This is a genomic window from Pseudoteredinibacter isoporae (assembly GCF_040372805.1).
Taxonomy (GTDB): domain Bacteria; phylum Pseudomonadota; class Gammaproteobacteria; order Pseudomonadales; family Cellvibrionaceae; genus Pseudoteredinibacter; species Pseudoteredinibacter isoporae_A.
Genome location: NZ_BAABWJ010000007.1, coordinates 1 through 57,671 on the forward strand (window position 1 = coordinate 1; position 57,671 = coordinate 57,671).

52 protein-coding genes and 1 tRNA gene (1 of these 53 running past the window's edge) are annotated in these 57,671 nt (G+C 50.4%); 24 read left to right on the plus strand and 29 right to left on the minus strand.

Going from position 1 to position 57,671, the window contains the following annotated elements:
* Positions 1-25: 25 nt before the first annotated feature.
* Complete coding sequence (locus ABWW03_RS13810) at positions 26-328, minus strand: hypothetical protein (protein ID WP_353409056.1); 303 nt, start codon at positions 326-328, stop codon at positions 26-28.
* A gap of 133 nt (positions 329-461) precedes the next feature.
* Between ABWW03_RS13810 and ABWW03_RS13815 the strand changes: the two genes are divergently transcribed.
* From ABWW03_RS13815 to ABWW03_RS13840, 6 genes are all read left to right on the plus strand, one after another.
* Entirely contained in the window at positions 462-1,706 is a 1,245-nt protein-coding gene (locus tag ABWW03_RS13815; protein ID WP_353409058.1) for a phage integrase, read from the plus strand.
* Positions 1,707-1,723: 17 nt separating this feature from the next.
* Positions 1,724-2,602: a hypothetical protein gene (locus ABWW03_RS13820; protein ID WP_353409060.1), complete on the plus strand. Its 879-nt coding sequence runs from the start codon at positions 1,724-1,726 to the stop codon at positions 2,600-2,602.
* A 52-nt stretch (positions 2,603-2,654) separates the two neighbouring features.
* A complete protein-coding gene (locus ABWW03_RS13825; protein ID WP_353409062.1) occupies positions 2,655-3,620 on the plus strand; it encodes a hypothetical protein in 966 nt (321 codons plus the stop codon).
* Between the two features lie 293 nt (positions 3,621-3,913).
* The gene (locus ABWW03_RS13830; RefSeq protein ID WP_353409064.1) at positions 3,914-4,606 is read left to right on the plus strand and encodes a hypothetical protein; all 693 of its coding nucleotides are present in this window, start codon (positions 3,914-3,916) and stop codon (positions 4,604-4,606) included.
* 199 nt (positions 4,607-4,805) lie between these two features.
* Positions 4,806-5,042 (plus strand): helix-turn-helix domain-containing protein, encoded by a 237-nt coding sequence (locus tag ABWW03_RS13835; protein ID WP_353409066.1) that lies wholly within the window; start codon positions 4,806-4,808, stop codon positions 5,040-5,042.
* A gap of 294 nt (positions 5,043-5,336) precedes the next feature.
* On the plus strand, positions 5,337-6,860 hold the full coding sequence (locus ABWW03_RS13840) for a replication endonuclease (protein ID WP_353409068.1): 1,524 nt from the start codon (positions 5,337-5,339) through the stop codon (positions 6,858-6,860).
* A 21-nt stretch (positions 6,861-6,881) separates the two neighbouring features.
* Here the strand turns inward: ABWW03_RS13840 and ABWW03_RS13845 are convergent, their stop codons facing one another.
* The 6 genes from ABWW03_RS13845 to gltX all read right to left on the minus strand — a co-directional run bounded on the left by ABWW03_RS13845 (position 6,882) and on the right by gltX (position 14,199).
* Positions 6,882-7,883, minus strand: coding sequence for a hypothetical protein (locus ABWW03_RS13845; protein ID WP_353409070.1), 1,002 nt, complete (start codon positions 7,881-7,883; stop codon positions 6,882-6,884).
* Positions 7,847-8,158, minus strand: a complete 312-nt coding sequence (locus ABWW03_RS13850; RefSeq protein WP_353409072.1) for a hypothetical protein — start codon at positions 8,156-8,158, stop codon at positions 7,847-7,849. Before ABWW03_RS13850 ends, ABWW03_RS13845 begins: the two co-directional genes overlap by 37 nt.
* A complete protein-coding gene (locus ABWW03_RS13855) occupies positions 8,151-9,476 on the minus strand; it encodes a hypothetical protein (RefSeq protein WP_353409074.1) in 1,326 nt (441 codons plus the stop codon). The genes ABWW03_RS13850 and ABWW03_RS13855 overlap by 8 nt, the downstream gene beginning before the upstream one ends.
* Before the next feature lie 236 nt (positions 9,477-9,712).
* Positions 9,713-9,788 (minus strand) — tRNA-Ala (locus ABWW03_RS13860).
* A gap of 249 nt (positions 9,789-10,037) precedes the next feature.
* The gene (locus tag ABWW03_RS13865; protein ID WP_353409076.1) at positions 10,038-12,413 is read right to left on the minus strand and encodes a LysM peptidoglycan-binding domain-containing protein; all 2,376 of its coding nucleotides are present in this window, start codon (positions 12,411-12,413) and stop codon (positions 10,038-10,040) included.
* A gap of 298 nt (positions 12,414-12,711) precedes the next feature.
* Positions 12,712-14,199, minus strand: coding sequence for a glutamate--tRNA ligase (gltX, locus tag ABWW03_RS13870; protein WP_353409078.1), 1,488 nt, complete (start codon positions 14,197-14,199; stop codon positions 12,712-12,714).
* 187 nt (positions 14,200-14,386) lie between these two features.
* Here gltX and ABWW03_RS13875 point away from each other — a divergent pair, with 187 nt between their 5' ends.
* The 3 genes from ABWW03_RS13875 to ABWW03_RS13885 all read left to right on the plus strand — a co-directional run bounded on the left by ABWW03_RS13875 (position 14,387) and on the right by ABWW03_RS13885 (position 16,808).
* Entirely contained in the window at positions 14,387-15,400 is a 1,014-nt protein-coding gene (locus ABWW03_RS13875) for a diacylglycerol/lipid kinase family protein (protein WP_353409080.1), read from the plus strand.
* Positions 15,401-15,779: 379 nt separating this feature from the next.
* A complete protein-coding gene (locus ABWW03_RS13880) occupies positions 15,780-16,193 on the plus strand; it encodes a hypothetical protein (protein ID WP_353409082.1) in 414 nt (137 codons plus the stop codon).
* Between the two features lie 150 nt (positions 16,194-16,343).
* Complete coding sequence (locus ABWW03_RS13885) at positions 16,344-16,808, plus strand: RDD family protein (RefSeq protein WP_353409084.1); 465 nt, start codon at positions 16,344-16,346, stop codon at positions 16,806-16,808.
* Positions 16,809-16,891: 83 nt separating this feature from the next.
* Here ABWW03_RS13885 and lptG read toward each other — a convergent pair whose 3' ends face one another.
* Positions 16,892-17,956: an LPS export ABC transporter permease LptG gene (lptG, locus tag ABWW03_RS13890; protein ID WP_353409086.1), complete on the minus strand. Its 1,065-nt coding sequence runs from the start codon at positions 17,954-17,956 to the stop codon at positions 16,892-16,894.
* A complete protein-coding gene (gene lptF, locus ABWW03_RS13895; protein ID WP_353409088.1) occupies positions 17,943-19,061 on the minus strand; it encodes an LPS export ABC transporter permease LptF in 1,119 nt (372 codons plus the stop codon). The genes lptG and lptF overlap by 14 nt, the downstream gene beginning before the upstream one ends.
* Before the next feature lie 388 nt (positions 19,062-19,449).
* Between lptF and ABWW03_RS13900 the strand changes: the two genes are divergently transcribed.
* The 5 genes from ABWW03_RS13900 (at position 19,450) to ABWW03_RS13920 (ending at position 26,817) form a co-directional block, all read left to right on the plus strand.
* The gene (locus ABWW03_RS13900) at positions 19,450-20,928 is read left to right on the plus strand and encodes a leucyl aminopeptidase (protein WP_353409090.1); all 1,479 of its coding nucleotides are present in this window, start codon (positions 19,450-19,452) and stop codon (positions 20,926-20,928) included.
* Between the two features lie 57 nt (positions 20,929-20,985).
* The gene (locus ABWW03_RS13905) at positions 20,986-21,429 is read left to right on the plus strand and encodes a DNA polymerase III subunit chi (RefSeq protein ID WP_353409092.1); all 444 of its coding nucleotides are present in this window, start codon (positions 20,986-20,988) and stop codon (positions 21,427-21,429) included.
* An 86-nt stretch (positions 21,430-21,515) separates the two neighbouring features.
* Positions 21,516-23,141, plus strand: coding sequence for a hypothetical protein (locus tag ABWW03_RS13910; RefSeq protein ID WP_353409095.1), 1,626 nt, complete (start codon positions 21,516-21,518; stop codon positions 23,139-23,141).
* A gap of 238 nt (positions 23,142-23,379) precedes the next feature.
* On the plus strand, positions 23,380-26,148 hold the full coding sequence (locus ABWW03_RS13915) for a valine--tRNA ligase (protein ID WP_353409486.1): 2,769 nt from the start codon (positions 23,380-23,382) through the stop codon (positions 26,146-26,148).
* Positions 26,149-26,307: 159 nt separating this feature from the next.
* Positions 26,308-26,817: a MerR family transcriptional regulator gene (locus ABWW03_RS13920; RefSeq protein WP_353409097.1), complete on the plus strand. Its 510-nt coding sequence runs from the start codon at positions 26,308-26,310 to the stop codon at positions 26,815-26,817.
* Between the two features lie 49 nt (positions 26,818-26,866).
* Here ABWW03_RS13920 and ABWW03_RS13925 read toward each other — a convergent pair whose 3' ends face one another.
* The 3 genes from ABWW03_RS13925 to ABWW03_RS13935 all read right to left on the minus strand — a co-directional run bounded on the left by ABWW03_RS13925 (position 26,867) and on the right by ABWW03_RS13935 (position 28,562).
* The gene (locus ABWW03_RS13925) at positions 26,867-27,322 is read right to left on the minus strand and encodes a hypothetical protein (protein WP_353409099.1); all 456 of its coding nucleotides are present in this window, start codon (positions 27,320-27,322) and stop codon (positions 26,867-26,869) included.
* Positions 27,319-27,756, minus strand: a complete 438-nt coding sequence (locus ABWW03_RS13930) for a hypothetical protein (RefSeq protein WP_353409101.1) — start codon at positions 27,754-27,756, stop codon at positions 27,319-27,321. The genes ABWW03_RS13925 and ABWW03_RS13930 overlap by 4 nt, the downstream gene beginning before the upstream one ends.
* Positions 27,757-27,818: 62 nt before the next feature.
* Positions 27,819-28,562: a sulfite exporter TauE/SafE family protein gene (locus ABWW03_RS13935; protein ID WP_353409103.1), complete on the minus strand. Its 744-nt coding sequence runs from the start codon at positions 28,560-28,562 to the stop codon at positions 27,819-27,821.
* Positions 28,563-28,725: 163 nt separating this feature from the next.
* Here ABWW03_RS13935 and tauD point away from each other — a divergent pair, with 163 nt between their 5' ends.
* Positions 28,726-29,586: a taurine dioxygenase gene (tauD, locus tag ABWW03_RS13940; protein ID WP_353409105.1), complete on the plus strand. Its 861-nt coding sequence runs from the start codon at positions 28,726-28,728 to the stop codon at positions 29,584-29,586.
* Positions 29,587-29,664: 78 nt separating this feature from the next.
* On the opposite strand, the gene ABWW03_RS13945 is transcribed toward tauD, so the two are convergent.
* Entirely contained in the window at positions 29,665-30,381 is a 717-nt protein-coding gene (locus ABWW03_RS13945) for a glutamine amidotransferase-related protein (RefSeq protein WP_353409107.1), read from the minus strand.
* Positions 30,382-30,410: 29 nt separating this feature from the next.
* Positions 30,411-31,820: an aldehyde dehydrogenase family protein gene (locus ABWW03_RS13950; protein WP_353409109.1), complete on the minus strand. Its 1,410-nt coding sequence runs from the start codon at positions 31,818-31,820 to the stop codon at positions 30,411-30,413.
* Between the two features lie 147 nt (positions 31,821-31,967).
* Between ABWW03_RS13950 and ABWW03_RS13955 the strand changes: the two genes are divergently transcribed.
* Positions 31,968-33,692: an amidohydrolase gene (locus tag ABWW03_RS13955; protein WP_353409111.1), complete on the plus strand. Its 1,725-nt coding sequence runs from the start codon at positions 31,968-31,970 to the stop codon at positions 33,690-33,692.
* A gap of 41 nt (positions 33,693-33,733) precedes the next feature.
* Here ABWW03_RS13955 and rnhB read toward each other — a convergent pair whose 3' ends face one another.
* The 15 genes from rnhB to rpsB form a co-directional block, all read right to left on the minus strand.
* Entirely contained in the window at positions 33,734-34,351 is a 618-nt protein-coding gene (rnhB, locus tag ABWW03_RS13960; protein WP_353409113.1) for a ribonuclease HII, read from the minus strand.
* A gap of 51 nt (positions 34,352-34,402) precedes the next feature.
* Positions 34,403-35,557 (minus strand): lipid-A-disaccharide synthase, encoded by a 1,155-nt coding sequence (gene lpxB, locus ABWW03_RS13965; RefSeq protein ID WP_353409115.1) that lies wholly within the window; start codon positions 35,555-35,557, stop codon positions 34,403-34,405.
* A gap of 6 nt (positions 35,558-35,563) precedes the next feature.
* Positions 35,564-36,349: an acyl-ACP--UDP-N-acetylglucosamine O-acyltransferase gene (lpxA, locus tag ABWW03_RS13970; RefSeq protein ID WP_353409117.1), complete on the minus strand. Its 786-nt coding sequence runs from the start codon at positions 36,347-36,349 to the stop codon at positions 35,564-35,566.
* 26 nt (positions 36,350-36,375) lie between these two features.
* Positions 36,376-36,816 carry a 3-hydroxyacyl-ACP dehydratase FabZ gene (fabZ, locus tag ABWW03_RS13975; RefSeq protein WP_299772918.1) on the minus strand — a complete coding sequence of 147 codons (441 nt, stop codon included), beginning with the start codon at positions 36,814-36,816 and terminating at the stop codon, positions 36,376-36,378.
* Between the two features lie 98 nt (positions 36,817-36,914).
* Positions 36,915-37,964: a UDP-3-O-(3-hydroxymyristoyl)glucosamine N-acyltransferase gene (gene lpxD, locus ABWW03_RS13980; protein ID WP_353409119.1), complete on the minus strand. Its 1,050-nt coding sequence runs from the start codon at positions 37,962-37,964 to the stop codon at positions 36,915-36,917.
* 125 nt (positions 37,965-38,089) lie between these two features.
* Positions 38,090-38,593, minus strand: coding sequence for an OmpH family outer membrane protein (locus ABWW03_RS13985; RefSeq protein WP_353409488.1), 504 nt, complete (start codon positions 38,591-38,593; stop codon positions 38,090-38,092).
* A 96-nt stretch (positions 38,594-38,689) separates the two neighbouring features.
* Positions 38,690-41,299: an outer membrane protein assembly factor BamA gene (bamA, locus tag ABWW03_RS13990; protein WP_353409121.1), complete on the minus strand. Its 2,610-nt coding sequence runs from the start codon at positions 41,297-41,299 to the stop codon at positions 38,690-38,692.
* Between the two features lie 96 nt (positions 41,300-41,395).
* Complete coding sequence (gene rseP / locus ABWW03_RS13995) at positions 41,396-42,754, minus strand: RIP metalloprotease RseP (RefSeq protein ID WP_353409123.1); 1,359 nt, start codon at positions 42,752-42,754, stop codon at positions 41,396-41,398.
* 57 nt (positions 42,755-42,811) lie between these two features.
* On the minus strand, positions 42,812-43,990 hold the full coding sequence (ispC, locus tag ABWW03_RS14000; RefSeq protein WP_353409125.1) for a 1-deoxy-D-xylulose-5-phosphate reductoisomerase: 1,179 nt from the start codon (positions 43,988-43,990) through the stop codon (positions 42,812-42,814).
* On the minus strand, positions 43,990-44,817 hold the full coding sequence (locus ABWW03_RS14005) for a phosphatidate cytidylyltransferase (protein WP_353409127.1): 828 nt from the start codon (positions 44,815-44,817) through the stop codon (positions 43,990-43,992). The genes ispC and ABWW03_RS14005 overlap by 1 nt, the downstream gene beginning before the upstream one ends.
* A gap of 63 nt (positions 44,818-44,880) precedes the next feature.
* Positions 44,881-45,624, minus strand: a complete 744-nt coding sequence (gene uppS, locus ABWW03_RS14010) for a polyprenyl diphosphate synthase (protein ID WP_353409129.1) — start codon at positions 45,622-45,624, stop codon at positions 44,881-44,883.
* Between the two features lie 14 nt (positions 45,625-45,638).
* The gene (gene frr / locus ABWW03_RS14015) at positions 45,639-46,196 is read right to left on the minus strand and encodes a ribosome recycling factor (RefSeq protein ID WP_353409131.1); all 558 of its coding nucleotides are present in this window, start codon (positions 46,194-46,196) and stop codon (positions 45,639-45,641) included.
* Positions 46,186-46,926: a UMP kinase gene (pyrH, locus tag ABWW03_RS14020; RefSeq protein ID WP_353409133.1), complete on the minus strand. Its 741-nt coding sequence runs from the start codon at positions 46,924-46,926 to the stop codon at positions 46,186-46,188. The genes frr and pyrH overlap by 11 nt, the downstream gene beginning before the upstream one ends.
* Positions 46,927-47,103: 177 nt before the next feature.
* Complete coding sequence (tsf, locus tag ABWW03_RS14025; protein ID WP_353409135.1) at positions 47,104-47,976, minus strand: translation elongation factor Ts; 873 nt, start codon at positions 47,974-47,976, stop codon at positions 47,104-47,106.
* 119 nt (positions 47,977-48,095) lie between these two features.
* Positions 48,096-48,833: a 30S ribosomal protein S2 gene (gene rpsB, locus ABWW03_RS14030; RefSeq protein WP_353409137.1), complete on the minus strand. Its 738-nt coding sequence runs from the start codon at positions 48,831-48,833 to the stop codon at positions 48,096-48,098.
* A gap of 373 nt (positions 48,834-49,206) precedes the next feature.
* On the opposite strand from rpsB, the gene map reads away from it, so the two are divergent.
* From map to dapE, 8 genes are all read left to right on the plus strand, one after another.
* On the plus strand, positions 49,207-49,977 hold the full coding sequence (gene map, locus ABWW03_RS14035) for a type I methionyl aminopeptidase (RefSeq protein ID WP_353409139.1): 771 nt from the start codon (positions 49,207-49,209) through the stop codon (positions 49,975-49,977).
* Positions 49,978-49,983: 6 nt separating this feature from the next.
* Positions 49,984-52,704 carry a [protein-PII] uridylyltransferase gene (locus tag ABWW03_RS14040; RefSeq protein ID WP_353409141.1) on the plus strand — a complete coding sequence of 907 codons (2,721 nt, stop codon included), beginning with the start codon at positions 49,984-49,986 and terminating at the stop codon, positions 52,702-52,704.
* Between the two features lie 38 nt (positions 52,705-52,742).
* Positions 52,743-53,939, plus strand: a complete 1,197-nt coding sequence (gene dapC / locus ABWW03_RS14045; protein WP_353409143.1) for a succinyldiaminopimelate transaminase — start codon at positions 52,743-52,745, stop codon at positions 53,937-53,939.
* A 23-nt stretch (positions 53,940-53,962) separates the two neighbouring features.
* Complete coding sequence (gene nth / locus ABWW03_RS14050; protein ID WP_353409145.1) at positions 53,963-54,616, plus strand: endonuclease III; 654 nt, start codon at positions 53,963-53,965, stop codon at positions 54,614-54,616.
* Between the two features lie 31 nt (positions 54,617-54,647).
* Positions 54,648-54,935 (plus strand): DUF4190 domain-containing protein, encoded by a 288-nt coding sequence (locus tag ABWW03_RS14055; protein ID WP_353409147.1) that lies wholly within the window; start codon positions 54,648-54,650, stop codon positions 54,933-54,935.
* 139 nt (positions 54,936-55,074) lie between these two features.
* Entirely contained in the window at positions 55,075-55,425 is a 351-nt protein-coding gene (locus tag ABWW03_RS14060; RefSeq protein ID WP_353409149.1) for an ArsC family reductase, read from the plus strand.
* A gap of 43 nt (positions 55,426-55,468) precedes the next feature.
* A complete protein-coding gene (dapD, locus tag ABWW03_RS14065; protein ID WP_353409151.1) occupies positions 55,469-56,500 on the plus strand; it encodes a 2,3,4,5-tetrahydropyridine-2,6-dicarboxylate N-succinyltransferase in 1,032 nt (343 codons plus the stop codon).
* Positions 56,501-56,622: 122 nt separating this feature from the next.
* Positions 56,623-57,671, plus strand: partial view of a succinyl-diaminopimelate desuccinylase gene (dapE, locus tag ABWW03_RS14070; RefSeq protein ID WP_353409153.1) — the 5' portion only. 85 nt of this gene lie beyond the right edge of the window; 1,049 of the gene's 1,134 nt are visible here — the first part of the coding sequence; it begins with the start codon at positions 56,623-56,625; its stop codon lies off the right edge, out of view.

Consider the following 57,671-nt stretch of genomic DNA (forward strand, 5'->3'; position numbering starts at 1 on the left):
GATAGCCCTTACCCATAAACACTCCTTACTTCTCAAAGGTACAAGTGTATCCGCAGGTAGATGCCAACGTAGGCAAATTTTTTACATCTATAAAATAAATTAGATTAACGGGCCGAACTAACCCATAGCTAACCCAGAAACGCAAAAAGGCCAACTCACAGAGCTGGCCTTTTTCGAATTCTCTTGAGATAACAAGAGCTTGTTTGGTGGAACCTAGCGGGATCGAACCGCTGACCTCAACACTGCCAGTGCGTGCAGAGCCTGAATCCCAATAAATAAACAAGAACAACACAAACCCACCAAATACCATTAAACCTATAAAACTCATACACTTACAAAGCTCACCTCTGTACATTGGCCTACATATCGGTTTTAATGAGTTCAATACATTTGGACTTAATATGGACTTAAATTTTTAAATCCATATATTACTACTCGCTGATCCCCATCAAGGATGACCAATGCAGGCCAAAATCACCGCCCGAGCAATCAAATCACTCGCAGTCGAAACGAAGCCTTATGAAGTAGTCGATACAGAACTAAAGGGCTTTTTACTTCGCGTACAACCTTCTGGCCGAATGACTTTTTACTACTCCTATCGCAACGAAGCGAAGAAGAGGAAGCGTATAAAAATTGGACAACTAGGCCCTGGTTTAAGTTTGGCTCAAGCTAGAGACGAAGCCATTCGAATTGCTGGCGAAGTAAACCAAGGAAAAGACGTTCAAGGAGAGAAACAAAGTCGCCGCCAGGCAGCAATGGATACTCTTGAAAAAACTCTTAGTAGGTTTATTGAGCAAGCCTATGAACCATGGGCAACTTCTAATCTTAAAAGCGCCAAAAGCTCTATTGATCGAGTGAAGTACAGCTTTCCCCTACTGCTGAATATCCCAATGATAGAAGTAACAGTTTCCCAGCTTGAGCGCTGGCGTACTGACAAGCTAAACGAAGGCCTAAAACCCAGCACCATTAATCGCTGTGTAAACTCATTGAGAGCAGTGCTTACCAAAGCCGTAGAGTGGGAGGTTATCGAAGAACACCCCCTAAGAAAGCTCAAAGCGCTACCATTGGCCAGCACACCAAAAGTTAGGTATCTAAGCGAGTCAGAAGAAAGGCGCTTATTAGACGCCCTTCTACAACGTGATGATGAGCTAAAAGAAGCCCGTAGCCGAGGGAATGAGCACCGACGACAACGCTGTAAAGAGCTTATGCCAGAGCTAAGCAAATATGCCTATGGTGACAGGATGACTCCTTTAGTCCTCCTATCGTTAAAGACAGGGATGCGGCGGGGTGAACTATTCGATCTAGAATGGCACAGCATCAATCTTGAGCAAAAAATCGTCACCGTAGTGGCTGAAACAGCCAAGTCTAAAAAGAGTCGCCATATTCCATTAAGCCCAACCGCTATAGAAGCTCTGAGAAATTGGCAAAAGCAAGCGCCTAGCCTCTCGGGGCGTGTATTTCCTTCTGGTAGTGGAGGTCGACTGGACAATGTTCGAAAATCTTGGGCCAGCATACTAGATTTAGCTGAAATCACCGATTTTAGGTGGCATGATATGCGCCATGACTTTGCATCAAAACTGGTAATGAAGGGTGTGCCGCTAAATACAGTGCGAGAGCTTTGCGGACATGCTGACCTTAATACCACCCTACGCTATGCTCACCTAGCACCAGATCATAAGGCCGACGCTATAGCTTTAATTGGGTAACAGCCTGAAAGTACACAATGGAAATACGCACACAAACTTACGACCAACAAATTGAACTCTTCTTAAAATCCATGGATTGGATTAAAAAGGATCTAGACATCAACTTATCTTCAGGAAGGGCAAATAGTTACCTGAAAACCTTTGCCGATTGGGGAGAACATGGGTATAAATCCCCCAACTTTGATTTTCTGGATTTTATGAACTCCTTATTTGAGATCGAAAGTTTTATTAGTGTATATAAGGCGTTTCAATTTACCCCAAAGTGCCAGCTTCAAAATATAAAAAGCAAGATGCAAAAAGCTGTTTACGGCCCGACTTATCTCGCAAACGAAACCCCCCAGTCAAACGAAGCACGCAACTTCATGTTTGAATTATTAACTGCTTCAAGACTACATCTACCACACCTTTTATCAACTTGTATTTTAAGCTCAAAATCAGATACAGGTGTAGAATTTGAAGGGAAGAAAATCTGGGTTGAATGTAAGCGGATTACCTCACAAAAGAAACTTGAAAAGAATATAAAAGTAGCTTCATCTCAATTGGAAAAGCAAATCAAAAATAGTCCCGGGTCTTTAAATCGAGGGCTAATTGCTCTTGATTTAACGCCAATCACAATTCCAAATGACGAAATGCTTGTTGGTCAAAATGAAGCTGATCTAAAAGAGAAAATAAATCAGTTAATGAACAATACGATTATAACCTACAATAGTTTTTGGCAACAAAAAATAGGCTCCAAGAGTAAGCATATTTTGGGATTTGTTATTCGCCTTGGTTTTCCTGCTGTGAATGATAGCTCTGGATTGTTAGTCAATGTGAGCGACTGGGGAATAGTTCCAAGAAATGACCTAAACAGTGATGGGCAGAGACTACTATCAAACTTGGCAAACACGTTATGACGAAAGCCATGAGAACTTAATAGGTAAAATTGGGACCACCCAAAGGCTTAAAATGTCAAAAGAAATATCAAAGGATACGGTGAAAATACTTCAAGGCCCGTTTTACACATGGGAAGAAACGCTTGAAATCACGGGTCTTAAGATTAGCGAATTGAGATACTACGTTGAAGAATCAATCATCACCCCACTCGTTTATACTGGGCAACGCGACTTCTTAATCTTCGATTCCAATGGCCATAATGACTGGACAGGAATAGCAAAATGTGGCTACCGCGGTCACATGACTCTACACATAAGTTTAATATTGGATTTGCTTGACGGACACAGTATTACACTGGGCACTGGCTGGGGGAAACTGCAAGAACCTCAAAAGGTATCTTTTACTAGCTTCAAAAACCCATTTAAGTACCCTCTTCCAATGACACCGATATCAAACTGGGAATCTAAAGGTAAACTACACACTGACAAGCTACTACAGTTCGCTGCAACCCCATTCCCAAGGGAAAGTGAAACAGTTTCTAAATTGATAAGAGGGTTTGTAGAGGCATTTAGCGACCCCAGTGCTCCAAAAGAAAAGGGCTCAATAGCTCATGCGTTAGACCAGCACTCAAAATCTCCCCCCGAAAACTACACACTTAATTTCAAACACAACTCAATCTTTGAACCCAACTCGCTGAGGTTTGCGGCATCTGAACTAGCAAAGACTAAAAACTACAATAGCAGCGCCGAAAAAAGCTCAACCCTTGAAATTGCACCTCGAAATTCGCATAAAAAGCGTAAAAATCTGTTTCATGAACTGATCAAGCGAATTATCCATGAAAACCCTGGGATCAATGCAACTGGAGTATGGGAGATTCTACGCTATGAATGCGACAGCGATAACGCCATCTATGATATTGACAGTATCCTTGTCTCAATCGACGCTCGTTCAGCCGAATGGGAAACTTTACACGGCGAACCAAAGTCTATTTCTCGCAAGACGGTCAAGAACCTTGTAAGCACACTCGCCTCAAGCTAAGCGTCTATCAGAAAAACAAAAATAATGGAAATGTTTTTTTGATTATTTCCGAATTAACTTGGAATTTTTCAAATTAATTCGAAAATTGAGTTTTGGAATTCCAGCTTACAGTCGCCCAGTTTTCTGGGCTAACCAATTGGAATTCGAAAATAAACTGGAAAATGTGTAATGTGTGATTTCGGGTATTTTCCAAATAAATAGAATACCACTAGGCTTTACTTAAGTGTCAAATTAGAAAAATAAATCTCGACTTAAAACTAAACTCACTCTGAAACTTAGGACTTGTAATAACCATGGATCACGATATAGAGCCCCATAAAAAGTCAAACGAAATTACACCGACACAATGGCTTAACTTTGCTATAGCGATTATTGGCGGGGCCGCGGCATTAGCTGGAACGGGACTTAATGGTCCGAAATGGATCATATATATAGGAATAGCAATCGCTATCGTAGCGGTATTAGCTACGTTAAAAGACTCATGGCCACTCATTTTTATCAAAAACCAAATTCATAAAAGTTCTGACGAAAGTCTATTCGCTGATATTTCAAAGAAATATGAATCTCTACTTGACGAATTCGCTGTTGTTGAAGATCTGGCAAAACTGATCAGCGAACTTATTTGGGAACCTGGAGCCCAAAGAAACTACAATTATCCGCACAACCAAGTTGAGCATTTTAGAGGGATACTATCAACCCACAAAAAACCATATGCATTAAGGGTAATGTATATGAATCATATACTTGATCTTCATGTCCAAAGAGCGGAAATGTACTTTTCTGAATGTGCCCCTAGCATTCAACAAAGGAAAGCAACCTACAAAGACGAACACCAGAAAGCAGAAATGCAAAGACTCTTAAACAAGTACTACGTATTCAGAGACGAACATGACAGCATTTGCAACAAGCTGAATAAGAACCTTAAGCAACAGAAATTAAAGCCTTTCTATGGCAGAACCTTCGCGTTTAGCCCCACAAGCGATTAGGGTTAGACTTATACCACACCCACAGCAAGCCAGGGTTATATATCACAAGCATTGAAACAACTATTTGTGCATGACATATCTGCATTACCGTTCATCGCGAATAATCCCGGCTAATGTCCCGAAGAGTCCCGGCTAACGTCCGGGACACCTTCCACCTCCGTAGTATCGCCCTTGTTCATCAAGTAACAAGAGGCACAACATGGATACTACAAAGCTATACAACAGCCCACGAGTCTTTACAGAGCAGGAAACCTCTCGATATATCGGCATGAGCCGCTCCTATTTGCGCCAGGCACGTATGGAGGGGAACCGGGAGAACCGCACACCAGCCCCCCCTTTTATCAAGATCGGCCGCTCTATTCGTTATTTACGTGAAGACTTAGATCGCTGGATTGATGAACTTGGCAAATATGATCATTTAGGGCAGGTGCAATGACTTGCCCTAACCTTCCCACTCCCAGCCATACAAATACCTCCAATCTCAACCTGTTGCATTGGGCGATACAGTGGTGGTGTTTGCTTTATTTGGGCGGCAATGCTGGTTCAGACCAAACCAGTATTGCTGACCTTACTTCCCCACTCTCACCCCTTCAACTTAGCAATGCGTAGCTACCTAAGGGCTAATCAAATCACCAAAGGCCTAGGCACTAGAGAGTGCTTTGTTTTTCGAGAGCAAATCTACCGTCGCCATCCCGATCTTGCGGTTAGCTTAGCGCGATACTATGTACGCGTGGAAAAAGAAGCGGGTTATGTGTATGCAAATCAACAGCTTCGTAAGCTGCACAAAAAACTAACCCTAGGGCCACAGTTTCATGGCATTTACATCGACTCACCCGACGAAGACGTAAAAACATTTGCGAAAAAGAAATCGTTAGCCGTTTTAAAACTGCTCGGAGATACAAGTAAGCACCAAGGTGAAAAGGAAGCCATCAAGAAGGTTATTGATCTTGTAAATGACTGCGGGCTTAATTTTCCTCTAGAGGCTATAAATAAGGCAAGTAGTGAAGAAATCGCAGGAGCCATTGCCCGCTGTTGTGATGATGAATGGTGGCGCCGACAAATCCGTCGACACCAAGATACCGTCTTAGAACATGTTCACATTGAAATCGGTTTAGTAAATAAAACTAAAGGCATATATTGCAGCAACTTTATGGTGGAGCGAAAACGAGCCCAGCATAAACGCAATATGAAAACTCTATCGCTATTAATTGCCGAAAATGACTTAGGCGAGTCTCTTAGTCTGTTGGAATTGGCCAAACGAAGCACAGCCAACCTTGTTAACCGCCGCAATGAGCTAATGACCCGTATTTCGGGCTTTGAAGAGATAGCTAAAGAACAAGACCATGTAGGTATTTTTTACACCTTAACCGCCCCGTCTTGCTTTCACGCATGCTTGTCCAGCAACGGCAAACACAACCCCCGTTACAAAGGATACTCTCCAGCCGAAACTCAGAAATACCTGAACACGCTCTGGAGGCGCACCCGCGCCAAGCTAAAGCGACAAGATATACAACCCTATGGAGTACGGGTAGTAGAACCGCACCATGACGGTACTCCGCACTGGCACCTTTTACTATTTGTACCTAAACATCAAGAGGAGCAACTCACTCAGATCATGCGTGAGTATGCCCTTGCCAAAGACCCAAACGAGCCCGGCGCTCGACAACATCGATTTAAGGTAGAACACATCAACCCAAACAAAGGCTCGGCAGTAGGTTATATAGCGAAATATATAGCTAAGAATATTGACGGTGAGCATGTAGGTGAAGACAACTATGGCAAAGACGCCATCGATAGCGCTGCCAGAATACGCGCATGGGCTTCTACATGGAATTTCAGGCAATTTCAGTTTATAGGTGGGCCTAGTGTCACGGTGTGGCGAGAATCACGCCGATTAGCCAACAGCGAGGAAAGCGGCGCCTTATTAAGCAAGGGTGATCCGGACCTGCTCGCAAAAATCGTACAAGCCGCAGACCAAGGCGACTGGCGGCGCTTTGTAAGCCTCTGTGGAGGCCCACAAGCTCCGCGAAAAGCTCAGCCATTAAGAGCCTTTCAAGTAGTAAAAGATACCCTTAACAAATATGGCGAGCTGTGCCACAAGATTATTGGCCTTTTGTACAAAAATGCAGAAATAGTGAAAACTCGCTTTCGGGAGTGGCAGATTAAATTGGCGCCTGTAAAAAGCGAGCAGATGATGAATGAGTGTTTTTCAATAGGAGGCGCGAACGCGCCTCCCTTGGAGTTCTGTCAATAAGTGTACTTAATTTGACATTTGCTAATGATTAATTTGTAGGTTGGAAAAAATATCTATCAAATCTGCCGAGGCATCAATAAATGGGTTACTGTACAATTCTGGCGGCTCTTCGCCTGGAATCGTTGCTAACCCCCCCTCAAAAAACCTATTAGTGATAGTTTGAAGCAGCTTCTGATGGACGTTTTTTATTTCGACTTTTGCCTCTTCACCACTAGCCATAACCTTGAGATAGAAAGAGCTTTGATTAACTTTATCCAACTCTGAATCCCAATTTTCAATGAATTCAATAAATTTATCCTCAGCAGATTCATCACTCGGGTCTTCATCGGCAACTGGTATAGAGGATAAAACCAACTCAGCATATTTACCATGATATTTGTTAAGCAGCGCTAACATTGGAACCATGTATTTAGGGGATATCATTTCACGAAACCAAAAGCCATCTTTCTTTGACGCTGCTGAAGAAGCTCTATCGCGATAAATATTGTAGAAAATACCACCGACAGAAACCAAAATTGCGACCAAACTCAACCAATTGGTTGTCAGCCAGCTTTTATTAGCTTCTATGAGCTTGATATTGAAAGCCTCATTGGGAACAGATATATCTACTGAAATACCCTCCACTTGGTTCTTACTCACATTAACTTTAGAGGGCGCCGAATTTGAACTCGCCTCCGGTGCTTTCCCAATATGCTGGTTTTCAGGAATCAGGACAGATTTGGGCACAATGGGCGCAAATGTAGATTGCACTTCTACCTTCTTTGTGCCGGCCGTTGTATCTTGGGGAGTTTCGTCTCGACGAACGCTTAAACTTCGATTTTGGGCTTTTTTCGCATTCTCATCTAGCTGCGAAGAGGCTGCATGCGGATTAGAAATAATTTGCTCACCAACTTGATTTTTTGGGCCATTTATTTCCAGCGAGCTCTCACTTGCAGTACATGCTCCTGCCAACAAAAAAGACAAACATAATAATCCAAAATTAAGCTTCAATAAGATGTTGCTATGAGAGCAGTCTTTATACATTTGCTAATAATTCCATTTAGCTTTGTTGGATTTTCCATCTTGAACTTTTTTCTAAATGCTTCTTCAGAACCCATTTCGATAATAGTTTTTCCAAAACACCCTAAAAAGTATGAGCTTGTAAGTGTTTTTGTATCATCAGGAAACTTAACACTAACAATCTCACATTCGCTCATCATTTTATCGATGTGGAAGTATTCGTATGCTGCCTGACCATTCGGCCTGCCTGCGTAGGCACGGCCTCCTAATTGTCCAAAATCCACTATGCAACTAGACATTATCATCTCCTGACTCCTTAATGAGTGAGTCATCTCTTAGTGGGAACTTAATGGTAATCAAAGTTCCCGGGAATGAAACCCCGTTTAACTCTTTAACGTATTTTTCATTTGGCGGCATAGATTCAACGTTTAAATCATTAAAATAAATTGTCGACCTGCCATTTGCATCCTGCTGCGGCAAATAAGTGCCATCGACATCTATACTAACACCGCCCGTAATCAATTTTAGTTTAGAAATCTTATTTTCAGATAAGCCCTCTATGCATTCCCTCGAAATTGTGTTGAAGAATTCCAATAAATCTATGGTACCTTGCCCTCTAGTTGGATCTTCATCAATCTTAGTAGATACAAACTGCTGTAAGGCCGCCACTGTAGTCAGAAGCCGTTCCGAGCACAAATGTGAATGTGCTGAAACATATGGCTCAATACGGTTATAGACCTCGTGGTTATTTCTCTTCCCATCAAATGAGTCATAGATACTTTGCCCTAAACCATAAATAACCACTTCAGCATAGATTTTCTCAGGATTTGTGCCATCTACATAACCATATATATGCCAATATCCAGTTCCAGAGTATTCTTCTGCATTCCCTATGATTTCACCTACATACTCACCGAGTCTCTGCTCGCCTTTCTCAGTAAGCACCTTGCCTATAGTGGCTAGGCAACTATTAAGATAGTCTGTAAAACCGGTTATTGCTCTCGATTTTTGATCTCCAACATGGATATTTAGCTCCTCGTGGAGCAATCCATGTCGCTTAAAGATCTGTACTTTTTCAACATCACTATCTTCATGGTCATTTTTCGCATTTAGCTCCTTCACAACCCCAACAGAGTTCAAGAGCCTAATTTTCTCTCTATCCTGAGGATAAGTTCCCGAAACATGGAATTTACCGCCTTTTTTCTTCCTTGATGCCTCTATATATGCAACAGTTTGACCTAAGAGTATTTCTGCCGCCAAATCGTCTTCAAGCATTTTAGAGTGATCAATATGAACACTAACGACCTGACGGTCCTCTCCCATATGGGACAATTGAGAAATAATATCCAGAACATCTTCTGGATTCCCTAATAGCGAAAAGTCCTCCGGTATTTTTAATTCTAGCCTCTGTTTTGGAGGTCTGCTTGCCGGCGTCCACCTAGGAATTTTTTTAGATGGGAGGCTTCTCCGAGATATAGTTCTAAAGTGCTCAAGGTGGGCCTCTTTATTGACCACTGAAGCATTGTTAACGAGTGGCTGAGCCTTTTCTTGATTCTTTAGCCACCTCTGATATCTCTTACCCTGTAAAAAAGTATAACTATCAGTAACCTTTTTCATGTCCTAGTCTACTAATTGCCTCTTTCCATTTAGGCGACGATCTTGAAAATATCTTTATTAGGTAGCAAACACAAACGATTTGGAAAGGAATGTGATTGTGCACTTTAAAGAATTTAGACCGTTTCCATTATATAAACGTGATTGTACCACATGGACTTAATATGGACTTAAATTCCAGACACAAAAAAGCCCGCAAACAAGACGGGCTTCTAAGTCGTTGATTTACAACGTATATTTGGTGGAGCCTAGCGGGATCGAACCGCTGACCTCAACACTGCCAGTGTTGCGCTCTCCCAGCTGAGCTAAGGCCCCACAGAGGTATCTAAATATCGGCTAATCACGCCATTAGATAAGGGATGGCTTTCGTTGAAAGCGGGGCGCATTCTATCACTGTGGCCGGAGCTGTCAACAACAATTGGTAAGATTTTCAAGGATTTAAGGCATTCGCCTTCGGGCTTAGCGTGGGCTGTATAAAACTTGTTCCGGCGGCCTGCTGGCTTGCCTGCGAGTGTGTTGCCTACTGGCAAATTGGGGCTGCTTTGGCGTATGCCCTGGGCTCGCTTAGGGAGCCCGGTTTGGCGTGTCTTCTTCCTCGTCGTCGAGGTCGAGTTTGAAGCCTTCTTCCAGGCCATCATCGAGGTTGATGTCCAGGTCGTCGATGGAGATGGTGTTCATCAGGCCGAAGTCATCGAAGTTGAGGTTTTCGTCGCCCTGCGGTTCGTCGCTGGAGAGGTCTTCTACTTCGGACTCTTCCACGTGCAGCATGGGGATGTCTTTGCGATTCCAGTGCGCAACACCGGTGATCATTGGTGCGATGTCGGCACTGCCCTCTTCATTGGCCTCTGACTCATCGACAGGTGCCGCCAGAGGTACTTGCACAACAGGCTCGTCGCTCTCTTCAGCTTCGAGCTCATTGCGTTTGCGAACACGGACTACCGGCTCGTTGGCGGCCACGGCTGGGCCAGATGAGTATGCGGGCTCTTCTCGCTCTTCGGTCTTTTTGTTGAAGCGATTCAGGAAACCACCCGGGCGCCGGAAATCCAACCAGGCCAGTGCGGCCAAGATGGCGGCAATGAATAAGCCGGCCCACAGCATTAAGCTGTTTGAGCTCAAGCCAGCGTCGGCCTGTAGGGATGCTTTGCTGGCCGCATCGGTTTCTTCTGCGCCCGCTGTGGTTTGGTCGGCCAGCTGGGTGCCGACGCCTTGGCCTTCGTAGAGGTCCGGGCTTTCTGTCTCAGTAGCTTGTGCGCTCTCATCGTTTGAGGTGTTGCTCGCAGATTCCGCAAGCTCGGTATTGTCGGCCGGGGTGTCGTCTACGGCTTCAGCGCTTAGCAGTTCATTGGTGTTGGCGCCGGTTTCGGGATGGCTTTCATTGCTGGCGTCTTCTACAGGAAGCTCGGTGGCAGCCGAGTTATCTGCCGACGATAAGCTGGCCAAGGTGCCATCCAAGGAACCATTACCTTTTTGATCTTCCAGTAAGCTTAGGGTTTCTTTCAGTTGCTGCTGAAAGTGTTCGATTTGTTTGGACTGCAGCAGCACCAATTCTTGCATCAGCTCAACACTGTCGCTGCTGTCGACGGCAGCGATTCGCTGGCGTAACTCACGGTTTTCCAGGTTGAGCTTATCGGTCAGCTCGGAAACCACCTGAATCTGCTGCTTGATAGACATCTCCTCGCTGGAGGGGAGATCGCCATTGAGAATCTGTTCTTCGCTGACGTTGGCGTCGCTCAAACGAAGGCGGCCATTCACTTCATTGCTGGAACTGGCCTGGTTTACACCATCAAACGCTGAGGCATCGGGCACTTCTGGGCTGACATCCGACACATCAACATCATTCATGCTGACTTTATGTGTTGGCATCGCCGCTTCGCCACGTAATTCCAGTTTGGCGCCAACCCGAAGGCTGTGCTTACCCCCCGAAAAGGCATCCGGGTTTTGTTGATAGATATCGTCGATCACTTTTTGCAGCGCAATGTTTGGATCTTGACGCATCTTCTGCGCAACCTGTGACAAGGTATCACCCGGCTGCACGGTGTAATCAACTTTGGCATCGCCCGCGAAGGATTGCTGAGGCGCTGGGGCCGATGCTTCGTGTTGAACCGCTTGCTGTGCACTCAGGCTATCCAATGCGGCGACGGGCTCATCACGCCATCTTGGCATTTGGGCGTATTCAACCTTGCTTGGCAAACGCAGCTGAGCGCCGACTTGCAATTGATCGATCCCGCCTTCAAAGGCCTGGGGATTATTGCGGTATAAATGATTGGTGACGGCCTGCAACTGAATGTTGCTGTCGATCCGCACTTTCTGGGCGATTTGCGACAGAGTTTGCCCCGGGCGTACGCGCCAATATTCCGCATTGTCGCCTCCGCTGACCGGCACATTGGCTACCGGGCGAGTTACGACCGGGCGAGACGCTCTGTTATTCCCCTGCCCTTCATTAATAAGCACGGGGCGGGCATTAGCTCGCGAGTTGTTCGTTTGACGGTTTGACGCTGCGGCCACCGGTGGCTGAATTTGCTGCTGATCTTTTGGGTCCAGCAACAGGCTGTATTCGCGGTAGCTTTTGCCACTGGGCCATTCCAGGGCCAACATAAAATTCAGAAAGGGTTCGCTGACCGGACGATCGGTTGAAAGTTTGATCATCAGCTTGCCGCCTTCACGCTCCACTCGGGTGCGAAGGGGGACGCGAATAGCGACAACATCCACCCCCAAGGCGGCGGCCTCTTCCGGGTAGATTTGGCGTAAACGGATATCTTGTGGGCTGTATTCCCCTTTGGGGTCAAGAACTTCGATGGTTGCGCTGAGGGGCTCGCCGAGCCAACTGCTGTGCTCGATGGTGCCCAGCCCGAGGGCTGCAGCGAGCGCGGGGCTTAGCAGCAGGCAGCTTGCCAAGCCTGAACGAAAGAGATTTCGGGCGTGCTTTAACTTAACTTGCATGTTTTTTCTCAGTGAAAAAACCTAAACCAGCAATTAAATTATTAATAGTATTACCCCTTTCAACCATCCTAGCCGCCATATTGGCTCAAATTAGGATCCGACCTAATAATGCTTCTTGAATCCGTCGAATTTTAGTCAAATGTGAGCTAATTCACAACAAGCGGCATTGCTGGTGACAAATTCTCAAAATTAGCGCGGGTTTTAGTCGAATACATCTACCAAAGCCCGATTCACTAGATAAGTATAGCGCTTAATTCCTTTTCTGCCTCCCTGCGGCTCTTTCAAGCGGCACCCCTTATCACCCCAGACTTTGGTACGATTTTTCCAGCTTTTTCATGACCTTCTTACCAAATTCGCCAAAACGGGCGTGTAAAGCGTGTCGAATCCGTGCTCGACTCATATCAGGCCCCAGCAGCGCCATGGAATCCATTACGGAGAATGACGCCGTGGTGCCAGCAATGGCGATAAACAGTGGCGCCAGGAAATCCTTCAGCTTGATGTCCATTTCACCCGAGAGGGTCTTCAGGCAATTGAAGATTTCATCACGCTCCCAGGTACGCAAGGCTTCCAAACGCCAGAGGGCAAATTGCAGAACGTGCTTCAGCTGCTCTTCCTCCAGCTTAACGTCCGCAAAGCTGTCTTCATTGATCGGCAGCTGGCCGGCCGCCAGGAAGCTGGCCAACGGCGCGAAGTCGCTCAAGGTGTTCATGCGACTTTGTGCCAGGGGCAGTACCTTTTCCAGGTTCTCACGATTCAGCGCCCAGTCCTGCAGGCGGTCGGCCAATTGAGGCACCGTGAGGTCTTCGCGAATCCACAGGCCGTTCAACCAAGACAACTTCTCGACATCAAAAATCGGGCCGCCCAAGCTCACTCGCTGAATGTCAAAATTATCCATCATCTGTTGCAGGCTGAACTTTTCGCTCTCATCCGGCATGGACCATCCCATGCGACCAAGGTAGTTCAACAACGCTTCCGGCAAGAAACCCATACGCTGGTAATACAGAATGCTGGTTGGGTTTTTACGCTTGCTCAGTTTGGATTTGTCGGGGTTGCGCAGCAATGGCAAATGACACAACTGTGGCATATCCCAACCAAAGTATTCATACAGTAATTTGTGTTTCGGGGCGGAATTAATCCACTCTTCGCCGCGCAATACGTGGGTGATCTGCATCAGGTGATCGTCCACCACGTTGGCCAGGTGGTAGGTTGGCATGCCGTCAGACTTCAACAGAATCTGGGCGTCTACCTGGCCCCAGTCCAATTCAATGGTGCCGCGCAGCATGTCCTCCACCGGGCATGGGCCTTCGCCTTCCGGCACGACCATACGAACCACATACGGCATGCCCTCGGCTTCGCGTTTTGCCACTTCATCGTCAGACAATTTCAGCTCGCTGGGTTTGAGCGCGGCAAAACCACCGGCTTCGCGGCGAGCCGTGCGCAACGCATCCAGTTCTTCAGGAGTGCGGTAGCACTTAAATGCATGACCGGAATCCAGTAGCTGTTGTGCGTATTCGGCGTAAATATCTTTGCGCTCGCTCTGGCGATACGGACCGAACTCACCGCCTTTATCCGGGCCCTCTGCCCAATCCAGACCCAACCAGCGCAAGCTGTCGTAAATGGCCTGTTCGGATTCGCGGGTTGAACGCTGTTGGTCGGTGTCTTCAATGCGCAGAATAAACTCGCCACCATGTTGCTTGGCAAAGCACAGGTTAAACAAAGCAATGTAAGCGGTGCCTACGTGGGGGTCGCCAGTAGGAGATGGGGCGATACGCGTGCGTACAGTCATGGTGTAAATTTCCGAAATACGCCCAATGGCATGGGCCAATCAAACAGAGCAGCGAGGCGCTGCATATAAAGGGCGGGATTATACTGCAACAGCCACCACGTCGAATAGCGCTGACATACAATCTGTTACCTCTCGTCCTGGGTGATCACCCATTATCCGAGAGCGCTCAAAATCTCACGCGTCCTTCGTGCTATCATGCGCCCTCCTGAAATCACCTAACCATTTGAAAAACGACGACGCTCGACATCATCAAGGAAGTTGCCCCATTAATACCGCCGCTGACAGCACCGCCCAAGCTACCCCCCAAAGCAAACCAACACTGCTGTTGATCTGCAATCCGATCTCCGGCTACAGCGATAAACATTGGCTGAAGGCACTGTGTGAACGTTTGGATCATGACGCTTACCCTTGGGCGCGCTACGACACCCAGGCCGGCGGTGATGCCACGCGTTTTCTCGCTGAGGAAACCTGGCAGGCGGATCTGATCATTGTCGCCGGCGGTGACGGCACCATTAATGAAGTGGCCTCGGGTTTATACGCCGCTGGACGATTGGACGTGCCGGTTTTACCTCTGTCGACGGGCACCGCAAATGTTCTGGCTCGGGAACTGGGCATTAATGGACTGGCGAGTAGCCATAAGATCGATAAGATCATGGCCCTGATTGCCGACAGCCCTACCCGTCGTGTTCATCTGCCGCTGATCAATGGCAAGGTCATGTTGTTAATGGCCGGTGTGGGCTTCGATGCCTGGGTGGTACACACCCTGGATTCCAATTTGAAAAAGCGTATGGGCAAACTCGCCTATGTGGTCTCTATGCTCAAGCAGGTGCCCAAAGCCAGTCGCCGTCTGTACCGAGTGATCAGCGACGGCAAAAACCAAACCGTTAATGCCGCCATTATCAGCAATGGGCGTTTCTATGCAGGCTCATACACCCTGTGCCCAAACGGCATGCTCGAAGAATCCGACCTGGTGATCACAACCATCAGCGGCAACACCCTGACCTTTATTTTGGCGCTGTGCGCTATGCCTCTGGGCTTAATGCACAAATGCCCTGGGGTTGAGCAATTCAGTGCCCAGGAGGTATCGATCGAAGCCCTCAATGAGGCCGAAGAGCCAGTACAACTGGATGGCGATGACTTTGGCCTATTGCCCTGCACGGTTCGTTGCAGCGAACACAGCATAGAGTTTCTTCACCGCTAAGCGCCTGAAAAGGCTGATAAAAGCGCGTTCTGCCTGATCATTCAGCCCATTCGTCATGCCTAATGCTTATTTTTCGCGCATTTATTTAGACCGATCCTTTATAAGGCCAACGGCCATCTATGCTTAATTTTCTTAAAGTGCCTGTTTTTTAGACTGACAAATTTTCTAATGTTAGTGTTTACTTCGGCAGAAAGGAAAGAAATGTAAAGAGTTCCCTTCTATTCAAAAAAAACCATAAAAAATGCTTATTTTTCATACGGCTAATTTAGCGTTTTTTGGGCCAAACCGCTGAGCGAAAATAGCTTCTAAACTATGGGTAAAGGTCGCACAATGACCTTGCAACATAGTCGCCAAGGGGTATTTGGCGAGGGAGGTTAAGATGCGTAGACAACTCATAAGCTATTGGTTTTTACCGTCGCTGTGCCTGTTTTTCACAGCGAGCACTTATGCGGAAAACTACTCAGAAACATGGCAAGACGAAACGCTGTTCAGCATGAGTAATGAAGAGCTGCACGCCGCCGCGGAAAACAAACGCAATGTGGAAATGAGCCACACCCATCAGGCACTGAATTATCAGTGGATGGCTCAACACGCGAACGAGTCTGGCCCCAAGCGCAGTAACAAAGCGCTGAAAAAAATGTTTAAAAATCATTTTAAGCAGTACTGGGTAGAAAGCCGCTCGAAAAAGAAGAAGTACTCTTCCGGTGACAAAGACAAAGCCAGTCAAACCAATTACGGTTTGAAAATGTCGGGGGATACCTTGAAGCTGGCCTTTGAACATCGCTTCTTCTGAACACCGTGTAGAACGAACACCCGCCTCTTACGGTCTGGACGGCTCTGACATTTAGCCCAAACAACGGATCTCGCGCAGAGCCACTCCAGACCTTCTAACGAAAACCCATATACTTTGCTACACTGCGCCTTTTTCTTTTGGCGCACAATTATGTCTGAAAATACTTCCGAGGCCCTGCCCCCCGCCGTTCTGTGGAAGCGCTTGCTTGCCATTGTGTACGACAGCCTGATCTACATGGCGCTGGCCATGGCCTACACCGCGTTGGTGTTGTTTCTACAAGTACAAATTGGCGGCGAGCCCGCGCCGGGTGAACGTGCGTCTATGGGCACCTTGGGCTTTCTTGGTTTGGTGTTTTTCCTCAGCAGTTTCTGCAGCTTTTGCTGGCGTGCCAAAGGTGGCCAAACCCTGGGCATGAAAGCCTGGCGACTTATCCTGGTAAATGAAGAAGGCAAGAAGCCCAGCTGGGGGCAATGTTACCTGCGCTGCCTATTGGCCCCCATCGTGTTCGGCCTGGGAGGCATTGGTTATTTCTACGCGCTGATCGATAAAGATTCCCGCACCTTGCACGATATGTTCACGCAAACACGCATGTTGCAATTGCCGAAAAGCCAATAGAAACGGGGATTGAACAGCAGCATTGCTGGAAAGAAAAAGGGCGCTATTCAGCGCCCTTTTTCTTTTGTATTCGTGCGTAGATTCTAATTGGCTTTGCGCAGCAATAACAAACCAATGACCGCGCAAATCACAATCGGTATCGCCACGGCAATCACCGGCGCAAAGCCAAACACCAGACTGGATGGGCCCAACAAATCTTGCGAGGTACGGAAAACAATGCCCACCAATACTCCGGTAAAAATTCGATAACCCATAGTGGTTTCGCGCAGCGGGCCGAAGATAAAGCTAACCGCGATCAACACCAGACTGGCAGTGGCCAGTGGTTGCAGCACCTTCTGCCAAAACGCCAATCGGTATTGGCTGGCATCCAAGCCCTGTTGGCTTAAGTATTCAGTATAGCGATACAAATCGTTAATGGATAAGCCGTCTGGGCTTAGCACCAACAGCGACAACAAGGCCGGCGTTAACTCGGTCTCCCATTTGCGGGTTTGAAAATACTTTTGTACAAGATGAGAACCGTTGGCCGCAAAGCTCGACACATTCGCTTTTTCTTCCAACCAATGATCGCCCTGAAACGTAGCACGATCTGAGAAACTGGAAGACAGCATTTTACCTTCAGAATCAAACTGGTAACGGGTTACGCCCATCAGAACACCACCGGGCAATACGGTATTGGCATGTACATACTCGTTGCCATCGCGGTTCCACATCCCTTTGTCGTCGAGTGCGAGCCCCCGCCCCAATGCAACTGAACGACGACTTTCCGCCGCTTGCTCCGTGTAGGGAGTAACGTATTCACCCAACAACAGGCCCAGCACGATAAACAATAAAACCGGCTTTAATACGGCCAGGGTAATGCGTGCGACGGTCACACCGGCTGCACGCATTACTACGAGTTCGCTGGAGCTGGCCAAGATACCCAGGCCGATCAAACAACCCACCAACGCCGAAAAGGGAATGTATTCAATAATACGACGAGGAATGGTGAGCCCGACATAAATCAACACTTCGGTAAAATTATAATCGCCACGCATATCGCCCAGCTGATCCACCAAAGCGGAAATAACATCCAGCGCCAGAATCACCAACAGCACCATCGCCACGGCACCAATTACGGATTTCGCAATGTACCAACTAAGCTGCAACATGGTTGGCCTCCTGGCGGTCAGGTTTGTAACTCAGCTTGCGCATCCAATCCGGCCAATACAAGAGCAAGGCTGCAATCATCAAGAAGATGCCATGCACGCCCCAAATCGCCAGCCACACCGATATCTTGCCATCTTCCGCCATGCCGCGAGCAGCATTGAGGGACACCAGATAAACAATGTACAGCAAGATCGCTGGAATCATTTTGACGTAGCGGCCCTGACGTGGATTGGTTTTGCTCAACGGCACGGCCAATAAACTGACAATGATCACCAGCACCGGCAGGGAAAAACGCCAATGCAACGTGGCCACATCGGATGTTGCTTCGGAGCCAATCAATTCCAACGTGGTTTTGCGATCCGCTTTGCGTGGAATAATCGCCCCCGGATCATCAACATGAAGGTATTGGCCCTGCTCAGCAAACTTTGTCACGGTGTAGGATTGATGCCCCGGTTTGCCTTCGTAGCGATAGCCATCGTTCAATACCAGATAGCGTTGGCCAAATTCTGGGTGATCGAGCTGCTTGCCTTCTTTCGCCTTGAGCACACCGACATCACCTTTGCTGCTGGCCTGACCGGCCATAAACACCTGCTGCATTTGTTTGCGGTCTTCACTCAGGTTTTCGGTATAGCTCACCGCGCCGCTGCGACTGAGCGACATAAATCGGCCGGGACTCAAGCCATCAAATTCACTGCGTTTTTTCTGCTCGTTTAAAATCAGCTCGGTTCGGTCAACGCCCATTGGCGTGACCAATAGCGCCAGCAATGCAACAAACAGGGCAACCAGTGCAGCGGGAATCAAAGTTAAACGAGTCAGCTGACCCTGACTGAAGCCACAGGCGGAAAGTACGGTCATTTCACTTTCCATATACAGGCGACCGTAGGCCAGCAAAATACCGATAAATAGACCCAGGGGAAGTACCAGCTCTAAAAAGCCGGGCAGACGAAATACCATAATGGAAAACAGGACATCCGCATCCAGCTGTCCTGCGGCGGCCTGGGCCAGGTACTTCACAAAACGTCCACTCATGGTAATCAGCAGCAGCACACTGCTCACCGCCAACATGGTGTACATGACCTCACGGGCCAAGTAACGAAAAATGATCACTCGCTGTCCTTTCTTACGGGGCTTTCTTGCGTTTCTTTCTTATGGGGCTTTCTTAATAGGTCTTTACTTACCGACCTTTCTTATGAGTCTTTAATAGCCTGTTCTGCCTACCTTCACTGTCGAGCCAAGTTGCCCACTCAACAGCGGCCCCATGATAAAACACCTATTTATCTGTTTGCATGGGAGCACTTCGACAAGCAAAGCCCGGCTTTGATCCCGAGAATGGGGATCTGGCTCAGTTATGCGTCTTGGTAGACATAGTGCGAAAATGCTAAAGTGTCGGCTTTGCTTGTTGCGCATTTACGTGGCAGACGCCTCAGCCGACATGGCCTAAACTCTAATTTTGTCTATTATCCAGCAAACAGGATACTTTGTCTCGGAATTCAACATGATCAATTTTCAAACAAAAACAGCTCAAGCCTCTGCCGTCAGCACCGACTGCGCCATCGTTGCGGTGTATGAAAAATCCAAATTGGGATCCGCCGCCAAAGTGCTGGATGAAAGCGGTGCAATCTCCGCCGTGTGCGCACTGGGTGATTTCACGGGTAAGCTGGGCCAGACTCAGGTCATGGCCGGCGAAGGCAAAGCAAAACGCATCGTCTTGCTGGGTCTTGGTAAAGCAAAAGAATTGACCGCAAAAAGTTTTGGCACCGCCTGCCAAAAAGCCTTTGCCGCGATTGCTGGCAGCAACTGCAAAGACGCCAGCCTGTTCCTGGACGATGGCAATGCTGTCGATCTGGAAACCCAGGCTCGCTTCGCCGTTGAACGCATGAATGCCAAGTCTTATCGTTTTGATGAACTGAAAAGCGATAAAAAGAGCCCCTCCAAACTGAAGAAGATCACCCTGGTGATCGCTGATCGCAAAGCTCAAAATGGCGTGAAGAAATCCGCCGAAGTGGGCGCAGCCATCGCTAAAGGTGTGAGCCTGGCGAAAGATCTGGCCAACCGTCCAGGTAATGTATGTACACCAACACACCTGACCGACAACGCCAAGCGTCTGGCCAAAGAATACAAGAACATGAGCGCCAAGGCGCTGTCTGCCAAGCAAGCTGAAAAACTGGGCATGGGTTCGTACCTGTCCGTAGCGGCGGGTTCCGACGAGCCTTCTCAGTTCATCATCATGGAATACAACGGTGGCGCCAAATCTGCCAAACCAATTGTGTTGGTTGGTAAGGGCATTACCTTCGATACAGGCGGCATCAGCTTGAAGCCTGGCGCGGCCATGGACGAAATGAAATTCGACATGGGTGGTGCGGCCGCCGTGTTCGGTGCCATGCAATCCCTGCTGGAACTGGCTCTGCCCATTAACGTTGTCGCTCTGGTTCCCGCCACCGAAAATATGCCCAACGGTCATGCAACCAAACCGGGTGATGTCGTGACGTCCATGTCTGGCCAAACCATTGAAGTGTTGAACACGGATGCGGAAGGCCGTTTGATTCTGTGTGACGCCCTGACCTACGCCGAGCGTTACAAGCCAAAAGCCGTTGTGGATGTTGCCACGCTGACCGGCGCCTGTGTAGTCGCACTGGGTAAACACGCTACCGCGGTTTATTCCAACAAAGATGAGCTGGCCGATAAACTGCTGGATGCCGGTAAACAAGCCGAAGATAAAGCTTGGCACATGCCATTGTGGGATGAGTACCAGTCCCAGTTGGACAGTAATTTTGCCGATATGGCGAACATCGGCGGCATGCCCGGTGGCAGCATCACGGCCGCGTGTTTCCTGTCTCGCTTTGCCAAGAAGTACGACTGGGCCCACTTGGATATTGCCGGCACAGCTTGGTTGTCTGGCGGTGCGAAAGGCGCCACTGGCCGCCCAGTGAGCATGCTGGTGCAATACTTGATGAACGAAGCGGGCCGCAAATAACGGGCGGCCCCCGGTTTAGCATTCCCGAAACACTGAAGTACGGTTAGGAAAGCACTCGTGACTCGAGTCGATTTTTATATATTGCCAGAAGCCGGGCTCGACGCCCGGCACAACTTTGCCTGCCGCCTTGTCGAGAAGATGTTTCGCCTCTCACAGGAGGTCTGCGTCCTCACCCCCAATGCCCAACAATGCAGTGATTTTGGGCAACGCTTATGGGCCCACAACCCCACCAGCTTTATCCCCCATCGTTGCCGCAGTGATGAAAAAAGCCCCCGCCACGAACTGTCCGACCGCGTTTGGATTACCCACGGCGATGAGCTGCTTGAACATCACAATGTATTGATCAATCTGTCCAGTGATCAACCCACTCACTTCTCGCGTTTCGAACGGCTGTTGGAGATCGTTGTGACCGACGAAGACGTGGTACAGGCCAGCCGTGAGCGCTATCGTTTCTATCAGGAACGAGGCTACCCCATCGCCAACCATGATATGCGACGCTGAGCACTTACTCGTATGTGGCTTTATGTGTACACTCGACTACTTCTGTTTGTGAGATAGACCACTGAAAATCGCTTGGGACGCTAGGCATGACTGATCAGCCCACCAAAACAAAACAACAATTACTGGCCGAACTGGAATCCATCATGTCCATGCTGGACGATGATGCGGTAATCCCGACACTGGATACCGTCGTCGAGCCTGAAGCCAAGCCATCCGAGACACTTACCCAAACTGAAGAAAGTGCTGAGGCGATCGTGGCAGAAGCCGAGCCTGCCCAGGAAGCCGAATTAACGACAGAACCTGAAATTGCGACGACACCAGAGTCCGAACCACAGCCGAACGACGACAGCGATTTCGGTGCTGGTTTTGATCCCGAGCTGCGCCAGGCCATGGATGTCGAAATCGCGATTCCCGATGTGCCCGTGCCAAACAGCCAGACACTTTTTGGCAACCGCAATGATTCAAACAACGACAGTCAAAACGACCACAATTCAAACGATGCATCACCTAACGATGAGCTGGATTTGATCGACAAGGTCTCTCAAAAATTTGGCATTGATACCTCTGCACTGGTTAAAGAACGCTCCGCAGAATTGGCATCTGCACCCGCAAGCCAGCCGCAAACCGACGCAGCGGCATCTCCTCCTCAAGCAGACGTGTCTCCTCAACAAGAACAAGACGAGCCCGGTGAATCGCTTGATCAACACGCCTCGCTGTCAAACTCTCAGCAGAATCCGTTTCCCGCACCGAATCGAAAACCGCATTTATTTAATGGCGAATCCCAGGCAGAAGCCCCCCTGCCCGGCCAACAACATCTATTCGACAGTGAGCCTGCAAAACCGACTAGCCGTGCTGAATTAGCAAGCACCACGGTGGAAAAAGCCGAAGAGGAACGCACTGAGATAAGTCATGTTGAAGCAAACCATCTTGAAGCAAACCATGCAGAGATGAAAACCCCGGAGGCGCTTAGTGAGCCCGCAGCTGCTGTCGGCGCCGCTGAGCCTGTGGATTCCTCAGACCTGAACGCCGAAGCTAGGGCTGAGCCGGCACCCAGCAAACCCGAAAACCCGTTTAAACACAGCGGTGAGTCAAGTTCGACCTATCCGCCTGCCAGCTTGTTAAATTCCTTCCGTCGCAATCCCCTTGAGGAAGAAACAGCGGAGCCGGTGGACACTCTGGAGGACACCAAGGAGCCCCTTCAGGAAACCATTGCATATGAGTCGAGCCCAGCATTCGACACCGAAGCCGAACCTGACACAGAAGCTGAAATCGAACTGAACTCTATACCGGAAACGAAAACGGCAGCGGAAACGGCAGCGGAAACGGAAACGGAAACAAAAGTAGAGACCAAAGACTGGCAAACTCTGGAACCAGAGCGCCCACAATGGACCGCCCCTTCTCTGGCCATCTCAAACAAGCCATCCGATACCCAGAACGAATCGCCTGTTCCGGAGCTGCTCATTAAGGAAACAGCGGTCAGTGAACCCTATGCGCCAGAAAGCCCTCAAGAAGGCCTCCAAGATGAGCTGGACGCTCCGGCCCTTGAGCCCGAGAATCTGACGGATACAGCACCTGCCGCCACAGAAGACCCAACGGCTCAGGTGGATCCTGAGGCCATTGTTGATGACATTCTGGAAGCGTATCTGCCTAAGCTGGAAGCTGAGCTACGCAAGCGCCTGCTGGCTTCTCTCAACTCAGATCTGGACTTCTAAGGCCCCATTTCAGGTCGCAACCTATTCGACTTGCCGCCGCCCCATGACGCGGGGATATGGGGGCAGCGAATATTTATCCACCCGAGGGCAATAATTACGCCCACAGCCTTAAATCTCCCCCGACAGCCCTGTATAATGGGCGGTTTGCTAAGCCGCCCTGGGCATGAAACCCTCGGGCTCAATTTCACGCAGTCGGATTTAGATCGTAGTCATGAGCGATAACACCCCATCGAACGAGTTGGATAAAACCTACAACCCACAGGCCATCGAGCAGTCCTGGTATAAAACCTGGGAAGAAAGCGGCTATTTTGCCCCGAAAAGCGAAGTCGATGATGGCAGTGACAGCTATTGCATCATGATTCCGCCTCCGAATGTCACCGGCAGCCTGCATATGGGCCACGGCTTTCAGGAAAGCATCATGGATGCCCTGATTCGCTATCAGCGCATGAAAGGCAAAAACACACTCTGGCAAGTGGGCACCGACCATGCGGGTATCGCCACTCAGATGGTGGTTGAACGCCTGCTGGATGCCGAGGGCACTAACCGCCATGAGCTGGGCCGCGAGAAATTCACCGAACGCGTATGGGACTGGAAAGAAGAGTCTGGCGGCACCATCACCCAGCAGCTGCGCCGATTGGGTGCCAGCCCGGACTGGGGCACCGAACGCTTCACCATGGACCCTGGTTTCTACAAAGCCGTGCAGGAAGTCTTTATCAAGCTCTACAAAGACGGTTTGATTTACCGTGGCAAGCGCCTGGTAAACTGGGACCCGAAACTGCATACCGCCATTTCTGACCTGGAAGTCATCAGTGAAGAAGAAAACGGTTTCTTGTGGCACTTTGATTACCCACTGGCCGATGGCTCAGGTCATTTGACTGTCGCCACAACGCGCCCTGAAACCATGCTGGGCGATACCGCCGTTGCCGTTCACCCGGAAGACGAGCGCTACAAAAAGTTAGTTGGCAAGATGATCAAGTTGCCGCTGACCGATCGCGAGATTCCAATTATTGCTGACGATTATGTCGATAAAGATTTCGGCACCGGTTGTGTGAAGATTACCCCGGCGCATGACTTTAACGACTACGAGATGGGTCAACGTCACAACTTGCCGATGATCAACATTCTGGATGACGATGCTAATCTGAACAGCACGGTGCCGGAAAAATATCGCGGCATGGAGCGTTTCGCTGCGCGCAAACAAATTGTCGCGGACTTTGAGGCCTTGGGCCTGCTAAACAAAATTGACGATCACAAATTAAAAGTTCCTCGCGGTGACCGTACCGGTGTGGTGATCGAGCCTTACCTGACCAATCAGTGGTACGTAAAAACCCAACCATTGGCCGACAAAGCCATCAAGTCAGTCGAAGACGGCGATATTAAATTCGTACCTCAACAGTATGAAAACATGTACTTCTCCTGGATGCGTGACATTCAGGACTGGTGTATTTCACGTCAGCTTTGGTGGGGTCATCGTATCCCGGCTTGGTACGACGATGCTGGCAACGTTTATGTGGGTCGCACCGAAGAAGAGGTTCGCGCAGAAAATAATATTGCCGACAACATCCAACTGAAACAGGACGATGATGTTCTGGATACCTGGTTCTCCTCCGGCTTGTGGACATTCGGCACACTGGGTTGGCCAGAAGAAACCGAGCGTTTAAAAATCTTTAACCCGACCGATGTACTGGTCACCGGCTTTGACATTATTTTCTTCTGGGTTGCACGCATGATCATGCTGACCCTGCATTTCCGTGATGAAATTCCCTTTCACACTGTGTACGTTCACGGTCTGGTGCGCGATGGCCAAGGGCAGAAAATGTCCAAATCCAAGGGGAATGTTCTGGACCCGATCGATTTGATTGACGGTATCGATCTGGAAGCGCTGGTGAAAAAACGCACCACGGGCATGATGAACCCGAAAGCGGCCAGTAAGATCGAAAAGCAAACCCGCAAGGAGTTCCCGGACGGCTTAGCCGCTTACGGTACCGACGCCCTGCGTTACACCTATTATTCATTGGCCTCTACCGGCCGCGACATCAAGTTTGATGTGGGCCGCATCGAAGGCTTCCGTAACTTCTGCAACAAAATCTGGAACGCCTCTCGCTATGTGCTGATGAACACCGAAGGGCATGACCTGAGTGGTGACGTTGAGCTGTCTTTGGCGGACCGCTGGATCATTGCCAAGCTGCAACAAACTGAAAAAGCCGTACAGGAAGGCATCGAATCCTACCGCTTCGACCTGGCCTCTCAAGCACTGTACGACTTTATTTGGAATGAATACTGCGACTGGTATCTGGAGCTTTCCAAGCCTGTTCTGTGGAACGAAGAAGCCAGTGCCGAACTGCAACGCGGCACCCGCCGCACGCTGGTGCGCGTATTGGAGACCACCTTGCGTCTGGCACACCCTTTGATGCCGTTTATCACCGAAGAAATCTGGCAGCGTATTAAAGGCATTGCCGGTGTGGAAGGTGACACGATTATGCTGGCCGAGTATCCGCTTGCTGACGACAGCAAAATCGATGAGCAGGCTCTGGCCGATATCGAGTGGGTTAAAGGTGTGGTAGTAGGCATTCGAAACATTCGCGGTGAAATGAACATCTCCCCCGCGAAAAACCTGCCACTGTATTTCGCCAATGGCAGCAACGAAGATCAGCGCCGCCTGGAAGACAACCGTCAGTTCCTGCTGAAGCTGGCCAGCCTGGAAAGCATCACTTGGTTAAACCCCGGTGATGAGGCACCTATGTCGGCTACCGCGTTGGTGGGTGATATGGACATTCTGGTTCCAATGGCTGGTCTGATTGATAAGGACGCCGAAACTGCTCGACTCAATAAAGAAATCGACAAACTCGAAAAAGAAGTGGCTCGCACTCAGGGCAAACTGAACAACGAAAAATTTGTCGGCAAGGCCCCTGCAGATGTTGTCCAGAAAGAAAAAGACAAACTGGCCGACTATGAAGCCGCTCTGACAAAATTGAAGGAGCAGGTGCAAAAAATCGCCGAATTATAAATGGCCTTTTCTCTTCTCCTCATCTAAGGCGAGCCTAGCTCGCCTTTTTTATGCCTTTTCCCCGCGAAAAGGCAAAGGGAGATACCATCGGCCAAACGCCCTTGACCCGTCTATAAGTGCAGGCTTGAGACTTAAGACTCGATCACATGAGGATGACCTATGCTGACTATTTCAAAGCTTGCCAAACAAGCCGGCATTGCCCGTTCGAGCCTGTTGTATTACGAACGCATTGGGCTGTTGCAGCCGACTCAACGCAGTGACAATGGTTACCGCTGGTACGGCCCCAAGGAAGTGGCGCGCCTGGAAAAGATAATGGCGTATCGCTCCTACGGTATTGCGATGGACAAAATAAGTGACCTTCTGGATCGAAACTCAAAGGCTCAGGCAAATATTCTGAAAGAGCACTTTCAGCATTTGGAGCTTGAGATTAAACAACTGAGGCAACAGCAAAAGGCCATCATAGAGCTGTTAAATCTGGACCAGAAAGTGGAGAACAACATGGTGAACAAAGAACGTTGGGTTGCGATTATGCGTGGTGCCGGTCTGAGCGATGAGGACATGACGCGCTGGCATCAAACCTTTGAACAAATGGAACCCGAGGAACATCAAAAGTTTCTGGAATCTCTGGGCATTGAGCAGGATGAAATCGCTCAAATCAGGCAACTGTAACGAAAAAGCCGGAGCAGTTTCTGCTTCGGTTTTCACTCCCTCCAGCTCATCAGCGAGCTTTTTTGCTTAATTCCACATCGGCCCGACTGCGAAGTTTGGGCTTATCTCTTAGCGCCGCGAAGGGATCTTCTGAAGCGTTATAGCTCTCATCTCCGGGCTTGGGCGCTGGGGGAATGTCAGGTTCGTCTTTCGCTGTTTGGGCTTTGGACTTCTTCGGGGGAACCTCTACCGTCGGCCGTTCTTTCGGTTTGGCGACGCTGCGAAATGCCCTCAGGTGAAACAGAGTGAACGCGCTTAAGGCAAGCGTTCCCAGCCCCCATTTAATAAAAAAAGACACCGCTAAAAACTGACGTTCGCCAGTCGCTTCCGCATAGCTGATGTACTCACCATGAAAAAAACTGACCACAAACCAAAACAGGAGCAGCGCAAGCACACTGATGATACTGCTTTTATAACGTCGCCAGACTGTTGCGACAATCGCCAAACGAACAAACTGCTTAATCACAACCACCACCCGAGTCCAAGGGAGGCGATAACAAATAGCAGACCTTTTTCCTTGATCTGGTTTTTGATCTTGTCTTCTTCTTCACGAACCACGATCTCCAGAGTTTCCAGAGGCAGGTTTTCGGGCTGCTGGCCGGCAATTAGAATTCGGGTACGGGCACGCTCAATCGCTTTATTACGGATATTACCGCGCAACTTTGTTTTCACATTTCGAAAAGGCCGCGTCAGTTTATCGCCCAGTTTCTGTGTGAAACTGGGGCTGTCAACTTCTGCTTCCAGAATGGCTTCCAGCTCTTCATCCTCTTTGCTGGCGGGTAGATTCATCGCAGCATCGAACAATTGCTTGTCTCGCTCAAAACTGACCGACATCGCTTCCGCTTCCAGCACCTCACCTTTAGGTTCGCTGGCCTTATCTTTCTCACGTTTCTTGAACAAATCCAATCTTCCTGTCATTTAGCGGCGGTATTTTTCGCCAATACGGTTCATCGTATTGCGCTCTACGCCCCAAGCCCCAGCCATTGTCCCATATAGTAAATGGCCAGCAGCAATAAAAACACGCCCATTATGCGCTTAAACCAAACATCGCTGATGCGGTCCAGCAAGCGTAAACCAATGGCGCTGCCAATGATCGTCGCGACGCAGCAAATCACAATCGGCCACAGCAAACCCGGAATCAAGACATCCTGGCGCCACATTTCTTCCACTCGCACCAGGCTTCCGACGAGCAGAAGCAGTTGCAGGCTGGCCACCTTTTCCAGACGCTCCAAACCTTGGGACTGCACATACACCACTAGTGGTGGCCCACCGGTATTATAGGCACCGGCAAACAGCCCTGACACGATGCCCATTGGAATACCGACTAAGGTATTGGATGGACGCTTATCCGCCTGTGCCGGATAAAACTGCTGCTGCAATGCCCACAAAATCAGCAAACCCAAAAACAGATTGAACCAGTCGCTGCTGATTTTTTGCAAAAACAGGACGCCAAAAGGCGTCGCAATCACAACCGAGATTAAAATGGGTCTCAATCGCTGCCAGTTTATATGACGGTGCAAATTCAGCAAAAGTTTGCCATTGAGCACCACCGACACAAAGGCCGACACCATACTGGCCATTTTCACATCCACCAGCAGCCCAGCCAGCGCCAAAAACACGATTCCGAAGCCAAAGCCCACAGTGCTCTGCACTACACCCGCCATAAGGGCTACGGTCGCCAACCAGACAATGGCCTCAATCGCCATGGATACTCCTCAATTCTTGCTCATATCGACCAAAATATCGACACTTTTACACTTTTTCTGCCAGCGGCAGCTTGCCTATAGTATCAAGCCTGGTGGGATTACCTAAGCGTATCCCAACTAAGAAAAACAACAGCTGAATGCTCTGGTACGGGAAACCGGAGCCTTGAACACCATAGACCGCATTGAGGTAAACACCATGATCAGCGTAAAGCCTTTAGCCGCTGCCCTTGGCGCCGAGATCTCCGGTATCGATCTGACGCAAACACTGAGTGAGAACACTCTAAAGACACTCGATGAGCTGCTGGTAAAACATCAGGTCATATTCTTTCGGGATCAGGACATTGAACCTGCGCAACACAAAGCGCTCGCCGAGGCATTTGGTCCTCTGCAAAGCCATCCGGCCTACGACACCGTGCCGGATTTTCCGGAAATCACCATTCTCGAGAGCACACCGGAAAAACCCACCAAGATTGAGGAATGGCATACGGACATGACCTTTCGCCAGACACCGCCACTGGGCAGCATTTTGCGTTCACGCATTGTGCCAAGCTGTGGTGGCGACACGCTGTGGGCGAGTTTGGGGGCGGCCTATGATGGCCTCTCGGATAAGATGCAGAGCTTTCTCTCAGGTTTGAGCGCCGTACACGACTTTGCCCACGGTTTTCGTCACAGCCTCGCCGAAGACGGCGGGCGTGAACGCCTTGCCAAAGCGCTGGCAGAGAATCCACCGGTAGAGCATCCGGTCATTCGCAGCCACCCGGTCAGTGGGCGTAAAATGATTTATGTGAACAGTTTGTTCACCACCCACATTGTCGGCATGACGGATTCGGAAAGCCAAGCCCTACTTATGTTTTTGTACCAACACTGTGTGCAAGACGAATACACCTGCCGCTTTCGCTGGGAAGAAAACTCCATCGCATTTTGGGACAATCGAAGCACTCTCCACAAACCCATCAATGATTACTTCCCGGCGCATCGCCGTATGGAAAGAATCACCATTGACGGCGACCGACCGTCACCTTAGGGCGTTCTGAAAAAGCAAAGCAGAAACGAAGAAGGGCGAGGTTTTCACCTCGCCCTTCTTGAAACATCTGCCTCAGAATCAGGCACGAAAAAATTGCAGCATCCACTTCGTGACACGATTGAAACTGACATCATCGCGCAGTGAAGCCAAGGCCTTTTCAACATTATCATCACCAAAAACTTCTCGGCGCAGCGTTAACAGCGCTTCAGAATAGTCCTTGGTAAATTCCGGATGGGCCTGAAAGCTGAGGATATGATCGTCCACTTTGACCATCGCATTGGGACAAAAGCCGCTGCTGGCCAATACTTCCGCACCAGGAATGTTTTCGACAACCTGGTCTTGATGAGACACCAACATGGAAAAGTCCTCACCGGCCTGACCATAGTCACCCGCCGCATCACTCAGTTGATAGTGATGAACACCCAAGCCCCAGCCCTGTCCAGCTTTGACGGTTTTGCCGCCTAGGGCCTGGGCCAACAACTGGTGACCAAAGCACACGCCGAGCATTTTTTTCTTGGCTGCATGGGCTTTGCGTAAAAACGCCTCGGTATCGGCAATCCATTGCAGGGGTTCATAAACCGAGGTTTTACTGCCTGTGATCAAATAGGCATCCACCTCATCTACGGACTCCGGCAATTCACCTCGCTGAACGTCGTAGGTTTTAAAGGTAAGATCACCGTCCAACTCACCCAGCAGGCGGGCAAACATCTCGGGGTATTCACCGAATTCGTCCACCAGTTGCGGACGAACGTCGTCGGTTTTCAAAATACCAATTGTTAGCGTTTTATCAGACATAGTTTTACCATCAATTCATCAAATTTGGCCTAGCCCAGGCGCAAATGAAATGACTTCGCCTGAGTAAGCTGGGCGTAGCCTAATGATGATAGGCTAACACCGCGTCCTGTTTGTTTTACACCGGTCCAGGCAAGTGCCGGGTCCAGATAATCGCAACGGTTCATAAACACCGTTCCGGTTTGTATTTGTTGCCCGATTGTTTGGGCCGCCTCTTTGTCCTGAGTCCAGATCGAGGCACTGAGGCCATAGGCGCTGTCGTTCATCAATTCGATGGCCTGCGCATCACCACTCACTGGCATGATGCCCACCACCGGGCCAAAACTTTCCTCGCTCATGACCGACATACGATGATTCACGTCCGTCAGCACTTGCGGTGCCAGATAGGCTCCTTCGCCATCATCGAGGGGGTATTGGCTGGGGTCGATCCAGGTCCTTGCCCCCTGCTCAACCGCCTTGGCAACCTGTTCCCTCACCCAATTCGCTGCAGCAGGTCGAACTAAGGGCCCCAGCGTCGTTTCAGGCTCAATGGGATTACCCAGCTTGAGTTGCCCTACCTCAGCAACAAAACGCTCACAGAAGCGCTCATAATGCGTTTCAGCGACGTAGATCCGCTCAATGCCACAGCAGGATTGCCCCGAATTAAAAAAAGCCCCATCGGCCAGGGCCACCGCGGCCTCCTCAACCTGCTCACTGTGCAAGTCAGCTCGCACATAGGCCGGGTCTTTGCCTCCAAGCTCCAGGCCAAGCCCCAAAAATTGGCCGGCAGCGGAGCGTTCAAATTCGGCACCGGCCTGCACAGACCCGGTAAAGCTGGCGAAATCGACCTGACCTTCGCTCAACAAACGACTGCTTTGCTCGTGACGCAAATGCAGGCATTGCAGCAGGTCCTTCGGTAAGCCCGCCTGGGCACAGGCCCGTTGAAAATGCTCTCCTGCCAAGGGCGTCTGGGCTGACGGTTTTAATAAGACCGCATTTCCCGCCGCCAAGGCCGGAATCACCGAGTTTACCGTGGTCAGTAAAGGATAGTTCCAAGGGGCTACGGTAAGCACTAACCCAACTGGGGTAAGTTCGATGTAATGATCCAAACTTGAACCGAGTCCCTCGGTAGATGTCGGTCGAATATTGGCCAGGGCTGTAGGAGCGATAGACAGCATATGGCGACCGCGTTCCAGCAGACCGTTGATCTCGCCTTCTGCGTAGCGACTTGGGCGCCCCATTTGCCAGGTGATCTGCTCAGCGATCAGTTTGCGATGCTCATCAAAATAATTCAGCACCTCCGCCAGCTGCGTCAGGCGTTGCTCCAAGGGCGTGCTTTGCCAACGTCCCTGGGCCACTCGCGCATGGTCGATGGCGAAATTCAGTTCTTCATCACTGCAATAGCGGCGTTGCACATATTGCTTCCCATCGATGGGGGAATAACATCGCAATTGATCTGGCATAACTCATCCTTCCGTAATACTGCCCAAAGGCTCGAATACGGCCTGTTTATAAGGCCGATGAATGTTTTGCTATACGACTTATTGTTTAGCCAAGCGAATTGGCTTCGGATATAGTAGCAACAAAATACCAATAAAAAATGACAGCATATGGCAACTTCCCCCCTGAATTCGACCCGTTCAAAAATTCTGCTCGCCCTGGTATTCGCGTTGGCGGTTTGGTGGTACGTAAGTAAACCGGATCATTCTCTGCGATTGATCAGTGCGCAAAGCATTATCACCATGGACAGCAAGCAACCTCGGGTGGAAGCCGTTGCTATTGAGAATGGCAAAATCATTGCCCTGGGTTCCCTGGAGAATCTTCAACAGCGTTGGCCCAGCGCACCGCATACACGTTTTGAGAATCAAACGCTGACACCGGGTTTTATTGAAAACCACTTGCACCCGGCCATGGCTGCATTGCTCCTGCCTTTCCATTGGATTACTCCCTTCGAATGGCATCTGCCCGGCAAGGAAGTGCCTGCAACTCAAGGCCGGGAACAATATCAACAACGCTTACAGGAAGCCGCCCAGGCATCCCCTGATGGCGAGTGGTTTATCAGTTGGGGATACCATCATTATTTTCACGGTGAAATGTCTCGCCAGCTTTTGGATGAACTGGTTCCCGATCGCCCGGCGTTGGTGTGGCATCGATCCTTCCATGAGGTGTGGGTAAATTCCAAAGCGATGGAATTGGTCACCTTTAGCGAAGAAGATTTGAAAGACCAACATCAAGTAAACATCGAAGAAGGGCATTTTTACGAGTCCGGGTTGATGCTCGGCTTAAACAAATTTCGCGATTACATCATCAAAACGGGTCGCTTTATGGGTGGCCTGGAACAAGTAGTCGATGTCGTACATGCCGGGGGCATTACCACCATTGCCGATATGGCCAACGGTATGTTCGATCTCGATATGGAATGGTGGGCATTCAAATGGGTGCTGGATGATCAGGACGTGGGGTTTCGCACCCGTCTGATTCCCATGGCTGATCGCGTGGGTGAGCAACCCGGCTCGCCCGCTGCATTGGCCGAAAGCAACGCCCTCCTGGACAAAGGCAACCGCAAACTGAAGTTTGTTAAACAGATTAAATTGCTGGCCGATGGCGCTTTTTATTCTCAATTGATGCAAATGCGCGATCCAGGTTACCTCGATGGGCATCATGGGGAATGGATCACTGAACCGGACAAATTAGAAGCGTTGGCCAGCGCCTATTGGAACGCGGATTACCAACTGCATATTCACAGCAACGGCGATTTGGGCACCGAAGTGGTGTTGGACATGATTGAACGTTTGAACCACAAATACCCGCGTATCGATCATCGTACAACCCTGCACCACTTAGGCTATATTGGCCCAGATCAAGCTGAGCGTATTGCCGAGCTAGGTGTGATTGTTTCCGCCAACCCTTACTATTTGCACACCCTCGGCGAAACCTATTCTGAAATGGGTCTCGGCCCCGAGCGTGCGCATTATATTTTCCGCGCCCGCGACCTTCTCGATGCAGGCGTCAAAGTCTCGTTGCATTCTGATTTCAGTATGGCCCCCGCACAACCACTCAGGCTCGCCTGGGTGGCAGTGAATCGTGAGGGTGCGGCCGGTTTGCAAATGGCCAATGAACAGGCCATGACCGTTCATGAAGCCATGAAGGCAATCACTATTGATGCCGCTCACGCGATTCAAATGGAATCGGAAATTGGCAGTATTGAAGTTGGAAAATCGGCAGACTTCACTGTGCTCGAACAAGACCCATATCGTATCGAGCCCGCTAAACTCAAAGATATTCCTATTTGGGGAACCATCTTTGAAGGGCAATTATTTCCCCTGTCAAAATAAGGTGTGCCTTTGGGCTCGGTCTCTGCGCTGAGCCCAAGGCATCAAAACAGCTCGATCTGTTCCAGTTTCGCTTTGATCGGGGCGTAGGAACGACGATGAATCGGGCAGACACCCAAACGCTCAACCGCCTCCATATGCACTTTGGTTGGGTAACCCTTGTGGCCAGCAAAGCCGTAACCCGGATAATCTTTATCAAACGCTTCCATTTCTCGATCGCGTGTCACTTTCGCCAGAATAGAAGCGGCACCAATACAAGCAACACGCCCATCCCCTTTCACCACCGCTTCCGCGGGATAATGCCATTTGGGAATTTTATTGCCGTCCACCAGGACATGTTCGGGCTGAATGGCCAAAGCCTCGACCGCCCTTTTCATCGCCAGCAAGCTCGCTTGTAGAATATTAATTTGATCGATCTCGGCAACGCTTGCACGGGCAATTGCCCAGCTCAGTGCCTTTTCCTGAATTTCATCAAACAGGGCATTGCGCTTTTTTTCGCTCAGCTTTTTGGAATCGTTTAATCCTTCGATCGGATTGTCCGGGTCCAGAATCACGGCTGCTGTGACAACATCTCCCGCCAAAGGGCCGCGCCCAACCTCATCGACACCAGCGAGCAAATGGCCTTGATATTCACTGACAAAGGGACCGAGGTCTATACTCATGGGATTGCGTTCTCTGGGGCTGATGTTAAAAGTCTAAAAACAGATTGTGATCTATTTGCGTTGGGCCAACATTTTTTCAATCGCCTCGGCGGCAAGCAGACCGGCGTCCTGGCGAAGCTGATGATGGATATCGTAAAAGCGCTGCAATAAACGCTCTTTGTCTTCGCCGTCTCGTGTTTTTTCTATCAAGGCTCGGGCCAGGTTATCGGCGGTGCAGTCTTCCTGCAAAATCTCCGGCACCAGCGCCTCTCCCGCCAACAGATTCGGCAGGGAAATAAATGGCGTATTGATCAGTCGTCTGGTCAACCAGGCACTGAACCAATCTTTTTTATAAGCGACCACCATGGGCTTTTTCAGCAGTAAAGCCTCCAAGCTGGTTGTGCCCGATGCCATTAACACGGCGTCTGAGGCACACATCAACTGTTTGGAATTGCCCAGGCTGATATCAATCAACAAATCGTCCCCGTCTTTCTGCGTTTGTCGAAACTCCGCCAACAGTGTTTGGATTTGTTCGAGTCGGGCCTCGTTCGCCGCAGGCAACAAAAATCGTGTCGCTCGTGTTTTTGCGTATTGCGCGGCGGCTTCAAAAAACACTGGGGCCAGATGCTTTACCTCAGCACTGCGGCTCCCGGGCAATAAGGCGACAATGTGTTCTTCCTCGGACAATCCAAGTTCACTACGCGCCTTGCCCATTTCCGGGTCCATCGGAAAATCATCCGCCAGCGGATGCCCGACAAATTGCACCGGGATCTCATGCTCATGGTAGATCTGGGTTTCAAACGGCAAGATGGTCAGCATCAGATCCACAGATCGTTTGATGCCATGAATACGCCCTTGTCGCCAGGCCCACACCGAAGGACTGACATAATGCACTGTGGGAATGCCTGCTTCTTTCAGCGTCCGTTCAATCGGCAGATTGAAATCGGGGGAATCAATGCCAATAAACACATCAGGTGGGTTCGCCAAATAATGTTGGCGCAGAAATTTTCGAATTCGCAATAATTCCGGCAATCGTTTCAGGGGTTCGATAAACCCCATAACGGCCAGGCGATCCTGCGGAAAAAAGGATTCAAAACCCAAGGCCAACATTCGCTCTCCACCGATACCGGAAAAACTGGCGTCGGGGTAACGTTGCTTTAATGCGCGCATGAGATCAGCACCAAGAATATCCCCCGACATTTCCCCTACGACGATGGCAATATGCATGGGCGCTTAGCGAATGATACCGCGGGTGGATTTTTGTAAGGATTCGATCAGTGCTTCAATTTTATCGCAGCCCTGCTTCAAGGCATTGAGTTCTTCCATGGCTTCATCCACGGTCAGACCTCGGCGATACACCAACTTATAGGCTTTGTTTACCGCAGCAATATCTTCTTTTCCAAAACCTCGACGACGCAAACCTTCGGCATTGATACTGCGGGCACTGGCCGGGGCACCAGAGACCATGACATAAGCGGGAACGTCTTTGCCGATGGCCGACCCCATTCCAGTAAAACTGTGGGCTCCGATGCGACAAAACTGATGCACCAGAGTGTACCCTCCCAGAATTGCCCAATCGTCGACATGAACATGTCCGGCAAGGCTGGCGTTATTGATCAAAATGCAGTGATTCCCGACAACTGAATCATGGCCAATATGCGCATAAGCCATGATGAGGTTTTCATTGCCGATGTAAGTTTCGCCGCGATCCTGAACCGTGCCGCGGTGAATCGTTACACCTTCACGAATCACATTGTTATCACCGATCACCAGAGTGGTCGGTTCGCCCTGATATTTTAGATCTGGCGTATCCTCACCGATACTGGAAAACTGATAGATTCGGTTGTTACGACCAATTTTGGTGGGGCCTTTGATGATGACGTGGGAATGAACCACCGTCCCGGCGTCTATGCTCACACCAGGACCGATAATCGACCAGGGCCCAATTTCCACATCGTCCGCAATAACGGCGCTGGGATCAATGATGGCCCGGGGATCAATAAGGCTTGCTTCAGTCAAAAAACTCTCTCTCTAGTTGCTGCCCGTTATTTTACGGGTCTATCTGCGCACATTATAGAGGCAGAAGCAGCTAAAACGCCATCAACACTGGCTTTGCAGTCAAACTTCCAGATGCCGCGTTTCTCAGAAACAATTTTCGCTTCCAGCTGCAAACGGTCACCGGGTACGACCTGGCGCTTAAAACGCACCTTGTCAGCACCAGCAAACAGATAAATTGAACCGTCTGCAGGGGTTTTATCCAAGGTTTTGAAACCCAAAATGCCAGCAGCCTGGGCCATTGCCTCGACGATCATCACGCCAGGGAAAATCGGCATCTGCGGGAAGTGGCCGTTGAACACCTCTTCGTTAATGGTGATGTTCTTATAGGCCACAATATAATCACCCTCCACCAGCTCGGTAACCCGATCAACCAGTAAAAAAGGGTAGCGATGGGGTAGATACTTACGTATCTCTTGGATTTCCATCATGTAATCACTTCCTAGGTACTCAGCGTAAAAGCGGTGACAGCCATGTGCTGTCGGTTTTGCAAGCTCAGCTTATTGCCAAAGTATGACAGTTCGAGCGTTTATTTATCTTTGCCTAACTTCCTGACCGTAGTGGCCAGTCCATCGAGCTGAGAAAATCGTACCGCACTACGGCGCCATTTCTCCGTTGGCATCATCGGCGTTCCCGAGGAATAGGAACCGGCCTTGGTGATGGACTTGGTGACCATGGTCATGCCGGTAACATGAACCTTATCGGCCAATTCGATATGACCAACCAAACCAACGCCGCCTGCCAAGGTGCAGTGTTTACCGATAACAGCACTGCCGGAAATTCCGACACAGGCTGCAATCGCACTGTTCTCACCAATGCGAACATTATGCGCAATTTGCACCTGATTATCGATCTTTACGCCGTCGCAAATAACAGTATTGTCCAAAGCCCCACGATCAATCGTCGTAGATGCACCGATTTCGACATCGTTGCCGATCAGCACGCTGCCCAACTGATGAACTTTTAACCAGTTCTCTCCGGTGTGAGCGAAACCAAAACCTTCCGAGCCGATCACGGCGTTGTTATGGATCTCAACGCGATCACCGATACATACTGCCGCCTCAATGCTGACGTTGGAATGAATGCGGCAGTCTTTCCCAATGTGAACCTCTTCGCCAATAAACACACCCGCTTCCAAACGGGTATTGGCCGCAATTTCGGCGCCCGCTTGCACCACACAATTGGGCCCGACCCAGGCACTGTCATCAACCGATGCCGATGCATCCACTACCGCACTCGGGTGAACCCCAGTCTGCGCCTGGGAATCGCGCTTAAACAAACGGGTAAGAACCGCAAAGGCGATATAAGGCTGCGCACAAACCAGTTTCGGGCCGCTGAAGTGCTCGATTTCGTTAGGGTGAAGAATCACCGCTGAGGCTTGGGTCTCAGCAAGGTATTTACGATAATTGGGATTTGCGAGAAAACTCAGCTGACCGGATTGAGCCGTCTGCAATGTTGCCATTGAGGAAATTGCGACACCCTGATCGGCATCGTGCAGTTCAACACCTAAAGACTCTGGCAATACGGCCTGCAGCTGCTCAAGCAGCGCTTGTAAGGTGAAGGATTGATTGTTGGCCACAGGCTCCTCCCTTTCCACTTTTTGAAGTGGCTGCACTTTAACAAATCCAGCCGCTGTTTACGAAAAAAGCCGCATTCAGCCAGGGCTGATGCAGCTTTTTACGGAGCCCAGAGGGCAAGTGGGACTTATTTGCCCTTATTCAGACGATCAGTAATCTGTGCGGTGATGTCGTAACCGGTGTCGGCGTACTCAACCGATTGTGGCTTCAGAACCAGACCATAGCCACCAGACTTGATGATTTCTTTGGCCGCTTCACTTGCTTGCTTACCGTATTTGGCAAACAGCTTCTGGTAGATTTCACCCTGCTCTTTCTGCAGTTTCTGGGCAACCAGTTGCTGATCAGCACGCTTGTACTCAATATCTTTGTACTGCTTGGCTTTACGCTCATCGGACCACGTCAAACCTTTGGTTTGCATTTCTTCAACCAAAGCTTTCATTTCTGAATTCAGGGATTCAGCTTGAGCGGTCAGAGCTACGTACTCAGGCTTGGCACCCAGGGCTTTCAATTCTTTCTGAGCAGCTTCAGAGCGCAAGATGGCGGATTGCAGATCCATAACTGCAATTTTTCCCTGGGCCAGAGTCACGTTAGAAAATAATACGGCTGCGACAAAAGCCAAAGCAATCTTCATGTTTTTCACTATCTATCTCCAATGTTTAACCATAATGGCTAATTTTATGCAGCACGGCTGCTGTTGTTATTGACTGGCAAATGCGCAGCCGTGTGATTAAAACTGAGTACCCAGAGAGAACTGGAAGAATTCAGTTTCATCAAATTCATTTTCCCGAATAGGCTTGGCAATACTGAAGGTCAGAGGACCAAAGCCAGAAATCCAGGTAACACCGATACCCACCGATGAACTCAACTTGCTCAGATCCACATCAAAACAGTTCTGCTGAGTGGCGCCACAGTTCAGATCAAACACGTTACCCGCATCGATAAAGAACGCAGACTGCAAAGAGCGCTGGTCCTTAATGAACGGCAGCGGGAACAGAATCTCAGCACTACCTTCAATCAACACATTACCACCAAAGGGGTTGTTACGGGTGTTGTTGTTATTGTTCAGCTGAGTCGTTGTTAACGTACCGTCTGCATTAGCAACGTATACCAGGTTACTTACCTCATTGGTATTACGAATACCGTCGCCATTGGTATCGTTCCAAGTCGCGTACTGGGTCTGATAAACCTGAGCTGGGGTACTTTGTGGGCCCAGCGTATTACGCTTGAAACCACGTACCGAGCCAAAGCCACCCGCGTAGAAGTGCTGGAAGAACGGCAACTCAGTGGTATCGCCATAAGAATCGGCGTAACCCAAGCGGGTACGCAGACGAAGAGTCAGGCTACTGGTCAATGGCTGGAAGTACTGAGCGGTGTAGTTCAACTTGTAGTATTCCAACTCACCGCCAGGCAGTGAGAATTCCAGAGAGAAGCGTTGGGACACACCACGGTTCGCCAAACGACCACGGTTCAATGTGGACTTGGCCCAGTTCACCGACGCGGTAACCAGATTAAACTCATCACCATTCTCATCGATAAAGCCTTTTGGAGACTGCGCATCCAACAACGCAGTCGCATCCAACAATCGATCGGAGAAGTCGTATTCAACCAAAGGCGAGGTGTTCAGGATATCGGCAACCGCCGTGGCATCCTCATTATTCAGGTACTGGTCCTGAGCAGTGGAAATTCGACGCGGGCTACCGATGATTTCCTGCACCGCAAATGGGCCGGTATTGATCGAAATATTTTGATAACCGACGTTGAAACCAATGCGTTCAATCTCGGAAATGGGGTAACCGAAGTTAACACTGGCGCCGTAACTGTCCGTAGAGTAGCTGGACACGTTTACGCGGGAATAGTCACGAGACTGGTAGTAGACATTAAAACCACGGCTCACCCCGTCCGGCGTAAAGTACGGATCGGTGTAGTTGAAGCTGTAGGCGGTCTGGTAGCTACTGCGGCTGACGTTAAAGCCGACGCGCTTGCCGGTACCTAACCAGTTATCTTGCTGAACATTCGCACCCAGTACCAAACCCGAGCCCTGGGCATAACCCACGCTCGCGCCCACGCTACCGGAAGGCTGTTCTTCAACGGTGTATTCCACATCCACCAGATCCGCTGAACCGGGCACTTCTTTGGTTTCCACCTTCACTTCTTTAAAGAAGCCCAGACGTTCCAGTCGAACCTTGGATTGTTCAATTTTAATCGAGGAGGCAGACGCGCCTTCCATCTGGCGCATTTCACGACGCAGAACATTGTCTGCGGTTGTCGTGTTACCGCGGAAATCAATTCGATTCACATAAGCACGTTTACCTGGATCGATAAAGAACGTCACCTTAACCTTGCCGGTGCCTTCATCCACTTCAGGAATACCTTTGACTTCGGCAAAGGTGTAACCCTCGTTACCCAGACGCTTGGTCATGTATTCTTCGGTGGTGGTCATGAGCACCTGTGAGAACTTTTGCCCTTCGCGCATCAACAGCAACAGGCGCATTTCTTCTTCCGGCAAAATCGGGTCACCGGCCAGTTCTACATCACTTACTTCATAAACGTCGCCTTCATTGACGTTTACGGTAATAAATACCGCTTCTTTGTTCGGGCTCAGACTCACCTGAGTCGAGTCGATTTCAAACTTCAGGTAACCTCGGTCGAGGTAATAGCTCTCCAAACGCTCGATATCACCCGACAGCTTTTCTTTCGCGTAGCGGTCATCGCTGGTGATCCAGGAGAACCAGCCGGTGGTTTTCAATTCAAACAGTTCGATCAGCTCTTCATCGTCAAACGCGGTGTTGCCCACAATATTGATGTGTTTGATGGACGCCACATCGCCTTCATCAACATCAATCTGGAGTTTGACCTGATTGCGTGGCAGATCCACTACCGTGGCTTCAACATCGGCGCTGTAACGACCCTGGGCGACATACTGGCGACGCAGCTCCTGAGTCAAACCTTCCAGGGTGGCGCGCTTGAAAATCTGGCCTTCCGCCAGACCGTTGTCGTTCAGACCTTTCATCAGGTCTTCAGTCTTGATCGCTTTGTTACCTTCGATTGCAATTTCACTGATCGCTGGACGTTCTATCACCGTCACAACCAGAACATTACCATCACGGCCCATTTGAATGTCTTCAAAATAGCCGGTTTTAAACAGGGCTCGCGTGGCGCTTTGAATGGCCAGGCTATCGAGCTCTTCGCCAATCTGAACCGGTAAAGAAGCGAATACTGTACCTGCCGAGACACGCTGCAAGCCTTCCAGGCGAATATCATTTACCCGGAATGCCTGGGCATAAGCCAGAGCAGGTAATAAAGTCAAAATGAGGAAAAGGTCTCTGATACGCTTCATATTATGCTTAATCATTAATTAGTGTTGAGCCAAGCTCTTCTTATAAAAACCGGTCTACCCAGAGGCGGCCAGTGTCTGTTCTCGTCGATTGAGGCCTTAAAACAGCCTAACCACATCGTTATAAAGCGCCACGACCATAATGCCGAGCACCATCACCATACCGATCTGGTAACCCCACAATTGCACCCGATCTGGCAAAGGACTCCCCTTCACCAGCTCAATGACGTAGTAAAGCAGATGGCCGCCGTCCAGAACCGGAATCGGCAACAGGTTCATAACCCCCAGAAACACACTAAGCAAAGCCAACAGACTAATGTACTGCTGCCAGCCAGCCTTGGCCGAATCGCCCGCCACTTTAGCAATGGTGAGTGGCCCGCTCAAGTTTTTCGTGGATATTTGCCCGACAATCAACTTCTTCAAAGAGACAAGTACAAATTTGGATTGTTCCCAGGTTTTGTCCACAGCGACCACAAAGGACTGCACAAAGCCATACTGGCGCTTAATGATCATTTCTTTCGGCCAGGATGATTGTGAGGCGGCGACACCAACACGACCAATGGTGCTGCCATCTTCCAGAGTCACCAGTGCGGGTGTGATTTGAGCATCAAACAGCTCGCCTTCACGCTCATAACTGACGGTAAAAGTCTGGTTTGCACGCGCTTTTACGTAGTCGACCCAGGCGTCCCAATCGGCGATGTTTTCACCATCAGCCGCAATGAGCTTATCGCCCTTTTGTAGTCCTGCCTTGGCCGCCGGACTGTCGGCCTGCACCACACTCAAAACCAGCTTGATGGGCGGGTAATAAAGGCTTAAACCGAGGCCCTCAAGGGGATTAGGTTCCGCATCGCCACGCAACCAGTTATTGAGTTCCGCGACGGATTCGTAGCTCAAGTCTGACCCGGGATACTGCACGCGAAAGTGCATTTCGCCGCTTTCACCCAAGCGATTAAGAAGTTGCTGAATCAGGGCCTGGCGCGTCGGCGTGGGCTGACCATCGACGGCGACAATACGCTGCCCCGGCTCCAGGCCGGCCTCAGCCGCTACAGTCCCCGGCTCCACTTTACCGACCACCGCGCTGAGCTCGTTATAGCCTTGCAGCGTCAAAAACCAGTACAGCAATACGGCCAGAATAAAATTAGCCAACGGCCCCGCCACAACGACCGCAATTCGGCTCAGTACGGGCTTTTGGGTGAAGGCCAGATGTTTTTCATGCTCAGCGACCTCACCTTCACGCTCATCGAGCATCTTGACGTAACCGCCCAGTGGGAGCGCCGCGACAGCAAACTCCGTGCCTTCTCGATTTCGCCAACTGTAGAGGACCTTGCCAAAGCCGACAGAAAAACGGAGCACCTTGATGCCACAGCGACGGGCCACATAATAATGGCCAAACTCGTGTATGGTCACCAAAACCCCAAGGGCCAGGATAAACCAGAAGATGGTTTGTAAAAGACTCAAGCAACTCTCCTATCTATAACAGGCCGGCTCAGGCTGCGGCCCGTGGATGCCATAAGGCTAGGCAATACCTGCAATCAATTCATTGGCAACGCTACGGGCTTCAGCATCAATAGCCAAAACCGTGTCGATATCCGAAGCGTCGATATTATCGTGTCTGGCCAGCACATCGCCATTAATTCGCGCGATATCCGTAAAGGCTATGCGCTCCGCCAGGAAAGCCGCCACCGCCTCTTCATTGGCGGCATTCAGACAGTTCGCTGCACTGCCTCCGGCTTTGCTGGCCTCAATCGCCAGAGCCAAACAGGGAAAACGCTGCACGTCCGGCGCGGCGAAGCTCAGCTCGCCCAGGCGCGTAAAATCCAAACTCTCTACACCGGACTCTATGCGCTCTGGCCAGGCCATCGCATGGGCAATGGGTGTTTTCATGTCCGGCTGCCCTAACTGAGCCAGCACCGAACCATCGTTATACTGCACCATGGAGTGCACCACACTTTGCGGGTGCAACAACACCTCAATCTGTTCAGCCGAGGCAGAAAACAGCCAGCGCGCTTCGATGTATTCCAGCCCCTTGTTCATCATGGTGGCGGAATCGACAGAAATTTTTTGACCCATGGACCAGTTGGGGTGAGCACAGGCCTGGGCGACCGTCACCCGGGAAAGCGCGTCCAATGGCGTCTCACGAAATGGGCCACCGGAACCTGTCAGCAGAATTTTTCGGACACCAGCCTCACTCAGACTGCGCGCATCCGTTGGCAAACACTGGAAGATGGCATTGTGTTCGCTGTCGATGGGTAATAGCAAAGCGTTGTGGTCTTTCACAGCGTCCATAAACAAGTCGCCGGCCATCACCAGGCTTTCCTTGTTCGCCAGCAATACTTTGTTACCCGCTCTCACCGCCGCCAGGGTAGGCAGCAGCCCAGCCGCCCCCACAATAGCGGCCATAACTGTATCGGCATCGGCGGAAACGGCTTCCAGAGCCGCTGTGCCATCCAACACTTCAGTGGCAAGGTTTTCACCTGCCAAAGCCTCGCGCAAGCAATTCGCCGCCTCAGAATCCACCAACACCGCGTAGTCGGGTTTGTAACGCAATACTTGATCGCGCAGAGACTGCCAGCTGCGCTTGGCGCACAGGGCATAAATATGAAATCGATCGGGATGACGAGCTGCAACATCCAGGGTGCTCAAACCAATGGAGCCGGTAGAGCCCAGAATGGTCAATCGCTCTTGTTTAGACATTATAGAGACCAGTCACTCAAGCTCATCGCAAGAGCGAATACCGGTGCAGCCGCGGTGAGACTGTCTACGCGATCGAGAACGCCACCATGGCCCGGCAAAAGACGTGAGCTGTCTTTAATGCCGCGCTGGCGCTTCACCATACTTTCCAATAAATCACCGAGCACTGACGCCAGGCCTGCGGGAATAATAATCGCCAGGGTTGCCAACATGGATACGTCCGCCAGAACAGCGATGGCTATCGCCAACAACACACAGCTGAACATGCCCCCCCAGAACCCTTCCCAAGACTTGCCTGGGCTGACCGCGGGTGCCAGCTTATGTTTGCCCAGGGCTTTCCCCGAGAAAAAGGCGCCGATGTCCGCACACGCAACGATCAGAACCACGATAAGAATCAACCAGGCACCCGAACTCTGAGCACGCAAATACGAAAAAGCCAACCAGGTAGGAATTAACACGGCCATTCCCATAATGGCTTTAAACCAACGGCTGCCCCATAACATGGCACTGCCCGGATAGGATTGCACCCACAGCAACGCAATTGCCCACCATAGGCAGCCGGCCATCAGGATGGCCTTGGAAACATCGGCATTGGAACCGTCAAAGTTGTGAGTAACATAGGCCGAGAGGGCCAGAACCGACGCGATTAAGATGACGTAAGCCGTGCGCTGCCAGACTTTTGAGAGCCCGGAGAGATTGGCCCATTCCCAGGCGGCAATGAGAACAACCGTCGCGATGAATGCAGAAAACAGGGGCAACGGCAATTTAAATAGAGCCGCCAGGAACACTACAGCGAGAATAATAGCTGTGATGACACGTTGTTTAAGCACTTGGCCCCCAAATCGTTTTATCAGCCCTTAGCCCGGGCGATTTTTATTATCCAGTTCCGTCGATCAGGCTTGTTCAGCCAAAATCTGTTCGGAGGTTTTCCCAAAGCGGCGCTGACGCTGATAAAAATCACTCACCGCCGCCTCAATCTGTTCCGGACCAAAATCCGGCCACAGGCAATCGCAAAAATACAATTCTGAATAGGAACACTGCCACAGTAAAAAGTTACTGATTCGAACCTCTCCCCCCGTTCGAATAAGCAGATCCAATTCCGGTAAATCAGCCAGACATGTGTGTTTGTGCAAACTGTCTTCATCCACCTCTTCCGGGGATAAATCACCAGCTCTAACCTGCTCGGCCAACTTCTGGCTGGCTTGGGCAATGTCCCAGCGGCCACCATAATCGGCGGCAATGACAAGGGTCGCCTCGCCTTCGCAGGCAATGGACTCCGCTTCCGCGATGGCGTCCTGCAGCTTGGGGCTGAAACGGTCGCGCCGTCCAATCACCCTTAAAGCAACATTCTCATCACGTAATTTGCGAGCCTCACGTCTGAGGTAGGAATAAAACAAACTCATCAGCGCCTCCACCTCTTTCGGTGGACGGCGCCAGTTTTCGCTGCTGAAAGCAAACAGAGTCAACACTTCAACCTTATGCTCGCGACAAGCCTTCAGCACAGCGCGAATTTTTTCTACGCCAGCCTTATGACCCGAGCCTCCACCCAGGCCACGCTGCTTAGCCCAGCGGTTGTTCCCATCCATGATGATGCCGATATGACGGGGCGACGTTTTCGGCGCAGTTTGCTCACTCAACAGCTTTAGCCCTATTAGATTTCCATCAAATCCGCTTCTTTCACAGACAGGGCTTTATCCACTTCAGCCACAAACTTGTCAGTGATTTTCTGGATATCATCCTGGGCGCGACGATCGTCGTCTTCGGTGATTTCTTTCTCTTTCAGCAAATCTTTCACATCGGCATTGGCATCCCGACGGATATTGCGAATGGAGATACGCGCATTCTCAGCTTCCGCACGAGCTTGCTTGATATAGCCTTTGCGGGTTTCTTCGGTCAGCGGCGGCATTGGCACGCGGATCAAGTCGCCGGTGGTTACCGGGTTCAAACCCAGATCGGATTTCATGATGGCTTTCTCGATCTCCGGCACCATGGGCTTTTCCCAAGGGCTCACAGACAACGTACGCGCATCCAGTACTGAAACGTTGGCCACCTGATTCAAAGGGGTATCGGAGCCGTAGTAATTTACGCTGACCGAATCCAGAATGCTCGGGTGCGCACGGCCGGTACGGATTTTACCGAAATTGCCAGCCAGGGCCTCGAGGCTTTTTTGCATGCGGCTTTCAGCGTCCGCTTTAATATCATTGATCATTGTCTAAAGTCTCTTGAATTAAAGTACCTTCATTGCCACCGCGAACAATGCTTACCAATGCGCCAGCTTGATCCATACGGAATACGCGCACTGGCATATCGTGTTCACGACACAGACAAATCGCAGTCAGATCCATAACCCCCAACTTTTTCTCAAGGGCTTCATCATAAGTCAATTCGTCGTATTTGGTTGCGGTCGGGTCTTTCATCGGGTCAGCGGTGTACACACCGTCAACTTTGGTTGCCTTCAATACCAACTCGGCTTCCACTTCAATGCCACGCAAGCACGCAGCGGAATCGGTAGTGAAGAACGGGTTGCCGGTACCGGCAGAAAAGATCACCACCTCACCAGATTCCAAAAAGCGAATTGCCTTACGTCGGTCATAGTGATCAACCACACCGCTCATAGGAATAGCAGACATCACGCGAGAGGAAATGTTCGAACGCTCAAGGGCATCTCGCATGGCCAGAGCATTCATAACTGTCGCCAACATCCCCATATGGTCGCCGGTGACGCGGTCCAGACCCGCAGCACTCAAAGCAGCGCCTCGAAACAGGTTACCACCACCGATAACCAGCCCTACCTGTACCCCGATACCCACAAGCTGGCCAATTTCCAATGCCATCTTATCGAGCACCTTGGGATCGATACCAAAGCCCTCTTCTCCCATCAGCTCTTCGCCGCTGAGTTTAAGCAATATACGTTTGTATTTTTTGTCTTTGGTGGGCATGGAAGACTTCCTACATTAGCCGTGGTTTGGGAGCTTGCGCCCAGAATTGGCCGTTTTCACACAAGCCACATCCTAAGCGGCTGAATTCTAACAAAAAAGGGGTGGAAGATGCGACTCCCACCCCTTTCTTATCGATGATTTTCACCATCGATCGCTAAAAAATAGCGTTTTCGGCAATTAAGACTTGGAAGCCGCTACCTGTGCAGCAACTTCAGCCGCGAAATCGGCTTCTTCAACCTCAATACCTTCACCCACTTCGAAGCGAACGAAGCCAAGCACTTCACCGCCCGCGTCTTTAACCAACTGAGCAACAGTCTGGTCAGGGTTTTTAACGAAAGGCTGCTCAACCAGGCTGGCTTCTTTCAAGAACTTCTTGATACGACCCGTCATCATCTTTTCAACGATCTCGTCAGGCTTGCCGGCCATATCTGGCTGAGCCTTGATGATGTCTTTCTCTTTCTGCAACGCTTCTTCAGGCATGTCTTCAGGACGATTCACCTGAGGGTTAACAGCCGCCACGTGCATAGATACGTCTTTAGCGACTTCGATAGTGCCTGCAGAGATAGTGGTAATCGCAGCGATACGGTTGTTAGAGTGGATGTAAGAACCCACAACACCACCGTTAGCTTCAACAACAGCAATACGGCGAACGCCGATGTTCTCACCAATTTTCTGAACCAGTGCTTCACGAGCTGAATCCAACTCACCTTCCATCAGCTTGGCAACGTCTTCGGTTTTCTCAGCGAAAGCCTTGTCCAGAACCTTAGCGGCGAAACCAGCGAAGTTTTCGTCGCGCGCCGCGAAGTCAGTTTCAGAGTTCACTTCCACCAGTACGCCGTAAGAACCGTCTTCAGCAACTTTTGCAGCAACAATGCCGTCAGCCGCTGTACGGTCAGCTTTTTTAGCTGCCTTCAGGCCAGACGCCTTACGCAGGTTTTCAATGGCTTTATCGATATCACCATCAACTTCTTTCAGTGCTTTTTTGCACTCCATCATGCCGAGGCCAGTGCGCTCGCGCAGTTCTTTTACCAAAGATGCAGAAACCGCCATGATTTTATCCTCATCAAATATTCGAAACTAAAAAATACGAAAAGGGGGCAAGCGCCCCCTTTCAGGCTGAGACTTGGTAACCCGAGTCTGCAGCCGCTGTGTTACAGCTGTGCGAGGGCTTAGCTAGCTTCGCCGTCAACCTCAACAAACTCGTCTTTGTTCGGTACGCCCTGGCTGTTAGCCGCGCCTTCCAGAACAGCATCAGCCGCAGCGGTAGCGTACAGCTTGATGGCACGGATCGCGTCATCGTTACCTGGGATTACGTGATCAACACCGATAGGATCAGAGTTAGTATCAACAACACCGAATACAGGGATACCCAGCTTGTTAGCTTCCTGGATAGCAATGCGCTCGTGCTCAACGTCGATTACGAAGATCGCGTCTGGCAGACCGCCCATATCCTTGATACCACCGATAGAACGCTCCAGCTTTTCCATCATACGAGTACGCATCAAAGCTTCTTTCTTGGTCAGCTTTTCAAAGGTACCGTCTTGACTCTGGGCTTCCAGATCACGAAAGCGCTTGATAGAAGCACGGATAGTTTTGTAGTTGGTCAGCATACCACCCAACCAGCGGTGGCTAACGTAAGGCTGGCCAGAACGCTCGGCTTGCTCTTTGATCACTTTAGAGGCAGCGCGCTTAGTACCAACGAACAGAACCTTTTTCTTTTGAGAGCCCAGCTTAGTCAAAGCAGCCAGGGCGTCATTGAACGCTGGAACGGTGTGCTCCAGGTTAATGATATGAATTTTGTTACGAGCACCAAAGATGTATTGACCCATCTTCGGGTTCCAATAGCGAGTCTGGTGACCAAAGTGGACACCAGCTTGCAGCATATCGCGCATGCTTACGGTAGGCATATGTCTAATTCCTTAGGGTTAGGCCTCCATATACCCCAGCCGCTCAACCCCATCCTGCCAAAGGAATTATGGGCACCCAAACGGATGTGACGGTATATGTGTGACGTTAAAATCATTAATTTTCCCTGCGTACTGAACACAGGGGCGCGCTTTATACCATAGCCGACCCTCAGACACCAGTCTTTTTAAGAAAAGCGCCCCAATAAGCCCCACCCCCAGAACGCCTCCGATCCCGAGGACGGCTGGTTAAGCTCTGGCGCAGGGTTTACAATAAGCCCCTTTTACATTGCCCAGCCCGTCTGCATTCAGGGGAAACCTTGGATCAAGGCGACGCAAGGGGTCTATAAGCGACACAGCAGGAATCTACTAGCCAATGCCAGTTTCTATCAAAACCCCGGAAGAAATCACCAAAATGCGCGTCGCCGGCCGTATGGCCGCCGAATGCCTGGAAATGATTGAAGATTACGTAAAGCCCGGGGTTAGCACAGCGGAGTTGGACCGTATCATCCACAACCATATTGTCGATGTTCAAGACGCCATCCCGGCTTGTCTCAACTATCGCGGTTTTCCAAAATCCATCTGCACCTCGGTAAACCATGTGATTTGCCACGGCATCCCGTCCGAGAAAAAAATCCTGAAAGAAGGCGACATCATTAATATCGATGTGACCGTGATTAAAGATGGTTATTTCGGCGATACCAGCAAGATGTATTTTGTCGGCAAGCGCAGCCCTCATATGGAACGCCTGGTGCAAGTAACCCAGGAATGCCTCTATAAAGGTATCGAGTTGGTTAAGCCTGGCACCCGACTGGGTGATATCGGTCACGTAATCCAGCAACACGCCCACGCCAACTATTACAGTGTGGTACGTGAATACTGTGGCCACGGCATCGGCAGCGAATTCCACGAAGACCCACAGGTTCTGCACTACGGCAAACCCGATACCGGCCTTGAACTCAAAGAAGGCATGACCTTTACCATTGAGCCCATGATCAATGCCGGCAAGGCCCACACCAAGCTGAAAAAAGATGGCTGGACCGTAGAAACCCGTGATGGGCGCCCCTCTGCACAATGGGAGCACACTCTGGCCGTTACCGCGACCGGAGTGGAGGTATTAACCGCGCGAACAGAAGAGAGCTTCTAAAGCACAATGAGCGATATCGACGCGATACCCTATTTTGAAAAACCCATCCTGTTTTTTGAGCAAGGCGCTTTTCGCAAACAACTGCAAAAGCGTAATGCCATCTCCGTTTTCAAAGAGGCAATCGCCGAGGTAAACGAACAATTCGATTTGCGCTTTCGCGAAGGTGAAAACATTCGCCACCTGATTTACGATCGCGCAACGTTTATCGACTGCTTGCTGCACTACGCCTGGCATTTATTTCCCTGGGGCGAAGGTGTTGCCCTACTGGCTGTGGGTGGCTACGGTCGCGGCGAACTGCACCCCTATTCCGATATCGACATTTTAATCCTGACGGAAGACGATGAGCTCCTCAATCAAGGCCCCCAGAGCAACATCGAGAACATTCAAAACTTTGTTACCTTACTCTGGGATTTAGGGCTGGCCATCGGCCACAGTGTTCGTTCGATTCCACAATGTATCGAGCTGGCCAAAGAAGACATCACCATCGCCACCAATTTGATGGAAGCCCGCACTTTGGCAGGCTCGGCGAAACTCCAGTTGCTGCTGCAAGCGCATACCAGTGCCGACAAAATCTGGACCGCCGCGGATTTTTTCCGCGCCAAGTACCAGGAGCAGTACGAGCGCCACAAAAAGCACAATCACACCGAATACAATCTGGAACCCAACATCAAGAATGCCCCGGGTGGCTTGCGTGATATCCAAACCATCAGCTGGGTGGCCAAACGCTTTTTTGGCGTAAACAACTTCAAACAGTTGGCGGGTCGCGGACTGTTTACCGATGAGGAATACAATATTCTTCTGGCCGGGGAAGAAGATTTGTGGCGAGTTCGCTACGCCTTGCATATGCTGGCGGGCCGCGCTGAAGAACGCCTGCTGTTTGACTATCAGAAAGAAATTGCCAAGCTACTCGGCTATCAGGACGATACGCGATTGGGCGTAGAACATTTCATGCGCTGGTACTACCGCACCGTTCTCGCGCTGCGCGAAGTGAACGATGTAATGCTGCACTATTTGGATGAAGTTATTCTGCAGGCCGGGCAGCACAGCCAAGCTACAACCATTAACGATCGCTTCCAGCGCGTTGACAACTATATTGAAGTCACCCACGAAAAAGTTTTTGCGCAAAACCCATCAGCCCTGCTGGAAATTTTTGTTTTACTGGGCCTGGATCGCAGCCTGGTGGGCGTGCGTGCCAGCACCATTCGACTGATTCGCGAGCACCGCCACCTGATTGATGACGAATACCGCAACAACCCAGACAATCAACATTTGTTTTTAACCCTCCTGCGCTCGCCAGTCGGTCTGGTTACCCAGCTGCGCCGCATGAAGCGCTATGGCGTTCTGGGTTTGTATTTGCCGGAATTTGGCCGAGTGACCGGCCAGATGCAACACGACCTCTTCCACATTTACACGGTTGACGCTCACACTTTATTGGTCATTAAATTCATGCGCCGTTTCCGTGACGCCGATGCAGCGGAACGCTTCCCAATTGCAAGCCATGTCATGAGGCGCCTGCCCAAGCAAGAACTGCTGTACATCGCCGGCCTCTACCATGATATTGCCAAAGGCCGAGGCGGAGATCACTCCGAACTGGGCGCGGTGGATGCCAGGGAGTTCTGCGAACGCCACGGTCTGAGCAAACGAGAAACTCGCCTGATTGCCTGGTTGGTTGAAAAGCACTTACTGATGTCTACAGTGTCTCAAAAACAAGACATCAGCGACCCAGAAGTCATTCATAATTTTGCGCTGGAAGTTGGCGACCAAACTCGCCTGGACTATCTCTATGCTTTAACCGTGGCAGACATGAATGCCACCAACCCAGATGTCTGGAACAGCTGGCGAGCCAGCCTGATGCGCCAACTCTACATCGAAACCAAACGCGCCTTGCGTCGAGGCTTGGAAAATCCTGTTGATGCCCAAGAACTGCTCGAAGAAACGCGCAGCAACGCCCTGGTCAAGTTGGCTGACAAAGGCATCAATGAAGCCCAGGCGCAATCTTTCTGGAAAGATATGGACGATGAATACTTCCTGCGAGAAAGTTACATTGATATCGCCCTGCAAACCGAAGCCATTTTAGAACACCGACAACACGCCGATGACAACGAACCCCTGATTATCATCAGCGAAACGACGACCCATGGCTATGAAGGTGCAACTCAGGTATTTTTGCGGGTTAAAGACCAAGCGAATATTTTTGCGGCCTCGGCCATTGCGTTTACCCAATTAGGTTTAAGCATTGTTGACGCTCGGATTTATACCGACTCCAGTGGCTATACCATCGATACCTTTTATGTACTCGATGAAAATGGCAATTTCCTGGGGGATAACGAAGCCAGCAAACATAAGATTCATCAAGCTCTGAAAGATGAACTTGCCTTGGTAAATGAATACTCAGACATCATCAAACGCCGCACACCGCGTGAGATGAAATATTTTGCGATGCCCACTCGCACATCGATCAACACCGATTTTCGCAGCGGCCATACTGTGCTTGAAGTCACCAGTGCGGACCGCCCAGGCTTTCTGGCCATCATCGCTGAGGTCTTTACGGAGTTTGGCATCCAACTGCTGAACGCAAAAATCACCACCTTGGGCGAACGAGTGGAAGATGTCTTCTTTATCAGTAATGCCCAGGGCCAACCGCTGAGCGACCCCAAACTCTGTGAAGATTTGCAGGCCACCATATGTCGACGCTTAGATCGACAGGTGCAGAAAGAAGCCAGTTAAATCGCTCACATCCATGACAACAATAAAACACCATAGCTATGAATCCGGATCTCAAAAAACTGCAACCCTACCCTTTTGAAAAGCTTGCCGAGTTAAAAGCCGCCGTAACTGCACCGGCACAGAAAAGCCCAATTGCGTTATCCATTGGCGAGCCCAAACATCAGCCGCCAGCGTTTGTGTTGCAAACCCTGCAGGACAATCTGGATAAGCTGGCCAATTATCCGGCCACAAAGGGCATTCTCGACTTGCGCCAGGCGATTGCCGCCTGGCTCGAGAGTCGCTTCCAGCTCAATAGCAACAGCTTGGATCCTGAGCAACAGATTTTGCCGGTGAATGGCACCCGCGAAGCCCTCTTTGCTTTTGTGCAAGCTGTAGTTAATCGTGAGCAAGTCGCGCCCCTGGTTCTTTGCCCGAACCCTTTTTACCAGATTTATGAAGGTGCTGCTTTGCTGGCCGGCGCCGAACCGCATTTTTTAAACTGTACAGCGGACAATCAGTACCTGCCTGATTTTGATCAGGTCAGCGCGGAAACCTGGCAGCGTTGCCAGTTGTTATTTATTTGCACACCGGGCAATCCTACGGGCGCGGTCATGCGTAGTGAGCTGTTGCAAAAGCTGATTCGACTGGCCGACGAATACGACTTCATCATTGCCAGCGACGAGTGCTACAGCGAGCTGTATTTTGACGAAAACAATCCGCCGCCAGGATTGCTGCAAGCGTGTAAAGACATGGGACGCCACGACTATCGACGTTGCGTGGTCTTTCACAGCCTCTCCAAGCGATCGAACTTACCAGGGCTGCGCTCAGGTTTTGTCGCCGGTGACGCAAACATCATTCAACCGTTCTTACGCTACCGCACGTATCACGGCTGCGCCATGGCCCTGCCCAATCAGGTCGCCAGTGTCGCCGCCTGGCAAGACGAAGCTCATGTCCGCCAAAATCGTCAGGCTTATCAGGAAAAGTTTTCGGCCGTCCTGGATATCCTGGGGAATAAACTCGACGTCAAAAAACCCGACGCCGGTTTTTATCTTTGGCCCAATGTGCAGGGCTGCGATAAAAACTTCGCGCAGCAACTGTTTGCCGAACAACATATCACCGTATTGCCGGGGCAGTTTTTGGCACGCGACAGCCAGGGCATCAATCCAGGCAGCCAACACGTGCGAATGGCACTTGTAGCCCCGCTGGCCGAATGCATCGATGCGGCCGAACGCATTGTTGAATTTGTTTCCACTTGATTCCGTTACAGGATGCTCTCTGAATGCTAAAGAAAGAACGCGCTGCCTATGTCTTGCAACGCTTGCAAAAGGAATACCCGACACCGCCGATTCCTTTGGATCACAAAGACCCTTACACCTTACTGGTGGCGGTATTGCTGTCAGCTCAGTGCACAGACGAACGCGTCAATCAGGTCACACCGGCCCTATGGGAACTGGCGGACAATCCCTATGACATGGCCAAACAAACCGTCGAAGACATCAAGGCCATTATTCGCCCATGCGGTCTGTCACCGCAAAAATCCAAAGCGATTGCCAAACTGTCACAAATACTGGTGGAAGAGCACGACGGCGAAGTGCCCGCCGATATGGATGCTTTGGAAAGATTACCCGGCGTAGGCCACAAGACAGCCGGCGTCGTCATGGCTCAAGCCTTCGATGTCCCCAGCTTTCCGGTCGATACTCATATTCATCGACTGGCACAACGCTGGGGGCTGACCAACGGCCAAAATGTTGCCCAGACCGAAAAAGACCTCAAACGCCTGTTTCCCGAAGCCGCCTGGAATGCCCTGCATTTACAGATTATTTACTGGGGGCGTGAATTCTGCTCTGCCAGAGGGTGCGACGGTACGGTCTGTGAAATCTGTCGCACCTGCTACCCAACGCGCAAAAACCCAAAAATCACCTTAAAAGCGTAACTTCGCAAGCCATTATTGGATCAATGACCCTATGCAAAACAACATCATCAACAAACCCGAACACGTTCCGGCAAAGACCTCAACCCTGGCGATTGTCAGCCTGGTTTTCGGTATTTTAGGTTTGTTTTTTATCGGTTCTTTGGTTGGCATTATCACAGGCCATCTCGCCCGCTCGGAGATTCGCAAGAGCGAAGGCCGCCTGGAGGGCGACGCCCTCGCCCTGACGGGCCTGATTACTGGTTATATCGGCTTTATCCTGGCGTTTATCTGGGTTGCCCTGCTTGGTGGACTTGCCATCCTGGCCGCCCTGTTCGGCTAATCAGCCTCTTCCGGTCAATGGACAAGAAATCCCACACCGGGGCTACAAGGCGCCCTCGGGTATTTGCTATGCTTAGCCCCTTTTTACGACAACATTTGCGTGACAAGCAGGTACGCACTGACTCTTAGGGAACTGAAATATGGCCATCACCCTCTATGGCATCCCCAATTGCGACACGGTTAAAAAAGCCCGCAACTGGTTGGACAAAGAAAACATCGACTACCAATTCCACGACTTTCGCAAAGACGGACTGGAATCGGCTCAGGTTGAACAATGGATTAAGGAGCTGGGCTGGGAAACTCTGGTGAATAAACGCAGCACCAGCTGGAAAGCCCTGGATGACAACCAGCGCCAGAACATGGACGCCAACACGGCCTTAGCCGCCATTTTGGAAAGCCCAACCCTGATCAAGAGACCACTGCTGGATAATGGCAAGAGCCGCAATGTCGGCTTTAAAGCGGCAGACTACGAACACATCCTGAAGGCCTGACCTCGGACCCATATAAAACGGCAATAAATACATAGGAAACACCATGAGCAATCTATACAGCGTCGGCCTTGGCGTCGGCACTCAAAATCAAAACGGTGAATGGCTGGAAGTCTTTTATCCGGCCCCACTACTCAATGCCGATGCCGCTATGGGCGATGCCCTGGCAGCCGCTGGCTATCAGGGCGGCAATGCGGCACTTGAGATCGACACCCAGGTCATGGCTGATTTGGCAGCGACATTAAAAAATACGGGTCAGGAAGAACAGGCCAATATCGCGGAACAGTTGAGCAACAGCGAACGTCCTCTGGTATTAACGGTACTGGCAGAAGACAACGCCCCTGCCAGCACCCCCGAGGCCTACTTAAAGCTACACTTGATCTCTCATCGCCTGGTAAAACCTCACGGTACGGATCTTTCCGGTATCTTTGGCCTGCTGCCCAATGTGGCCTGGACCAACGAAGGCGCCATCGATTTGGCCGAGTTGCCTGAGCGGCAATTGCAAGCTCGCCTGAAAGGTCAGTTATTGGAAGTATCCTGTGTCGACAAATTCCCAAAAATGAGCAACTACGTTGTGCCAGCCGGTGTCCGTATTGCTCACACCGCTCGGGTGCGCTTGGGTGCTTATCTGGGCGAAGGCACCACCATCATGCACGAAGGCTTTGTAAACTTTAATGCTGGTACTGAAGGCCCCGGTATGATCGAAGGTCGCGTGTCGGCCGGCGTAATGATTGGCGCGGGCTCCGATCTGGGTGGTAGCGCCTCGACCATGGGCACCCTATCCGGCGGTGGCAATATTATTATCTCGGTAGGCAAAGAATGTTTACTGGGCGCCAACGCCGGCATTGGTATTCCACTGGGCGATCGCTGTACCGTTGAAGCAGGTTTGTACATCACGGCTGGCACCAAAGTCCAACTGTTGGATGACCAGGGCCAAAAAGTTGAGGACGTTAAAGCCCGCGATTTAGCTGGCAAATCGGATCTGTTGTTTCGACGCAATTCCAGCACAGGCGCCGTTGAATGCCGCACCAATAAAAACGCGATTGCCCTGAACGAAGAGCTGCACGCAAACAACTAAGCAGCCTATTTCATACCAAGCCCCGATCCTTACATCACATCGGGGCTTTGTTTTTAAAGCCGTTCCATCAGGCTGAAGAGCCAGAGGCTTGAGACAAAGCCAACACCTAGCAAGAGAAGACTATGAGCCATTCCCCCACCCTCCAACTCGCCATGGATTTAATCAGCCGCCCTTCGGTCACCCCCGAAGATGAAGGCTGCCAAGCCTTAATGTGTGAACGCCTGGCTGCACTGGGTTTCACCATTCACAATCTTCGTTTCGGAGAGGTGGATAACTTCTGGGCCATTCGCGGTGATGAGGGCCCAATCTTTGCCTTTGCCGGCCACACGGATGTTGTCCCTACAGGCCCCGAAAGCAATTGGCAACGACCGCCGTTTGAACCCGTCATCGAGAACGATATGCTTTACGGTCGCGGTGCGGCCGATATGAAAGGCAGCCTGGCCGCCATGGTGGTAGCGGTTGAAAACTTTATTAGCCAACACCCCGACCACACGGGGCGCCTTGCCTTTTTGATTACCTCTGATGAAGAAGGCCCCGCCATTAATGGCACCGTAAAAGTGGTTGAATGGCTGGAAGAAAGAGAAGAAAAAATCACCTGGTGTTTGGTCGGCGAACCGTCCAGTACTGATCAGGTGGGCGACGTTATTAAAAACGGCCGCCGCGGCTCCTTAGGGTGTGAGCTGAAAGTGAAGGGCATCCAAGGTCATGTTGCCTACCCTCATTTGGCTCGCAACCCTATTCATCAGGCCGCACCTGCCCTGGCCGAACTCGCAGCCGAAGAATGGGATCAAGGCAACGATTTTTTCCCGGCCACCAGTTTTCAAATTTCCAATATCAATGGCGGCACCGGTGCAACCAATGTCATCCCTGGTGATGTCGATGTAGTGTTTAATTTCCGCTTCTCGACTGAACTGAACGAAGAACAATTGCGTCAGCGCAGTGAAGCCATTTTGGACAAACATCAGCTTGAGTACGATATCAACTGGAAGCTCAGCGGCCACCCCTTTCTTACGCCCGAAGGCCCATTGGTGGACGCCGCCGTCAAAGCCATCAAAGACGTATGTGATATCGACACCGAACTGTCTACGGCAGGAGGCACTTCGGACGGTCGCTTCATTGCGCCAACCGGTGCTCAAGTGCTTGAACTCGGTCCGGTGAACGCCACCATTCA

Coding starts and splice junctions, on each gene's coding strand:
- ABWW03_RS13810 (WP_353409056.1), bottom strand. CDS start 328: ATGAGTTTTATAGGTTTAATGGTATTTGGTGGGTTTGTGTTGTTCTTG.
- ABWW03_RS13815 (WP_353409058.1), top strand. CDS start 462: ATGCAGGCCAAAATCACCGCCCGAGCAATCAAATCACTCGCAGTCGAA.
- ABWW03_RS13820 (WP_353409060.1), top strand. CDS start 1,724: ATGGAAATACGCACACAAACTTACGACCAACAAATTGAACTCTTCTTA.
- ABWW03_RS13825 (WP_353409062.1), top strand. CDS start 2,655: ATGTCAAAAGAAATATCAAAGGATACGGTGAAAATACTTCAAGGCCCG.
- ABWW03_RS13830 (WP_353409064.1), top strand. CDS start 3,914: ATGGATCACGATATAGAGCCCCATAAAAAGTCAAACGAAATTACACCG.
- ABWW03_RS13835 (WP_353409066.1), top strand. CDS start 4,806: ATGGATACTACAAAGCTATACAACAGCCCACGAGTCTTTACAGAGCAG.
- ABWW03_RS13845 (WP_353409070.1), bottom strand. CDS start 7,883: ATGTATAAAGACTGCTCTCATAGCAACATCTTATTGAAGCTTAATTTT.
- ABWW03_RS13850 (WP_353409072.1), bottom strand. CDS start 8,158: ATGTCTAGTTGCATAGTGGATTTTGGACAATTAGGAGGCCGTGCCTAC.
- ABWW03_RS13855 (WP_353409074.1), bottom strand. CDS start 9,476: ATGAAAAAGGTTACTGATAGTTATACTTTTTTACAGGGTAAGAGATAT.
- ABWW03_RS13865 (WP_353409076.1), bottom strand. CDS start 12,413: ATGCAAGTTAAGTTAAAGCACGCCCGAAATCTCTTTCGTTCAGGCTTG.
- gltX (WP_353409078.1), bottom strand. CDS start 14,199: ATGACTGTACGCACGCGTATCGCCCCATCTCCTACTGGCGACCCCCAC.
- ABWW03_RS13880 (WP_353409082.1), top strand. CDS start 15,780: ATGCGTAGACAACTCATAAGCTATTGGTTTTTACCGTCGCTGTGCCTG.
- ABWW03_RS13885 (WP_353409084.1), top strand. CDS start 16,344: ATGTCTGAAAATACTTCCGAGGCCCTGCCCCCCGCCGTTCTGTGGAAG.
- lptG (WP_353409086.1), bottom strand. CDS start 17,956: ATGTTGCAGCTTAGTTGGTACATTGCGAAATCCGTAATTGGTGCCGTG.
- ABWW03_RS13900 (WP_353409090.1), top strand. CDS start 19,450: ATGATCAATTTTCAAACAAAAACAGCTCAAGCCTCTGCCGTCAGCACC.
- ABWW03_RS13910 (WP_353409095.1), top strand. CDS start 21,516: ATGACTGATCAGCCCACCAAAACAAAACAACAATTACTGGCCGAACTG.
- ABWW03_RS13920 (WP_353409097.1), top strand. CDS start 26,308: ATGCTGACTATTTCAAAGCTTGCCAAACAAGCCGGCATTGCCCGTTCG.
- ABWW03_RS13935 (WP_353409103.1), bottom strand. CDS start 28,562: ATGGCGATTGAGGCCATTGTCTGGTTGGCGACCGTAGCCCTTATGGCG.
- ABWW03_RS13945 (WP_353409107.1), bottom strand. CDS start 30,381: ATGTCTGATAAAACGCTAACAATTGGTATTTTGAAAACCGACGACGTT.
- ABWW03_RS13950 (WP_353409109.1), bottom strand. CDS start 31,820: ATGCCAGATCAATTGCGATGTTATTCCCCCATCGATGGGAAGCAATAT.
- ABWW03_RS13955 (WP_353409111.1), top strand. CDS start 31,968: ATGGCAACTTCCCCCCTGAATTCGACCCGTTCAAAAATTCTGCTCGCC.
- rnhB (WP_353409113.1), bottom strand. CDS start 34,351: ATGAGTATAGACCTCGGTCCCTTTGTCAGTGAATATCAAGGCCATTTG.
- lpxB (WP_353409115.1), bottom strand. CDS start 35,557: ATGCATATTGCCATCGTCGTAGGGGAAATGTCGGGGGATATTCTTGGT.
- fabZ (WP_299772918.1), bottom strand. CDS start 36,816: ATGATGGAAATCCAAGAGATACGTAAGTATCTACCCCATCGCTACCCT.
- ABWW03_RS13985 (WP_353409488.1), bottom strand. CDS start 38,593: ATGAAGATTGCTTTGGCTTTTGTCGCAGCCGTATTATTTTCTAACGTG.
- bamA (WP_353409121.1), bottom strand. CDS start 41,299: ATGAAGCGTATCAGAGACCTTTTCCTCATTTTGACTTTATTACCTGCT.
- ispC (WP_353409125.1), bottom strand. CDS start 43,990: ATGTCTAAACAAGAGCGATTGACCATTCTGGGCTCTACCGGCTCCATT.
- frr (WP_353409131.1), bottom strand. CDS start 46,196: ATGATCAATGATATTAAAGCGGACGCTGAAAGCCGCATGCAAAAAAGC.
- pyrH (WP_353409133.1), bottom strand. CDS start 46,926: ATGCCCACCAAAGACAAAAAATACAAACGTATATTGCTTAAACTCAGC.
- tsf (WP_353409135.1), bottom strand. CDS start 47,976: ATGGCGGTTTCTGCATCTTTGGTAAAAGAACTGCGCGAGCGCACTGGC.
- rpsB (WP_353409137.1), bottom strand. CDS start 48,833: ATGCCTACCGTAAGCATGCGCGATATGCTGCAAGCTGGTGTCCACTTT.
- map (WP_353409139.1), top strand. CDS start 49,207: ATGCCAGTTTCTATCAAAACCCCGGAAGAAATCACCAAAATGCGCGTC.
- ABWW03_RS14040 (WP_353409141.1), top strand. CDS start 49,984: ATGAGCGATATCGACGCGATACCCTATTTTGAAAAACCCATCCTGTTT.
- dapC (WP_353409143.1), top strand. CDS start 52,743: ATGAATCCGGATCTCAAAAAACTGCAACCCTACCCTTTTGAAAAGCTT.
- nth (WP_353409145.1), top strand. CDS start 53,963: ATGCTAAAGAAAGAACGCGCTGCCTATGTCTTGCAACGCTTGCAAAAG.
- ABWW03_RS14055 (WP_353409147.1), top strand. CDS start 54,648: ATGCAAAACAACATCATCAACAAACCCGAACACGTTCCGGCAAAGACC.
- ABWW03_RS14060 (WP_353409149.1), top strand. CDS start 55,075: ATGGCCATCACCCTCTATGGCATCCCCAATTGCGACACGGTTAAAAAA.
- dapD (WP_353409151.1), top strand. CDS start 55,469: ATGAGCAATCTATACAGCGTCGGCCTTGGCGTCGGCACTCAAAATCAA.